Origin of the sequence: Vibrio sp. V12_P9A6T4 (genome assembly GCF_963874835.1) — a bacterium.
Taxonomy (GTDB): Bacteria; Pseudomonadota; Gammaproteobacteria; order Enterobacterales; family Vibrionaceae; genus Vibrio; species Vibrio anguillarum.
Genome location: NZ_CAWNJO010000039.1, coordinates 1 through 57671, shown reverse-complemented (window position 1 = coordinate 57671; position 57671 = coordinate 1). Strand labels below are relative to the sequence as shown.

General features: G+C 47.1%; 55 protein-coding genes and 1 rRNA gene (1 of these 56 running past the window's edge). 32 read left to right on the top strand and 24 right to left on the bottom strand.

Going from position 1 to position 57671, the window contains the following annotated elements:
- The 3 genes from glnL to glnA form a co-directional block, all read right to left on the bottom strand.
- Positions 1 to 194 carry the 5' portion of a nitrogen regulation protein NR(II) gene (glnL, locus tag AACQ42_RS05115; RefSeq protein ID WP_029388366.1) on the bottom strand. It extends 853 nt beyond the left edge of the window, so 194 of the gene's 1047 nt are visible here — the first part of the coding sequence; it begins with the start codon at positions 192 to 194; the stop codon falls past the left edge of the window.
- 134 nt (positions 195 to 328) lie between these two features.
- Positions 329 to 886 carry a DUF4124 domain-containing protein gene (locus AACQ42_RS05110; protein ID WP_441351197.1) on the bottom strand — a complete coding sequence of 186 codons (558 nt, stop codon included), beginning with the start codon at positions 884 to 886 and terminating at the stop codon, positions 329 to 331.
- Positions 887 to 1058: 172 nt separating this feature from the next.
- Positions 1059 to 2468 (bottom strand): glutamate--ammonia ligase, encoded by a 1410-nt coding sequence (gene glnA / locus AACQ42_RS05105; RefSeq protein ID WP_017043509.1) that lies wholly within the window; start codon positions 2466 to 2468, stop codon positions 1059 to 1061.
- 500 nt (positions 2469 to 2968) lie between these two features.
- On the opposite strand from glnA, the gene typA reads away from it, so the two are divergent.
- The 4 genes from typA (at position 2969) to AACQ42_RS05085 (ending at position 7251) form a co-directional block, all read left to right on the top strand.
- Complete coding sequence (typA, locus tag AACQ42_RS05100; RefSeq protein ID WP_094166049.1) at positions 2969 to 4792, top strand: translational GTPase TypA; 1824 nt, start codon at positions 2969 to 2971, stop codon at positions 4790 to 4792.
- Positions 4793 to 4925: 133 nt separating this feature from the next.
- On the top strand, positions 4926 to 5840 hold the full coding sequence (locus AACQ42_RS05095) for a virulence factor BrkB family protein (RefSeq protein ID WP_094166048.1): 915 nt from the start codon (positions 4926 to 4928) through the stop codon (positions 5838 to 5840).
- A complete protein-coding gene (gene dtd / locus AACQ42_RS05090) occupies positions 5812 to 6246 on the top strand; it encodes a D-aminoacyl-tRNA deacylase (protein ID WP_013855445.1) in 435 nt (144 codons plus the stop codon). Before AACQ42_RS05095 ends, dtd begins: the two co-directional genes overlap by 29 nt.
- Positions 6247 to 6318: 72 nt before the next feature.
- Positions 6319 to 7251, top strand: a complete 933-nt coding sequence (locus AACQ42_RS05085; RefSeq protein WP_017043511.1) for a bifunctional GNAT family N-acetyltransferase/hotdog fold thioesterase — start codon at positions 6319 to 6321, stop codon at positions 7249 to 7251.
- Here AACQ42_RS05085 and AACQ42_RS05080 read toward each other — a convergent pair.
- From AACQ42_RS05080 to hslR, 4 genes are all read right to left on the bottom strand, one after another.
- Positions 7212 to 9146, bottom strand: a complete 1935-nt coding sequence (locus tag AACQ42_RS05080; RefSeq protein WP_094166047.1) for an AsmA family protein — start codon at positions 9144 to 9146, stop codon at positions 7212 to 7214. The genes AACQ42_RS05085 and AACQ42_RS05080 overlap by 40 nt on opposite strands.
- A 107-nt stretch (positions 9147 to 9253) precedes the next feature.
- Positions 9254 to 10882 carry a phosphoenolpyruvate carboxykinase (ATP) gene (gene pckA, locus AACQ42_RS05075; protein ID WP_013855443.1) on the bottom strand — a complete coding sequence of 543 codons (1629 nt, stop codon included), beginning with the start codon at positions 10880 to 10882 and terminating at the stop codon, positions 9254 to 9256.
- Positions 10883 to 11219: 337 nt separating this feature from the next.
- On the bottom strand, positions 11220 to 12095 hold the full coding sequence (gene hslO / locus AACQ42_RS05070) for an Hsp33 family molecular chaperone HslO (RefSeq protein ID WP_094166046.1): 876 nt from the start codon (positions 12093 to 12095) through the stop codon (positions 11220 to 11222).
- Positions 12096 to 12126: 31 nt separating this feature from the next.
- The gene (gene hslR / locus AACQ42_RS05065) at positions 12127 to 12513 is read right to left on the bottom strand and encodes a ribosome-associated heat shock protein Hsp15 (RefSeq protein WP_026028320.1); all 387 of its coding nucleotides are present in this window, start codon (positions 12511 to 12513) and stop codon (positions 12127 to 12129) included.
- 337 nt (positions 12514 to 12850) lie between these two features.
- On the opposite strand from hslR, the gene gspC reads away from it, so the two are divergent.
- From gspC to AACQ42_RS05005, 12 genes are read left to right on the top strand one after another with little or no spacing between them, the layout of a single operon-like run.
- A complete protein-coding gene (gene gspC / locus AACQ42_RS05060; protein ID WP_228376488.1) occupies positions 12851 to 13747 on the top strand; it encodes a type II secretion system protein GspC in 897 nt (298 codons plus the stop codon).
- A 38-nt stretch (positions 13748 to 13785) separates the two neighbouring features.
- Positions 13786 to 15816, top strand: coding sequence for a type II secretion system secretin GspD (gene gspD / locus AACQ42_RS05055; protein ID WP_094149170.1), 2031 nt, complete (start codon positions 13786 to 13788; stop codon positions 15814 to 15816).
- Positions 15813 to 17312 (top strand): type II secretion system ATPase GspE, encoded by a 1500-nt coding sequence (gene gspE / locus AACQ42_RS05050; RefSeq protein ID WP_094166045.1) that lies wholly within the window; start codon positions 15813 to 15815, stop codon positions 17310 to 17312. The genes gspD and gspE overlap by 4 nt, the downstream gene beginning before the upstream one ends.
- Positions 17312 to 18532 (top strand): type II secretion system inner membrane protein GspF, encoded by a 1221-nt coding sequence (gene gspF / locus AACQ42_RS05045; RefSeq protein WP_017045694.1) that lies wholly within the window; start codon positions 17312 to 17314, stop codon positions 18530 to 18532. The genes gspE and gspF overlap by 1 nt, the downstream gene beginning before the upstream one ends.
- A gap of 50 nt (positions 18533 to 18582) precedes the next feature.
- On the top strand, positions 18583 to 19026 hold the full coding sequence (gspG, locus tag AACQ42_RS05040) for a type II secretion system major pseudopilin GspG (RefSeq protein WP_010319321.1): 444 nt from the start codon (positions 18583 to 18585) through the stop codon (positions 19024 to 19026).
- 34 nt (positions 19027 to 19060) lie between these two features.
- A complete protein-coding gene (gspH, locus tag AACQ42_RS05035; RefSeq protein WP_094166044.1) occupies positions 19061 to 19639 on the top strand; it encodes a type II secretion system minor pseudopilin GspH in 579 nt (192 codons plus the stop codon).
- Positions 19623 to 19985: a type II secretion system minor pseudopilin GspI gene (gene gspI, locus AACQ42_RS05030; protein ID WP_017045697.1), complete on the top strand. Its 363-nt coding sequence runs from the start codon at positions 19623 to 19625 to the stop codon at positions 19983 to 19985. The genes gspH and gspI overlap by 17 nt, the downstream gene beginning before the upstream one ends.
- A complete protein-coding gene (gene gspJ / locus AACQ42_RS05025) occupies positions 19972 to 20625 on the top strand; it encodes a type II secretion system minor pseudopilin GspJ (RefSeq protein WP_088731482.1) in 654 nt (217 codons plus the stop codon). The genes gspI and gspJ overlap by 14 nt, the downstream gene beginning before the upstream one ends.
- Positions 20612 to 21631 (top strand): type II secretion system minor pseudopilin GspK, encoded by a 1020-nt coding sequence (gspK, locus tag AACQ42_RS05020; RefSeq protein ID WP_017049387.1) that lies wholly within the window; start codon positions 20612 to 20614, stop codon positions 21629 to 21631. Before gspJ ends, gspK begins: the two co-directional genes overlap by 14 nt.
- Positions 21600 to 22811 (top strand): type II secretion system protein GspL, encoded by a 1212-nt coding sequence (gene gspL / locus AACQ42_RS05015; protein ID WP_017049386.1) that lies wholly within the window; start codon positions 21600 to 21602, stop codon positions 22809 to 22811. The genes gspK and gspL overlap by 32 nt, the downstream gene beginning before the upstream one ends.
- A 10-nt stretch (positions 22812 to 22821) precedes the next feature.
- On the top strand, positions 22822 to 23319 hold the full coding sequence (locus AACQ42_RS05010; protein ID WP_013855429.1) for a type II secretion system protein M: 498 nt from the start codon (positions 22822 to 22824) through the stop codon (positions 23317 to 23319).
- Positions 23316 to 24074, top strand: coding sequence for a type II secretion system protein N (locus AACQ42_RS05005; protein WP_017043523.1), 759 nt, complete (start codon positions 23316 to 23318; stop codon positions 24072 to 24074). The genes AACQ42_RS05010 and AACQ42_RS05005 overlap by 4 nt, the downstream gene beginning before the upstream one ends.
- Positions 24075 to 24154: 80 nt before the next feature.
- Here the strand turns inward: AACQ42_RS05005 and cysQ are convergent, their stop codons facing one another.
- The 4 genes from cysQ to AACQ42_RS04985 form a co-directional block, all read right to left on the bottom strand.
- The gene (cysQ, locus tag AACQ42_RS05000; RefSeq protein WP_010319313.1) at positions 24155 to 24982 is read right to left on the bottom strand and encodes a 3'(2'),5'-bisphosphate nucleotidase CysQ; all 828 of its coding nucleotides are present in this window, start codon (positions 24980 to 24982) and stop codon (positions 24155 to 24157) included.
- Positions 24983 to 25006: 24 nt separating this feature from the next.
- Positions 25007 to 25552 (bottom strand): ADP compounds hydrolase NudE, encoded by a 546-nt coding sequence (nudE, locus tag AACQ42_RS04995; RefSeq protein WP_013855426.1) that lies wholly within the window; start codon positions 25550 to 25552, stop codon positions 25007 to 25009.
- Positions 25553 to 25707: 155 nt separating this feature from the next.
- Positions 25708 to 26295, bottom strand: a complete 588-nt coding sequence (gene nfuA, locus AACQ42_RS04990) for a Fe-S biogenesis protein NfuA (RefSeq protein ID WP_013855425.1) — start codon at positions 26293 to 26295, stop codon at positions 25708 to 25710.
- A gap of 99 nt (positions 26296 to 26394) precedes the next feature.
- Positions 26395 to 27096, bottom strand: coding sequence for a ComF family protein (locus AACQ42_RS04985; RefSeq protein ID WP_094166043.1), 702 nt, complete (start codon positions 27094 to 27096; stop codon positions 26395 to 26397).
- Positions 27097 to 27242: 146 nt separating this feature from the next.
- Here AACQ42_RS04985 and bioH point away from each other — a divergent pair, with 146 nt between their 5' ends.
- Positions 27243 to 28007 (top strand): pimeloyl-ACP methyl ester esterase BioH, encoded by a 765-nt coding sequence (gene bioH / locus AACQ42_RS04980; RefSeq protein ID WP_038148688.1) that lies wholly within the window; start codon positions 27243 to 27245, stop codon positions 28005 to 28007.
- 267 nt (positions 28008 to 28274) lie between these two features.
- Positions 28275 to 28745 carry an ATP-dependent Lon protease gene (locus AACQ42_RS04975; RefSeq protein WP_094166042.1) on the top strand — a complete coding sequence of 157 codons (471 nt, stop codon included), beginning with the start codon at positions 28275 to 28277 and terminating at the stop codon, positions 28743 to 28745.
- A 149-nt stretch (positions 28746 to 28894) separates the two neighbouring features.
- Here AACQ42_RS04975 and AACQ42_RS04970 read toward each other — a convergent pair whose 3' ends face one another.
- Positions 28895 to 31225: a Tex family protein gene (locus tag AACQ42_RS04970; protein WP_094166041.1), complete on the bottom strand. Its 2331-nt coding sequence runs from the start codon at positions 31223 to 31225 to the stop codon at positions 28895 to 28897.
- Positions 31226 to 31568: 343 nt separating this feature from the next.
- On the opposite strand from AACQ42_RS04970, the gene greB reads away from it, so the two are divergent.
- Positions 31569 to 32051: a transcription elongation factor GreB gene (greB, locus tag AACQ42_RS04965; RefSeq protein ID WP_010319306.1), complete on the top strand. Its 483-nt coding sequence runs from the start codon at positions 31569 to 31571 to the stop codon at positions 32049 to 32051.
- Between the two features lie 48 nt (positions 32052 to 32099).
- Here the strand turns inward: greB and AACQ42_RS04960 are convergent, their stop codons facing one another.
- Genes AACQ42_RS04960 through AACQ42_RS04955 form a run of 3 tightly spaced genes read right to left on the bottom strand, consistent with a single transcriptional unit; the run spans position 32100 to position 33607 of the window.
- Complete coding sequence (locus AACQ42_RS04960) at positions 32100 to 33140, bottom strand: AbrB family transcriptional regulator (protein WP_094166040.1); 1041 nt, start codon at positions 33138 to 33140, stop codon at positions 32100 to 32102.
- 11 nt (positions 33141 to 33151) lie between these two features.
- Positions 33152 to 33250: an NUDIX domain-containing protein gene (locus tag AACQ42_RS17570; protein WP_369597158.1), complete on the bottom strand. Its 99-nt coding sequence runs from the start codon at positions 33248 to 33250 to the stop codon at positions 33152 to 33154.
- 6 nt (positions 33251 to 33256) lie between these two features.
- Entirely contained in the window at positions 33257 to 33607 is a 351-nt protein-coding gene (locus tag AACQ42_RS04955; RefSeq protein WP_017048724.1) for a GlpM family protein, read from the bottom strand.
- Positions 33608 to 33788: 181 nt separating this feature from the next.
- On the opposite strand from AACQ42_RS04955, the gene AACQ42_RS04950 reads away from it, so the two are divergent.
- Complete coding sequence (locus tag AACQ42_RS04950; RefSeq protein WP_176429704.1) at positions 33789 to 34553, top strand: tRNA (adenine(22)-N(1))-methyltransferase; 765 nt, start codon at positions 33789 to 33791, stop codon at positions 34551 to 34553.
- On the top strand, positions 34537 to 35469 hold the full coding sequence (locus AACQ42_RS04945) for a LysR family transcriptional regulator (protein WP_094166038.1): 933 nt from the start codon (positions 34537 to 34539) through the stop codon (positions 35467 to 35469). Before AACQ42_RS04950 ends, AACQ42_RS04945 begins: the two co-directional genes overlap by 17 nt.
- A 7-nt stretch (positions 35470 to 35476) precedes the next feature.
- Here the strand turns inward: AACQ42_RS04945 and AACQ42_RS04940 are convergent, their stop codons facing one another.
- Positions 35477 to 35767, bottom strand: coding sequence for a putative quinol monooxygenase (locus AACQ42_RS04940; RefSeq protein WP_013855414.1), 291 nt, complete (start codon positions 35765 to 35767; stop codon positions 35477 to 35479).
- 3 nt (positions 35768 to 35770) lie between these two features.
- Positions 35771 to 36424, bottom strand: a complete 654-nt coding sequence (gene nfsB / locus AACQ42_RS04935) for an oxygen-insensitive NAD(P)H nitroreductase (RefSeq protein ID WP_088731492.1) — start codon at positions 36422 to 36424, stop codon at positions 35771 to 35773.
- A gap of 282 nt (positions 36425 to 36706) precedes the next feature.
- Between nfsB and AACQ42_RS04930 the strand changes: the two genes are divergently transcribed.
- The 3 genes from AACQ42_RS04930 to envZ all read left to right on the top strand — a co-directional run bounded on the left by AACQ42_RS04930 (position 36707) and on the right by envZ (position 39949).
- Complete coding sequence (locus AACQ42_RS04930) at positions 36707 to 37693, top strand: DUF3187 family protein (protein WP_094166037.1); 987 nt, start codon at positions 36707 to 36709, stop codon at positions 37691 to 37693.
- A 151-nt stretch (positions 37694 to 37844) separates the two neighbouring features.
- Positions 37845 to 38564, top strand: coding sequence for an osmolarity response regulator transcription factor OmpR (ompR, locus tag AACQ42_RS04925; protein ID WP_010319303.1), 720 nt, complete (start codon positions 37845 to 37847; stop codon positions 38562 to 38564).
- Between the two features lie 80 nt (positions 38565 to 38644).
- On the top strand, positions 38645 to 39949 hold the full coding sequence (gene envZ, locus AACQ42_RS04920; RefSeq protein WP_094166036.1) for a two-component system sensor histidine kinase EnvZ: 1305 nt from the start codon (positions 38645 to 38647) through the stop codon (positions 39947 to 39949).
- 103 nt (positions 39950 to 40052) lie between these two features.
- On the opposite strand, the gene AACQ42_RS04915 is transcribed toward envZ, so the two are convergent.
- From AACQ42_RS04915 to gmk, 5 genes are all read right to left on the bottom strand, one after another.
- Positions 40053 to 41447: a uracil-xanthine permease family protein gene (locus AACQ42_RS04915; protein WP_017045710.1), complete on the bottom strand. Its 1395-nt coding sequence runs from the start codon at positions 41445 to 41447 to the stop codon at positions 40053 to 40055.
- A gap of 219 nt (positions 41448 to 41666) precedes the next feature.
- The gene (gene recG, locus AACQ42_RS04910; RefSeq protein WP_094166035.1) at positions 41667 to 43745 is read right to left on the bottom strand and encodes an ATP-dependent DNA helicase RecG; all 2079 of its coding nucleotides are present in this window, start codon (positions 43743 to 43745) and stop codon (positions 41667 to 41669) included.
- A gap of 207 nt (positions 43746 to 43952) precedes the next feature.
- Positions 43953 to 46073, bottom strand: coding sequence for a bifunctional GTP diphosphokinase/guanosine-3',5'-bis pyrophosphate 3'-pyrophosphohydrolase (gene spoT, locus AACQ42_RS04905; protein ID WP_017045712.1), 2121 nt, complete (start codon positions 46071 to 46073; stop codon positions 43953 to 43955).
- A 39-nt stretch (positions 46074 to 46112) separates the two neighbouring features.
- Positions 46113 to 46385, bottom strand: a complete 273-nt coding sequence (gene rpoZ / locus AACQ42_RS04900) for a DNA-directed RNA polymerase subunit omega (protein ID WP_013855406.1) — start codon at positions 46383 to 46385, stop codon at positions 46113 to 46115.
- A 103-nt stretch (positions 46386 to 46488) separates the two neighbouring features.
- A complete protein-coding gene (gene gmk / locus AACQ42_RS04895) occupies positions 46489 to 47112 on the bottom strand; it encodes a guanylate kinase (protein ID WP_017044367.1) in 624 nt (207 codons plus the stop codon).
- A 391-nt stretch (positions 47113 to 47503) separates the two neighbouring features.
- On the opposite strand from gmk, the gene AACQ42_RS04890 reads away from it, so the two are divergent.
- The gene (locus AACQ42_RS04890; protein ID WP_026028324.1) at positions 47504 to 48178 is read left to right on the top strand and encodes a 7-cyano-7-deazaguanine/7-aminomethyl-7-deazaguanine transporter; all 675 of its coding nucleotides are present in this window, start codon (positions 47504 to 47506) and stop codon (positions 48176 to 48178) included.
- A gap of 105 nt (positions 48179 to 48283) precedes the next feature.
- On the opposite strand, the gene gppA is transcribed toward AACQ42_RS04890, so the two are convergent.
- Together gppA and rhlB are read right to left on the bottom strand one after the other, a co-directional pair.
- Entirely contained in the window at positions 48284 to 49777 is a 1494-nt protein-coding gene (gene gppA, locus AACQ42_RS04885; RefSeq protein ID WP_094166034.1) for a guanosine-5'-triphosphate,3'-diphosphate diphosphatase, read from the bottom strand.
- A gap of 7 nt (positions 49778 to 49784) precedes the next feature.
- The gene (rhlB, locus tag AACQ42_RS04880; RefSeq protein ID WP_026027733.1) at positions 49785 to 51095 is read right to left on the bottom strand and encodes an ATP-dependent RNA helicase RhlB; all 1311 of its coding nucleotides are present in this window, start codon (positions 51093 to 51095) and stop codon (positions 49785 to 49787) included.
- 111 nt (positions 51096 to 51206) lie between these two features.
- Between rhlB and trxA the strand changes: the two genes are divergently transcribed.
- From trxA to AACQ42_RS04845, 7 genes are all read left to right on the top strand, one after another.
- Complete coding sequence (gene trxA / locus AACQ42_RS04875; protein ID WP_010319293.1) at positions 51207 to 51533, top strand: thioredoxin TrxA; 327 nt, start codon at positions 51207 to 51209, stop codon at positions 51531 to 51533.
- Between the two features lie 199 nt (positions 51534 to 51732).
- Positions 51733 to 52992, top strand: a complete 1260-nt coding sequence (rho, locus tag AACQ42_RS04870; RefSeq protein ID WP_010319292.1) for a transcription termination factor Rho — start codon at positions 51733 to 51735, stop codon at positions 52990 to 52992.
- A gap of 108 nt (positions 52993 to 53100) precedes the next feature.
- Positions 53101 to 54096 (top strand): hypothetical protein, encoded by a 996-nt coding sequence (locus tag AACQ42_RS04865; protein ID WP_017045715.1) that lies wholly within the window; start codon positions 53101 to 53103, stop codon positions 54094 to 54096.
- Positions 54097 to 54173: 77 nt separating this feature from the next.
- Entirely contained in the window at positions 54174 to 56030 is a 1857-nt protein-coding gene (gene ubiD / locus AACQ42_RS04860) for a 4-hydroxy-3-polyprenylbenzoate decarboxylase (protein ID WP_029189858.1), read from the top strand.
- Positions 56027 to 56296, top strand: coding sequence for a 2Fe-2S iron-sulfur cluster-binding protein (locus AACQ42_RS04855; protein WP_094166033.1), 270 nt, complete (start codon positions 56027 to 56029; stop codon positions 56294 to 56296). The genes ubiD and AACQ42_RS04855 overlap by 4 nt, the downstream gene beginning before the upstream one ends.
- Positions 56297 to 56310: 14 nt before the next feature.
- Positions 56311 to 57018 carry an NAD(P)H-flavin reductase gene (gene fre / locus AACQ42_RS04850; RefSeq protein ID WP_017044373.1) on the top strand — a complete coding sequence of 236 codons (708 nt, stop codon included), beginning with the start codon at positions 56311 to 56313 and terminating at the stop codon, positions 57016 to 57018.
- Between the two features lie 540 nt (positions 57019 to 57558).
- A 16S ribosomal RNA gene (locus AACQ42_RS04845) occupies positions 57559 to 57671 on the top strand; the annotation flags it as partial.

Here is a 57671-nt window from a genome sequence, read left to right as displayed (position 1 = left end):
TGAGAAAGCAGCGCTAAATCAAGAGAAGCGTGCTGGATGAGTTTTGACAGTGGTTGGTTGATAATTCGCTTAGCACTTTGGGAGAAGAGTTGTTCAGCCGCTGGATTGGCATAACGGATACAAAGAGACTCATCGAGCATCAAGGTGGCGGTAACGATATTATTTAAAATCGTTTGGCTTAGCTCACAATTCACGTTTTCATCCTTGTCCGTGTTCCCAAATGATGCAATGCACAACTTTGGTGCATTGCATGGCTAAGTATGGCGCATCGGTGTCAGAAGAAAAAGTGAAACCTGTTGTTATATCGAGCTTATTGGCGAAGAGTTCATCACTTGATGCTGGCTCGATGTAAATGCACCGTCACAGGGTTAGACGATGCAATAATCTTGCCGTTTACAACTACTTGAATTAAAAAGCGATGCGTTCCTCTATCTAGATTTTTCAGCGTCCAAGTAGGTTGAGTGGTGGGAGCGCCATAGGCCTTGTCATTCATGACCAATTGCAACTGTTCACTGACGGTTAAGTTGCGATTGAGTTCGGCGTTGATTGAAATAACGCCCGCATTGCTGCGTAAGGTTTCATCGTCAGCCGGAGAGCGAATTGCAATGGTTAGCGGTTCTATTTTGTTGACATGGGTTGCGGATTTTTCCAGTGGCAGCTCTTTGGTAAGGTTAGTGACGGGGTGAGATTTTTCAAAGGTTGGCTCAGGCGCATCGGCCTGAAAATCAGGAATCGAAATTTGCTTTGCTCCCTTATCTTGTGGGACATCGCTAAGATGCAACACGCCGTTCGCATCCACCCACGTATAGACGTTTTGTGCAATTGAAGTCGCGGAATAAAGCATGATGAGTGTTAGGAGTAAAGTTCGGATCAGATTCACAGGCATCCCCCTATATAGAGATGTTTTCACGTTAAGGGTATCGGCTTTTGAGTGCCGTTATTGTTGTAACGCTAATGTTACGACGTTCGGAATTAACCCCAAATATGAAAAAGGCTCACCTGCGAGGCGAGCCTAATAAATCCGTAACCTAAGTTACATTTTGTACTAAAGCTAAGAATTATACCGAGTAGTACAATTCAAATTCTAGTGGGTGAACGGCCATGTTGACGCGTTCTACATCTTTTGCTTTTAGCGTGATGTATGAGTTGATGAAATCATCAGAGAATACGCCGCCAGCGGTCAGGAATTCACGATCTTCATCCAGTGCTTTTAGTGCCACTTCAAGTGACTCGGCTACTTTTGGAATCTCAGCGGCTTCTTCTGCTGGTAGGTCGTACAGATCTTTATCCATCGCTTCTCCTGGATGGATCTTGTTCTTGATACCATCAAGACCAGCCATTAGAAGAGCGGCAAACGCTAGGTATGGGTTTGCTGCTGGATCTGGGAAACGAGCTTCGATACGACGTGCTTTCGGGCTTGGTACTACTGGAATACGGATAGACGCAGAACGGTTACGAGCCGAGTAAGCTAGCATTACCGGTGCTTCAAACCCAGGGACAAGGCGCTTGTACGAGTTTGTTGATGGGTTAGCAAATGCGTTGATGGCACGCGCGTGCTTGATGATACCGCCAATGTAGTAAAGCGCTAAGTCAGATAGACCGCCGTACTTGTCACCAGCAAATAGGTTTACACCATCTTTTGCAAGAGATTGGTGAACGTGCATACCTGAACCGTTGTCGCCAACAAGAGGCTTAGGCATGAAGGTCGCTGTTTTACCAAAGGCGTGCGCAACGTTGTGCACCACGTATTTGTAGATTTGGATCTCATCGGCTTTAGTAGTTAGCGTATTAAAGCGAGTGGCGATTTCGTTTTGACCTGCAGTCGCTACTTCATGGTGGTGAGCTTCAACGACGAGGCCCATCTCTTCCATGATCAAACACATGGCTGAGCGGATGTCTTGTGATGAGTCAACCGGTGCAACAGGGAAATAACCACCTTTCACACCAGGGCGGTGACCTTTGTTACCACCTTCAATTTCAGCGCCAGTGTTCCAAGCCGCTTCGATATCATCAATTTTGAATGAGGCACCAGACATATTGTTGGTGTATTTCACGTCATCAAAAAGGAAGAACTCTGGCTCTGGACCGACAAGAACGGTGTCTGCGATACCTGTTGAACGCATGTAATCTTCTGCGCGTTTTGCGATAGAACGTGGGTCACGATCGTAGCCTTGCATGGTTGCAGGCTCTAGAATGTCACAACGAATGTTAAGTGTTGCGTCTTCTGTGAACGGGTCAAGAACTGCACTTGATGCATCAGGCATCATCACCATGTCAGACTCATTGATTCCTTTCCAGCCAGCAACGGATGAACCATCGAACATCTTACCTTCTTCGAAGAAGTCTGCGTCGACTTGATGAGCAGGAATAGATATATGTTGCTCTTTGCCTTTCGTGTCGGTAAAGCGCAGGTCAACAAACTTAACTTCGTTTTCTTGGATCAGCGATAGAACGTTTTCTACTGACATCTTGGATAACCTCCAGTGTTATTAAAGCGGTAATGGCCCGAATCGAATTGAAACTAGCATTGATTAATTTCATTCTAAACTTATTAATCGATGCTGTTTCTAACAAAGCTAAATTCGTGCCAATTAAATTAATCCTTTAATTTCAAGTGCTTTGGTTGTTCTTTGTCGAATTTAAATGCTTCTCTGCACCAAAAAGATCCTTATTTGCACTATTTTGGTGCCTTGAGTTTTATGTTGCACCATTAACTACCAAAGCGCACACTATTCAGCCTAGGTTTACTAGGCTTGTCAATGCTGATTTAGTCCATTTTGATGCAATTTGTTTTAAAGCAAGTAGCGGACTAAGCTTGTGGTGAGCGAAAATCAGCGCGATAGATCACATATTTCTAGGTTTTTCGCCAAAATCTGGTACATTATTGACCGTTTTTTTAATCAAGTTCTATGCTCGTTGCGGCCTCATGCCGAAGCGAGTTACTCCCTTAATAAGTGAAGCAAAATCCATGGCTACTCCACAGATTGATAAATTAAGAAATATCGCGATCATCGCACACGTTGACCACGGTAAAACAACGTTGGTTGATAAACTGCTGCAACAGTCAGGTACGTTAGAGTCTCGCGGTAATACGGAAGAGCGGGTCATGGACTCGAACGATATCGAGAAAGAGCGCGGTATCACTATCCTTGCAAAAAATACAGCCATTAACTGGAATGATTTCCGTATCAACATCGTAGATACTCCAGGACACGCCGACTTCGGTGGTGAAGTTGAACGTATCATGTCAATGGTTGACTCTGTTTTGCTGATTGTTGATGCGGTTGATGGCCCAATGCCACAAACTCGCTTCGTAACACAAAAAGCCTTTGCTCACGGTTTGAAACCAATCGTTGTTATTAACAAAATTGACCGTCCTGGTGCTCGCCCTGATTGGGTTATGGATCAAGTGTTCGACCTGTTCGACAACCTTGGTGCAACGGATGAGCAGCTCGACTTTAAAGTGGTTTATGCTTCTGCACTGAACGGTTGGGCGACACTTAACGAAGGTAAAGTTGGCGAAAACATGGAACCTTTGTTCCAAGCGATCGTTGACAATGTAGAGTCACCACAAGTTGACCTTGATGGCCCACTACAAATGCAAGTTTCTCAACTTGATTACAGCTCTTACGTTGGTGTGATCGGTGTTTGTCGTGTGACTCGTGGTAGCGTAAAAGCGAACCAACAAGTAACAGTTGTCGGTGCTGATGGTAAGAAACGTAACGGTAAAGTTGGTACAGTTCTGGGTTATCTTGGCCTTGAGCGTAACGAAGTTGAACAAGCTAACGCTGGCGACATCATTGCGGTAACAGGTTTAGGTGAGCTGAAAATTTCAGACACCATTTGTGATCAAAACTGTGTTGAAGCCATGGTGCCGCTATCCGTTGATGAACCGACAGTGACCATGACTTTCCAAGTCAATACCTCACCGTTTGCAGGTAAAGAAGGTAAATACGTGACTTCACGTAATATCCTTGAGCGTCTGCAAAAAGAGCTTGTTCATAACGTAGCATTGCGTGTTGAAGAAACCGACAACCCAGATCGCTTCCGCGTTTCAGGTCGTGGTGAACTTCACCTATCAATCCTGATTGAGAACATGCGTCGTGAAGGCTTTGAGCTTGCGGTTTCTCGTCCTGAAGTTATTTTGAAGGAAGAAGACGGCCAGAAAATGGAACCGTTCGAAACCGTAACGATCGATGTGATGGAAGAGAGCCAAGGCGGCGTGATGGAGAAAATCGGCCTACGTAAAGGTGAGCTGACGAACATGACTCCAGACGGCAAAGGCCGTGTGCGTCTTGATTTCATGATGCCTTCTCGCGGTTTGATTGGTTTCCAAACAGAATTCATGACCTTAACCTCAGGTTCAGGTTTGCTTTACCATACGTTTGATCATTACGGCCTACACAAAGGCGGTAACATTGGTCAACGTAACAACGGCGTGTTGATATCTAACGCGACAGGTAAAGCGTTGACTTACGCTCTATTCAACCTACAAGAGCGCGGTCGCCTATTTACTGAGCACGCAGATGAAGTGTACGAAGGCCAAGTGATCGGTATCCACAACCGTTCTAACGACCTAACAGTGAACTGCTTGAAAGGCAAGCAGCTGACAAACGTTCGTGCTTCTGGTACTGATGAAGCGCAAGTATTGTCACCTGCAATCAAGTTTACACTTGAGCAAGCACTTGAGTTTATTGACGACGATGAACTAGTGGAAGTGACCCCACAGAGCATTCGTATCCGTAAACGTCATTTGACTGAAAATGATCGTAAACGTGCAAGCCGTGGCTAATACCGTCATGGTATAAGTTAACGAGTTAATCTAAGGGCGAGGAGTGTACTTCTCGCCCTTTGCTTATCTGCAATATAGTCAGTTTTAGGTATAGAATGGTGATTGATGATAAAAATAAGCAGGGAGAAGGCATTTGAAAATTAAAAAGCTTGGCAAACAATGTTTACTGTTTGCGCGTTATTTACTCAGCCGGATGGATCATGACCGCGTCAATGTTAATGCGGGCTATTTGGCTTATATCACGTTGTTGTCGATCGTACCTATGCTTACCGTGCTGTTATCAATTCTCTCCTCATTTTCTATTTTTGCCAATGTCGGTATGGTTATTCAAGATTTTGTGATCACCCATTTTGTGCCTGCCGCAGGCGATGTAGTGCGAGAGGCGTTGCTCGAATTTATCGCGAATACAGGTAAGATGACGGCCGTGGGCGGGGCATTTTTATTCGTTGCAGCTTTAATGCTGATTTCCAATATTGACAAGAATTTGAACTACATTTGGCGAGTTAAAAACAAACGGCGCATGGTGCTCTCTTTTTCAATGTATTGGATGGTTCTTACGCTCGGGCCAATTTTAGTCGGCGCGAGTATTGCGGCAACCTCGTATATTACCTCACTCAAGATTATTGACAGCGAAGCACTCTCTGGTGCTTATAATTTGTTGCTGCGCTGGCTACCTTTTATTTTGTCATTCTCTGCTTTTGTCGGTTTGTACCTGCTGGTGCCGAATAAAAAAGTGCATCTTTCACACGCCTTGGTCGGGGCAATGGTGGCGGCTATTTTATTTGAGTTCAGTAAAAAAGGGTTTGCTGCTTATATTACTCAGTTTCCCTCCTATCAACTGATTTACGGCGCACTGGCGGCGATCCCTATCCTGTTTGTGTGGGTCTACTTATGCTGGATGATTGTGCTCGTTGGGGCGGAGGTGACGGCGACTTTGGGTGAAAAAGAGCACTGGAGCAATGAGCAAGAAATGCTAAACTCATTGCCTATCTCCGAGCAAATGATAAAGGGAAATCAGAGTGATAGCGTTGATCCAGAGAGTGAGTGAAGCGGCGGTACGTGTTGATGGGGAAGTGGTTGGCGAAATCAATCAAGGCTTACTGGTGCTACTTGGGGTCGAAAGAGATGACGATGAGGCAAAGGCCAAACGTCTAGTCGAACGCGTGACTCAGTACCGCGTGTTTGAAGATGAAGAAGGAAAAATGAACTTGAACGTGCAACAAGTGAACGGTCAGGTTTTAGTGGTGTCTCAATTTACATTGCCAGCCGATACCAAAAAGGGGACGCGTGCCGGATTTTCAAAAGGTGCACACCCTGCTGATGCTGAGCGTCTGTATGATTACTTTTCGGATTTGTGTGAGCACATTTTGCCAACTCAGCGTGGCCGCTTTGCACAAGATATGAAAGTCTCGCTGATTAATGATGGCCCAGTGACATTCTGGCTTCAGGTTTAATAAAGAAATGGATAGAGCCTCCTTCGTTGGGATCATGCGGAGTATGAGAGGCTGTGATTTAGGGATAACCAAATGTTTAAACTGATTACGCCAAGTACCGACAACCAACTGAATAAATACTACCATTTTCGCTGGCAAATGCTGCGTGAGCCATGGCATCTACCGATCGGCTCGGAGCGTGATGAGTATGATGGCATGAGCCACCACAGGATGATTGTCGATGGTCGTAACCGACCGATTGCTATTGGTCGCTTGTACATTACGCCAGATTGCGAAGGGCAAATTCGCTATATGGCGGTTAAAAGTAGCCGTCGCAATAAAGGTATGGGCTCTTTGGTGCTGGTGGCGCTAGAGTCACTGGCTCGTCAAGAAGGTGCAAAGCGCCTAGTCTGTAGCGCCCGTGAAGATGCGATTGCATTTTATGAAAAGAACGGCTTTGAACGCCGGGGCTCGCTCAATGATGAACGCGGGCCAGTGCGACATCAACAAATGGTCAAACCGCTTGATCCCATGGCCAATGTGATTCGCAAACCTGAATGGTGTACTGAACTGCAAGAACGCTGGGCCACGCACATTCCTATCAGCGAAAAAATGGGCATTAAGGTGACTCAATATACGGGCTACCAATTTGAGTGCAGCGCTCAGCTCAATCCGAATTTGAACCCACACAACACCTTATTTGCAGGCTCGGCATTTACCCTTGCCACCTTGACCGGATGGGGAATGGCATGGTTGCTGATGCGTGAGCGAAGCCTGAATGGCGATATTGTTTTGGTTGATAGCCGCATCCGCTATCGTCACCCTGTGGTGCATAACCCTTTAGCCTTCACTTCATTGGATGGCATCAGTGGCGATTTAGATCGTTTAGCCAGTGGACGTAAAGCGCGTATCGTCGTCAATGTCACTATCACCAGTGGCGGTAAACCCGCCGTTGAATTTACGGGAACCTATATGTTGATCCCCAATTACAAGGCATTGTTAGCCGCCGCATCATCGGCTGAGTAAGTATCGGTTTCTGGATCACACGAATAGATGGTGTGCTGTGTGTTGTGGAGCAGTTCGAAGTGCATCTCACGGCACATCTGTTGGAGGTTAAGGTTAAGTTGTCCTTTCTCCAACTTGACCAAATCCACGTGACCACCAAGGTTTGCCTTGAGCGTCTTTCCAACCAGCGGCGTTGTATTAATCATCATCCGCCCTCTGTCTGAGTGAATGACTAAACCTTCGAGCGTAAACGGCTCATGGCTGAGGTTTTGCTCAGGATCGCTTAGCGTTAATATGCCTTGTCGAATATTGAGCGTTGCTTCACCTGTGAGGGAGTGGGCGAAGGTGGCGTAGTCTCCGGCGAGGCCGTTGACCTGCGCTTCCAATTCACTGAGACCCTCTATGGTAAAGGGAAGCTGGGTGACTTTATTGAGCACCGCTAGCGGTAGCCCATCGGCATGAATGTTGGTTTGCCAAGGCTGACTTAACGTTTGGAAATTCCAACGCGCAGTGGCATCGATATAGCCGTTTTCTAACGGCATGAATAAACGATCTAGGTACCATTGGCCTTGCTCGCTGCGCATCTCAACGACGCTTTGCGTGCTCAATAGTGAATCGTAGCTGGCGCTGTTTGCGCTGATATTGAGCGTGCCTTGCCACAATCCCAAGCGTTTTTCTTTTACGAGAGTTAACTGCTTCCCTTTGGCATGGACACCAGACAATTGCCAATAAGGTGGCGCAAATAATTGAATGAGTTGGCTATTGGCGATGGTGAGTTGCTCGATGGTGAGGTTATCAACCCACGGCCAATGCTGGCTCAGCGACGTAAAATCATCTTTGCTTTCGCTCACCCATTTTACACCGCGAATAGTGAGCTGTTGCAGCGATGCTGAGGTTGGGGTGATAACACCCGCCCATTGAATATCACCTTGCTTAAATTCACTACTAAAATCCTCAATGATCAGTTTACCCGGCTCGGTGCGCAGGCTAAAGGTCGGCTCCACCCACTGCTGACCTAGCCAAGTTGCATCGTCGGCTTGCAGCGAGAACTTACCTTGTTGCTGCTGCCAAATATTGCTGTGTGGATAAATGTTCTCCAGCGAAATATCGACGTTACGCAAGCTGATATCCGCAAGCTCGATCTGACTGTTTAAAATATCTAAGCTATTGATATGGTCTATTTTGTCAAAGAGCTGAAACCAACCCGATTGGCGTAAGGAATGACTCATATCTCGGCTAAGATTGAGTTTTTCCAGTGTCACATTGATCAGCGACCAACCTTGAGGATACTGCTCGGCTTGACCTGAAATAGCCGCGCCGCGCCATGACAACGAGAGCCCATAGACGGTGCTGTTGGCAGGTTTGTAATCCATATCGAGCAGTAGGTTATTCAGCGCTTCTCCTTGCCAATAAAATTGTTCAGCTGAGAGTTGTATCTCGCCGAAAGGCAGAGCTGTTGGAGCATCCGGCCAATGTGGATTTTTAATCTGTAGGTTAACACCACGCGCTAGCCAACCTTGTTGGGCGATGTCGGCGTGATTGAGCGCGATTTGGCTCACCGAAATGGGCCATGATCGCAAATCGGTAGGAAGGCCATTTTGTAGACTGATACCACTAAGTAGCACGCTATCAACGGCGATTTTTTGGTCGCGAATGAGCTGTGGGCTGAGCCAAATATCGGCTTGCTCTATCGGGATATGCTGCTTATTTTGCCGCAGTGTTAATTGGTTGAACTGAAAATGCAAAGGATACTGGTATTGAAGAGATTGAAACGTCACGTTTCCTTTCGAAAGCCGTTCAACGAGAGTTTGAGCAACGGGAGTAGCATAAGAGGTATGTAGCAGTGCAAACATACCCAGCATGAAAGTGAGAAATAGCGCGATGATCGCAATCAGCAATGCCAAAGCCTTGTTCATGGTGTCCTTACTCGTAAATCGTTACCTGCGACAGAGTGAAACAAATTACCTCACGCAGCAACAAAAAAAGCCCCTTATCAAAGGGGCTTGCTACTGACTTATCAGTTTTAGTCGAGTTGTGGGCCTGCGGCCACTAATGCTTTACCTTCTGCGTTATCAGTATACTTGGCAAAGTTATTGATAAAGCGCGAGGCGAGATCTTCAGCTTTGCTTGTCCATTGTAGAGGATCCACGTAAGTATCGCGTGGGTCGAGAATGGTTGGGTTCACACCAGGTAGTGAGGTTGGTACTTCAAGATTGAAGATTGGAATATGCTTGGTTGCTGCCTTCTCAATCGAACCATCTAAGATAGCGTCAATGATGGCGCGGGTATCTTGAATCGAGATGCGTTTACCGCTGCCGTTCCAACCAGTGTTGACTAGATAAGCTTCAGCACCAGCTGCTTCCATACGTTTTACCAGCACTTCGGCATATTGTGTTGGGTGGAGCGTTAAAAACGCTGCGCCAAAACAGGCTGAGAAGGTTGGTGTTGGTTCGGTGATGCCACGTTCAGTACCCGCTAGTTTTGCCGTAAAGCCAGACAAGAAGTGATACTTGGTTTGTTCTGGAGTCAATTTAGAGACTGGTGGAAGCACACCAAATGCATCCGCAGATAGGAAGATCACTTTATTGGCGTGACCACCTTTCGATACAGGCTTAACGATGTTTTCGATGTGGTAGATAGGATAAGAAACACGAGTATTCTCGGTTTTAGAACCATCATCAAAGTCAATCGAACCATCGCTACGTACTGTGACGTTTTCCAGTAGCGCATCACGGCGGATCGCGTTGTAGATGTCAGGCTCGGCTTCTTTGGAGAGCTTGATGGTTTTCGCGTAGCAACCTCCTTCAAAGTTAAACACGCCATCATCATCCCAGCCGTGCTCGTCATCGCCGATTAACGCGCGTTTTGGATCGGTAGAGAGTGTGGTTTTTCCTGTGCCAGATAGGCCAAAGAAAATCGCCACATCGCCATCTTTAGCCATGTTGGCTGAGCAGTGCATTGAAGCAATACCTTGCAGTGGAAGGAAGTAGTTCATCATTGCGAACATCCCTTTCTTCATTTCACCGCCGTACCAAGTACCGCCGATCAACTGCATTTTTTCCGTTAAGTTAAACACAGTGAAGTTTTCTGAGTTCAGGCCTTGCTCTTGCCATTTGTCATTGGTGCATTTGGCACCATTCATGACCACAAAATCAGGTTCGAAGTTAGCTAGCTCTTCTTCTGTTGGGCGAATGAACATGTTTTTGACGAAGTGCGCTTGCCACGCCACTTCAGTAATGAAGCGCACGCAAAGGCGCGTATCTGCGTTGGCACCACAGTAACCGTCAAGAACGAATAGACGTTTAGCGGATAGTTGACGACCCACTAGTGCTTTTAGATCATTCCATACTTCTTGGTTAATCGGTTTGTTATCGTTCTTCGCTTGTTCAGATGTCCACCATAGGGTATCGCGTGTGGTGTCATCTTTGACAATGAATTTATCTTTTGGTGAGCGGCCTGTAAAAATGCCAGTATCAACGGCAACAGCGCCAAGTTCAGTGACGACGCCTTTTTCGTAGCCTTCAAGGTCTGGGCGAGTTTCCTCAGCAAATAACAGTTCATAGCTTGGGTTGCGAACCACTTCGACTACGTTGGTTATTCCGTATTTGGTCAGGTCTAGTTGTGCAGCCTTTGTATGTTCCATAACGGTCATAGGTGCTCCTTGTAAGAGATTTTGTAGGGATTTTGTAATAATGTTTGTAATTGTTATCTGCTCACCATGCTAGCAACGGGTGGGGGATAAAACAGGGACACAGTTCAAAAATTGCCCATGACACTCCTGTGGTTTTAGGTGTCCCGTCACATATTGGCGCAACTATTTTATCGCGTACGCAAACCTTTGCGCTAGATCAATAAGATTAATACTTTTAAAAAAATAAGTACGCCATTCTGTTTGTTTAAGGCTTGATTTTACTGGGTTTTGATCACAAAAAAAGCCAGCGTAAAGCTGGCTCTGATACGTTTTCTTCGTGCTTGTTAATTCATGCAAATTAATGAATTGTGTCGCTTCCTGAGGAGGCTTGTGCGTAGAGTGTTGCGATCTCAGCCTCTTCAAATGAGTAGTTGGTGCCACAGTAGTCACAATGTAAAGAAACGGATCCTTCAGACGATAAAATGTCGTAAATTTCCTCTTTGCCTATTGTGATGATGGCCGCCCCACTGCGTTCACGTGAACAACCACAATGAAATTCCACGGGTTGTGGGGTGAACAACTGAACTTTCTCTTGGTTATACAGGCGATACAACAGATCAGTGGCTTCTAAGGTGAACAGCTCTTCGTTTTTTACGGTGTTAGTTAACTGCTCTAAGTGCTCAAAATCATCGGGCGTACCCGTTCCATCTGGAATAGTTTGCAGTAACATGCCAGCGGCACAGGCTTTTCCATCTTGCGTACCAATGCGTATCCAAAGGCGTGTTTTCAACTGTTCAGAGCGGATGAAGTAACCTTCCAGCACTTCCACTAAGTTATCACCCTCTAAACCGACCACACCTTGGTAGCGCTCGCCTTTCTTGGGTTCGATAGTGATAACTAAATGACCTTTACCCATCACAGTGTGTAGGTCGGCATCATCGGCAATATCGCCTTTCCAGCGTGCGACACCACGCACTTTCTGTTCATTATCACCATTGATAACGACTAAGGAAACTGGGCCATTGCCTTGCAATTGCATGGTAATTGAGCCTTCAAACTTCAGCGTTGCGGTTAGCAAGGTCGTTGCGACGAGCAGTTCGCCCAAAAGTTTTTGTACTGGGGCTGGATATTCCTGGCTCGAAAGGATGTGTTGATACGCGTCGTCTAATTGTACCAACTCGCCACGTACGGATAGATCTTCAAATAAGTAGCGATTTAAAATGTTATTTGCCATTTAGCTATTTCCTCGGAACATGGTCCAGCTTTTATTGATGTTTAAATTTAATGATGTCACGACGCTCTTTTTTGTCTGGTCTGCGTTCGGGGCTTGGGTTGTGTGCGTTGAGCTTACGTTGCTCGGCATGATGGGCACGTTTGGCGATGCTTGCTGCGGTTTCCGAATACAGGGTTTGTGCTTCTGGCGCGCTGCGCCTTTGCCCTAACAGATTGATCACAGTGACGATTTTCTCTTCTTGGCCTTGGCGCAAGGTAATCGTTGCCCCAAGCTCGACAATTTTACTTGGCTTGGTGCGTTGGCCATTATAATGGACTTTACCACCATCGACCATACTGCGTGCGATCGACCGCGTTTTATAAAATCGTGCTGCCCATAGCCATTTATCCAATCTTATTTGCTCTGTCGCAGAACTCATACTACAAATGTGCCTCAAAGGGAGTTAGTCTTGTACGTTTTATGGCCTTTACAATGGTGTTTTGGTTCCAGATTTTCAAGCTACCCGACAAAATAATGTCAGTAAAAATGACGAGAATGTCTCCTATGATATATTAATGTGTTTTTGTAGCGCGATCTTCGCGGTCTTATGTATCTGTTCCATTTAAATGGAAGCATAGTTTAAATGAAATGGAAGTATAGTTTGAGGCCAATCCGCCGGTTTTCGTCTGGCTAACGGCTCATGAATGTGAAATATCATGGTTGAAGTAAGAAAATATCAGTAAGGACATCTTTTGAGGCGAATCGATTTTAGCAGTATGACCTCATCTCGCTTATGGCAAGCAGGTTTGCTACAAAAAATACCGCAATGGCAGAAACAAATCAGCCAATTTCTTACCTTAGTATTGCTGGTCACGTCGGCTTGGATTCTAGGAAAAATGGTGTGGCTGATTCAGCAAAACGCGGTTGATATAACGCCTTGGTCTCCAAGAGCAATCGCATCAACGCCGAATGCGGCGCGTTCGCTTGATCTCTCTTCTTTACAACAAGGAAGTTTATTTGGTCGCTATAGCGAGCAGAAGGTCGAAGCCGCACAGCCTGTGGTCAAAGATGCACCTAAAACCAGCCTTAGCTTATTATTGGTTGGGGTGGTGGCGAGCAATGAACCGAGTAAGAGTCTAGCGGTAATCGCAAATCGTGGCAGTCAATCGACCTATGGTGTTAACGAAGTCATTGAAGGAACCCGTGTCAAATTGAAAGCGGTGTTCAATGATCGCGTTATTATTGATAACTCAGGGCGCGATGAAACCTTGATGTTGGATGGAATTGACTATCATAAACCGAGTGTAGCAACGCCTGAGCGCGTTGTTGCATCGAATGTGCGTGGTAATAACCCAGCGTCTGCAGAAGAGAAGTTGGATGACATTCGCGCCGCTATTGCCAGCAATCCGCAAGAAATCTTTAAATATGTACGCCTGTCGCAAGTGAAACGTGATGACAAAGTGCTTGGATACCGAGTGAGCCCCGGGCAATCTCCTGAGCTGTTTGAGTCGGTAGGGCTACAAGATGGCGATGTCGCAATCGCGTTAAACGGTCAGGATTTAACGGACCCGGACGCCATGAATAAGATTTTTCAGTCAGTCTCTGAGTTAACCGAAATGAACTTAACAGTTGAAAGAGACGGGCAATCCCATGACATTTATATCCAATTTTAGACAGACTGATGCATGAGCATGAGTTTAGGGAGTAAGACGTGAAGCATTGGTTAAACAAAACGACATGGTTATTGATGGGTGGCTTGTTGTCATCGCCGTTAGCCATGGCAAACGATTTTAGTGCCAGCTTTAAAGGCACCGATATTCAAGAATTCATCAATATCGTGGGCCGTAATCTTGAAAAAACAATCATTGTTGATCCTTCAGTTCGAGGGAAAGTCGATGTCCGCAGCTATGACACGCTTAATGAAGAGCAATACTACAGCTTCTTTTTGAATGTATTGGAAGTGTATGGTTTTGCCGTGGTGGAAATGGACAACGGCGTGCTCAAAGTGATCAAGTCGAAAGATGCCAAAACGTCTGCGATTCCTGTGGTTGGCGATGAAGGAAAAGAGAACGGTGATAGCGTGATCACGCGCGTTGTTGCGGTGCGGAATGTTTCGGTACGAGAGCTTTCACCTTTGCTGCGCCAGTTGATCGATAACGCAGGAGCGGGCAACGTAGTGCATTATGATCCGGCGAACATTATTTTGATTACAGGTCGTGCTGCGGTCGTCAACCGTTTAGCCGATATCATCAAACGAGTTGACCAAGCTGGTGACAAAGACATCGAGGTTGTGGAACTAAGTAATGCATCTGCCGCTGAAATGGTGCGTATTGTGGAGGCATTAAACAAAACCACGGATGCCAAAAATACCCCAGAGTTTTTGCAACCTAAGCTGGTGGCCGATGATCGTACCAATTCGATTTTGATCTCAGGTGATCCTAAAGTTCGTGAGCGCCTAAAGCGATTGATCACTCAGCTTGATGTCGAAATGGCGACCAGAGGTAATAACCGCGTCATTTACCTTAAGAATGCGAAAGCGGAAGATTTGGTTGATGTGTTGAAAGGGGTGTCTGACAACTTGCAGGCCGAGAAACAGTCTGGGCAAAAAACAGGGCAAAGTTCACAACGCACCGAAGTGATGATTTCAGCACATGCGCCGACCAATTCGTTAATTGTTACCGCCCCGCAAGACATCATGAAAGAGCTAGAAGATGTGGTTGCGCAGTTGGATATTCGTCGCGCTCAGGTATTGATTGAAGCGCTGATTGTTGAAATGGCTGAAGGGGATGGCATCAACTTAGGCGTGCAATGGGGCTCACTCGACAATGGTTCTGTGATTCAGTATGGCAACGCGGGCGCGCCAATCGGTAAGGTAATGATTGGTTTAGAAGAAGCCAAAGATACCACTACCAGTAAAGCTGTTTATAATTCTGATGGTACTTTCTTGCGTAATGAAAACACCACCACCAAAGGGGATTACTCTACTTTGGCGTCAGCGCTCGGTGCGGTCAATGGTGCAGCCATGAGCTTAGTGATGGGCGACTGGACGGCCCTTATCAGCGCCGTGTCGAGTGACTCCAACTCGAACATCTTGTCATCACCGAGCATTACCGTGATGGATAATGAAGAAGCCTCCTTCATCGTGGGCGAAGAGGTGCCTGTTTTGACAGGTTCGAGCGCGGGCGCAAATAACGATAATCCTTTCCAAACCGTAGAACGCAAAGAGGTCGGTATCAAGCTGAAAGTGGTACCACAAATCAACGAAGGCGACTCAGTTCAACTGAAAATTGAACAAGAGGTATCCAACGTATTAGGAGCGAATGGTGCCGTCGATGTCCGTTTTGCAAAGCGTCAATTAAATACATCGGTCATCATTCAAGACGGGCAAATGTTAGTTCTGGGGGGGTTGATTGATGAGCGCGCGGTCGAAAGTGAATCCAAAGTCCCACTATTAGGCGATATACCGGTTTTAGGCTATTTGTTCAAATCGACCAGTACCCAAGTTGAGAAGAAAAACCTGATGGTCTTTATTAAGCCGACCATCATTCGTGATGGCATGACGGCCGATGGCATCACTCAGCGTAAGTACAACTACATTCGTGCTGAGCAGCTCTATAACGCTGATCGCGGTTTGAAGTTGATGGCGAACGACAATATTCCTGTGCTGCCTAAGTTTGGTGATGACCGTACTCATTCTGCGGAAGTACAAGCCTTTATCGAACAAATGGAAAAACAGCAATGACCGAAGTTTTGTCGCAACCTCACTACCGTCGTTTACCGTTTAGCTTTGCCAATCGTTTTAAATTGGTATTAGAGCTGGTAGAAGACAACGAGCTGCCGACGTTATTTTATGTCGCTCCGCTGGCTATCGAATCATTAGTCGAAGTGAAACGAGTCGTGAAACAGCCGCTCAACTTGGTTGAAATTTCACTGGCCGAATTTGAAAGTAAGTTAACCCAAGCTTACCAACGAGACTCGTCAGAAGCGCGACAATTAATGGAAGATATCGGTGCTGACAGTGATGATTTCTTCTCATTAGCCGAAGAGCTGCCACAAAATGAAGATTTGTTAGAGTCAGAAAACGATGCGCCCATCATCAAATTGATCAACGCCATGCTTGGCGAAGCGATCAAAGAGGGCGCGTCGGATATTCATATTGAAACCTTTGAGAAAATCTTGTCGATTCGTTTTCGTGTCGATGGGGTACTGCGTGAAGTGTTAGCGCCGAGTCGTAAATTAGCGCCGTTGCTGGTTTCACGTGTCAAAGTAATGGCTAAGCTTGATATCGCTGAAAAACGTGTACCACAAGATGGACGCATTTCATTGCGCATTGGCGGTCGAGCGGTCGATGTTCGCGTGTCCACCATGCCTTCGTCTCACGGTGAGCGTGTGGTGATGCGTTTGCTAGATAAAAACGCCACGCGCTTAGATCTGCACAGTCTAGGAATGACGGCCGCCAACCACGAAAGCTTCCGTCAATTAATCAAACGACCGCATGGCATTATTTTGGTGACGGGTCCAACCGGTTCAGGAAAATCCACCACCTTGTACGCTGGCCTACAAGAACTCAACAGCAACGAGCGTAATATTTTAACCGTTGAAGACCCGATTGAGTTCGATATTGATGGTATCGGCCAAACTCAAGTCAATCCTAAAGTGGACATGACTTTTGCGCGAGGATTACGTGCTATTTTGCGTCAAGACCCGGATGTGGTCATGGTTGGGGAAATTCGTGATTTAGAAACCGCGCAGATTGCGGTACAAGCGTCTTTAACTGGGCACTTGGTGATGTCGACTTTGCACACCAATACCGCCATCGGTGCGATAACACGTTTGCGCGATATGGGAATTGAACCCTTTTTGATCTCATCATCGCTGCTTGGCGTATTGGCACAACGCTTAGTGCGTACCTTATGTCCAGATTGCAAAGAGGCCTACCAAGCAGACAATGAGCAGAAAAAACTGTTCAATTGTAAGAAAAAAGAGTCGCTGACACTGTATCGTCCGAAGGGCTGTGACAAATGTAATCACAAAGGGTATCGAGGCCGAACGGGTATACATGAATTGTTGCTGATTGATGATGAAGTACAAGCCTTAATTCATAGCGAAGCCGGAGAGCAAGCAATTGAAAAAGCGGTGCGGGCGAAAACACCGAGCATTCGTGATGACGGGCTTGATAAAGTGCTGAAAGGCGTTACCTCACTTGAAGAAGTGATGCGAGTGACGAAGGAAGCATAATGGCGGCATTTGAATATAAAGCGCTCGACGCCAAAGGCAAACAAAAAAAGGGTGTTATTGAGGGGGACCATGCTCGGCAGGTTCGCCAGCGCTTAAAAGAGCAAGGGCTTATACCGATTGAACTCATTGAGACGCAAGCGAAAGCAGCTCAGCGTGAGCAATCGCCTTTGAGTTTTAAGCGCGGTATCAGTACACCGGATTTAGCGCTCATTACTCGCCAGTTATCCACTTTAGTGCAGTCAGGCATGCCATTGGAAGAGTGTTTGAAAGCGGTATCTGAACAATCGGAAAAGCCGCGTATTCGCACCATGTTGGCCGCTGTTCGCTCCAAAGTGACCGAGGGTTATACCTTGTCAGACAGCTTGGGTGATTATCCACATATCTTTGATGACCTGTTTCGTTCGATGGTTGAAGCGGGCGAAAAATCAGGTCATTTGGATTCGGTGCTTGAGCGTTTAGCGGACTATGCTGAAAATCGCCAAAAAATGCGTTCCAAGTTACAACAAGCGATGATTTATCCAGTGGTGTTGGTGGTGTTCGCGGTGTGTATTGTGGCTTTTTTGCTGGCGGCTGTGGTGCCTAAAATCGTCGGACAATTTGTCCAAATGGGGCAAGAATTACCGAAGTCGACTCAATTTTTACTCTCCTCAAGTGATTTTATCCAGCATTGGGGTGTCCAATTGCTGGTGCTATTGGTGATCTTGATTTATCTCGTCCGATGGTTGTTAAGCAAGCCGAATTTGCGGTTGAAGTGGGATAAAAAAATCATCGGCATGCCGTTGATTGGCAAAATCACTCGCGGTCTCAACACCGCGCGTTTTGCGCGAACTTTGTCGATTTGTACCTCCAGTGCGATTCCTATTTTGGATGGGATGCGTGTAGCGGTGGATGTGATGTCCAATAAATACGTCAAGCAACAAGTATTGTTGGCGGCTGACAATGTTCGCGAAGGGTCGAGCTTGCGTAAAGCGCTTGAGCAAACCAAGTTATTTCCACCGATGATGCTGCATATGATCGCCAGTGGTGAACAAAGTGGTGAGCTCGAAAGTATGCTGACGCGCTCGGCCGATAACCAAGACGCGAGTTTTGAATCGACGGTCAACATCGCATTAGGTATTTTTACCCCGGCATTGATTGCATTGATGGCTGGGTTGGTACTGTTTATCGTGATGGCGACCTTGATGCCGATTTTAGAAATGAATAATTTAATGAGTCGTTGATCATGACTGAATTCTGCAATGATAACGACCAAACTATGTTGGAGATTGGAATGAGAACAAAAACAAATAAACAGTCGGGCTTTACTTTGCTTGAAGTGATGGTAGTTGTGGTTATTTTGGGTATTTTGGCGAGTTTTGTGGTGCCTAATTTGCTCGGTAATAAAGAAAAAGCTGACCAACAAAAAGCGATTACCGATATTGTCGCACTCGAAAATGCGTTGGATATGTATAAATTAGACAACAGCGTGTACCCAACGACAGATCAAGGCTTAGAAGCGCTAGTGACCAAGCCGTCGAATCCTGAGCCACGCAACTACCGCGATAACGGTTATATTCGCCGTTTGCCAAATGACCCTTGGGGCAACCCTTATCAATACTTAAGCCCTGGTGATAACGGTACGATTGATATCTTCACGCTAGGTGCTGATGGTCAAGAGGGTGGCGAAGGCGCCAGTGCCGACATAGGCAACTGGAACATGCAAGATTTCCAATAAGAGAGAGGGCGGCCTTAGCCGCCCCATTTATCTGATGCTATCTCAACGCGGTTTTACCCTACTCGAAATACTGCTGGTGCTCGTGCTGCTCTCGCTCAGTGCTGTGGCCGTTATATCGACGCTACCTAGCACGAACAAGGATGATGCGAAACAGTACGCGATGAGCCTTTATCAACGTCTACAACTGAGCAATGAAGAAGCCATTCTCAGTGGCAAAGATTTTGGTTTGCGGGTCGATGAAAAAAAATCGCATCTGGTTTTCCTATCGATGGAGGACAAGGGATGGCAGCCGCTAGAGAGCAAGAAAATGGCTTCACAGCTCCAACTGCCTGAGGGGTTATCTCTCCAGTTTGAGCTGGGAGGAAGTGCATGGAAAAACGATGATCGACTCTTCAAACCGGGCAGTCTGTTTGATGACGATAAGTTTGCTGATGAAAACGAACAGAAAAAGCAGCTACCACCACAAGTGTTTATTTTATCGAGTGGTGAGCTGACGCCTTTTGTCCTGAGCATCCATCTTAATCAGCAAGATGCAGAGCAAGGCTGGCGAGTGGTAGTGAAAGAAAACGGGGAAATCACGCTGTTCGCTCCGGGAGATGCGATCGATGGGTAAACAAAAAGCGATGACGCTGTTAGAAGTCTTGGTGGCGCTGGCTATTTTTGCCACCGCTTCCATCAGTGTGATCCGTTCGGTCAGCCAACACATCAATACCGTGAGTTATTTGGAAGAAAAAGCGTTTGCCGCCATGGTAGTGGATAATCAGATGGCGCAAGTGATGCTTACTCCTCAAAACGTACAAGCGAAAAATGGCAGTGAAGTATTGGCGGGTCGAACCTGGTATTGGAAAGTCACTTTAGTACCCACTGCGGATAATTTATTGAAAGCTTTTGATGTCAGCGTGGCTAGTGAAAAAGAAGGATCACCTTTGGTGACAGTGAGAAGTTATGTCGCCAAATAAACGGAACAAAGGCTTTACCCTGATTGAAGTGCTGGTGGCGATTGCGATTTTCGCTAGTTTGAGCGTTGGTGCTTACCAAGTATTGAACCAAGTCCAGCGCAGTAATGAGATTTCAGCCCAACGTAGCCAACGTTTGAACGAATTGCAGCGCGCCATGGTGTTAATGGATGGCGATTTTCGGCAGATGGCAACGCGTCAATTTCGCACCAATGGTGAAGAGCCAAGTCAACAGATGCTGATTTGGAAAGAGTACTTGCTCGACTCCGATCAAAAAGGAGTGCTGTTTGCACGATTAGGTTGGCATAACCCACAGCAGCAATTTCCACGCGGGGAAGTCACTAAGGTCGGCTACCGAATTAAAGAGGGCGTGTTAGAGCGTATATGGTGGCGTTATCCTGATACTCCTGCAGGGCAAGAAGGGATCATCACGCCATTGTTACATGATGTTGAGTCACTATCGCTGCGCTTTTATAACCAAGATAAATGGAGTGAAGAGTGGAGTGATGCCTTGAAAATCCCACAGGCGGTGGCCGTGAAATTGGCGCTGAAAGATTATGGCGAGATTGAGCGTATCTACCTTACTGCTGGTGGTGGCATCAATTCGACCAATAAAGAGGCTGATAATAATGGCGCACCCTAATCGATCCCAACGCGGTGTGGCGTTAATCGTTATCTTGCTGTTGTTGGCGATTATGGTGTCGATTGCCGCAACCATGTCCGAGCGTTTATTCACACAGTTTCAAAGAGCGAATAATCAAATTAGTTACCAGCAAGCCTATTGGTATAGTGTGGGCAGTGAAGCTTTAGCTAAAGTGGCTATCGAGCAGAGCTACAAAGACAACGAAACGATTAACTTAAGTCAACCTTGGGCGATGAAAGAGCAAACGTATCCATTGGATTACGGCACTCTAAAAGGGCGCATCCTTGATAAACAGGCTTGTTTTAACCTGAATGTACTCTCGAGAGCCAGACCTGCGGCAGGGAGTGTCGAAAAACCCTATTTAGTGCAAGTGTTGCAACGGTTATTGGAAGAGCTTGAGGTCGACAGCTATCAAGCCGAAGTGATTGCCGATTCGGCTTGGGAGTATATTGATGGCGATTCAGATGTGCAGTCCTCTTATGGCGTAGAAGACAGCCAGTATGAATCAATGTCTCCTGCTTATCTGGCGGCGAATAGTTTACTTGCGGATAACAGTGAGTTGCGCGCGGTTCAGCAGGTGAGCGGTGATGTAATGAATAAAATAGCGCCTTATATCTGTACTCTCCCCACTGATGATTGGCGTTTGAATATCAATACCTTGGAACCTGATCATGCCAAGTTATTGGTGGCGATGTTCAGCCCGCACTTAAGTGAAGGGGATGCAAAAAACTTACTCGAGAGCCGACCATTTGATGGTTGGGCTTCGGTAGACAATTTTCTCGCAGAGGCCGCATTGGCTGCTGTGGAGAGCAAAGTGAAAGAAGAGGCGAAACAGTACCTAGCTGTCGATAGTGCTTATTTTGAACTGGATGCTCAAATCTTGGTTGATGACTCGCGAGTTCGTATTCGCAGTTTATTGTTTAGTGATAATAGAGAAACCGCAACGGTCATACGCCGTCGCTTTGGAGGGATCAGTGAGCGAGTTTCTGACCGTTCGGCTGAGTAGTCAACAAGACGCTGAAATACCTTGGCTGGTGTGGTCAACACAGCAGCAAGAAGTGATTGCCAGCGGTGAAATATCCGGATGGGAGCAGCTATCTCAGCTCTCTAGCTATGCGGCTGAACGCGCCACGATTGTGCTGCTCGCTGCCAGTGATTTAGTTCTCACTGAGGTCGCGATTCCATCAGGGGCGGCTCGTCGCTTAGAGTCAATGTTGCCTTATCTAATCGAAGATGAGATCGCACAAGATGTGGATGAGCTGCATTTTTCAATTTTGCATAAAACCGCTTCCACTGCTTACGTTGTCGGGGTGGATCGTGCTTGGTTGCGTACCCGCTTAGATGAGCTCAAAGCCGCGGGTTTTGACGTGAAAAAGGTATTACCGGATGTGTTGGCTATCCCTGCATCAGAGGGGTTGTCGGCACTGCAGATCGGCCAAGAATGGTTAATCCGTAAAGGTGAGTATTTAGGGGTGAGCATTGAACCGCAGTGGTTAACGCTGTTTAGTGCTTCAGAATGGGTCAAGCAAGAGGGGCACTATTTACCGCTAGAGGCGTATACCCCGCTCCCTGAGCTGACATTGGCTGAAGGGCAACATTGGCAACAGGCCGAGCCTCATTTAGTCATGGCGTTGCTGACTCAGCAAGCAATAGCGAGCAAAGTGACTTTACTGACGGGAAGTTTTAAAACCAAGTCCTCGTTTTTGAAGCATTGGCAAGTATGGCAAAAATGCGCATTAGCGGCCGCGGTGTTGATTGTAATTTCAACCAGCCACCATCTTTTGCAAGCAGGGCACTACGAAGCGCAAGCCGATGCTTATCGAGCGGAGAGTGAACGTGTTTTTCGCGCGGTTTTCCCTGATAAACAGAAAATACCCACCATCAGTTACCTGAAAAGACTGATGAATGATGAAGCTGCTCGGCTCTCTGGCGGTGAAGCCAATGGTTCGATGTTGGAGTGGTTGTCGAAGTTGCCCAGCAGTATCGGCAGCGTACCGAACATGCAGTTGCAAAGTGTTAAATATGATGGCAATCGGGGTGAAATTCGCCTTGAAGTTCAAAGTAATGATTTTGAAAGCTTTGAACAAGCGCGCCTTAAATTGGAAAAGCAGTTTGTGGTTGAGCAAGGGCAGTTAAACCGCTCGGGTTCTGTAGTTAATGGTACCTTCATACTGAAAAGCCAGTGAGGTTAGTGACATGAAAAATAGCCTGAGTGCACTTCAACAACGATGGGCGGCCTTTTCCCCTCGTGAACAGAAATTACTGTTAGGTGGTGTGTCGCTGTGTGTGGTTGCGATCATTTATTGGGGCATTTTAGCGCCACTTAATCAGAAAACCGAGCTTGCGCAAGCCCGGATTATCAGTGAAAGACAATTGCTTAATTGGGTGACGGATAAGGCCGATGCCATTACTCAATTGCGCGCACAAGGTGGTGGGGTGGCAACGACGCAACCGCTCAATCAAGTCATCTCATCAAGTGTGCAGCGTTTTCAAATTGAGCTTATTCGTATTCAACCGCGTGATGAAATGATGCAGGTTTGGATACAACCACTTCCTTTCTCTAAATTGGTGGATTGGCTTGCCTTTCTAAAAGAGCAGCAAGGTGTCGATGTCGAGTTTATGGACATCAACCGTGCTCAGCAAAGTGGCGTTGTCGAAGTAAAACGCTTACAACTGAAGCGAGGTGGTGAGTGAAAAAGAAATTGCTCTATAGCGGGTTCCTTGTAATGGTTTTTCTCATCAGTGTGGTCGCGCATATTCCGGCTTCCTTGGTGATGAATCAACTCTCCTCTTCCGAAGTCATGCGTGTCACTGGTGTTGACGGTACGGTGTGGTCTGGTAGTGCTCAGCAACTCTTTTGGCAAGGGCAAAATGTCGGCGATCTCAACTGGGACATCCAAGTATCACAACTGCTGATGGCCAAGTTTGAAGTGGCGGTACGCTTTGGACGCGGTAGTGATATGGGAGTTCGTGGCAAAGGCAATCTTGGTCTGGGGTTTTCTGGCCCTTATGCGGACAAGGTTGTGGTTTCTGTCGCGGCTAATAAATTAGCGACGCTGTTTCCGCTGCCTGTACCAGTGACTTTTCAGGGGCAAGTCGAGTTGTCCCTGAACCATTACCGCTATGATAGCCCGTGGTGTGAATCTGCCGAAGGCTCACTTGCGTGGACTCATGGCCGAGTTGACTCACCTTTAGGAGAGCTCTCGCTTGGTCCGGTAGTGGCAGATCTGCAATGTCAAAGCAATCAGATGACATTGAACGGTCAGCAAAACAGTGAGCAAATGAGCAGTGAATTTGCCCTGCAGCTGCAACCAGATATGAGTTACAGTGCGAAAGCGTGGTTTAAACCTGAAGCGCAATTCCCACCCGAAATGGCGGAGCAATTACAGTGGATTGGAGCGCCAGACAACCAAGGTAAATATCAGTTTAATTATCAAGGCCAGCTTTGATTGGTTTTTTAACCGTCATCATTTCATACCCCAATAAAAATGCTGAGTCTATTGATCGGCATTTTTATTGGTAATGGCCGTTATGGTTTGACTTGTAAAATGGTATTCCAAGGCAAATCGGCATCCCCTAACACAATAAAGTTGGGGTTTTCTAACGTTTCACGCTCATTGTAGGACAGCGGTTGCAGTTGCGTATTGAGAATTCGCCCACCAGCTTCTTCTACGATGCATTGCGTGGCGGCGGTATCCCATTCACCGGTTGGGCCGAGGCGCAAATAGCAGTCGACAGCACCTTCTGCGACTAAACACGCTTTCAGCGCTGCCGAGCCCAGCGGCACTAGCTCATAATTCCATGCGCTGCTCATGCAACTTGTAATACGGTTAATATCTTGGCGGCGACTGATCGCAATCGCGATGGATTGCCCAACGGTTTCGTGCTTGTGTGTTTCAATACGCAAGCTTTCAGACATGTCGGGGATCTTCCATGCGCCTTTGCCTGCGTAGGCGTAGTAGGTCACGCCAGAAACTGGCCCATAGACGACGCCCATCACTGGTTGGTTTTCTTCGATCAGTGCGATAATGGTGGCAAAGTCACCACTGCGCGCAATAAACTCTTGCGTACCATCAAGTGGGTCAACCAACCAGTATCGCTGCCATTGGCTGCGTTTTTCTAGGCTAATGTCCGCCGCCTCTTCCGACAAAACAGGAATATCTGGCGTGAGTTCACTCAGTCGTTCGCAGATCAGTTTATGCGCAGCAAGATCGGCACTGGTGACTGGAGTGTGGTCACTTTTGGTGAACGCTTCGTAGTTTTTCTTTTCGTAGATATCGAGAATCAATTGCCCAGCAGAGCGAGCGATTTCAATTACGTCAGGCAGTAAGTAAGATAAATTATTGGCTGTTGGCATCATCAATCCTATAGCTCTACTTTGTTATTTTAGGCTGCGCAGAGCAAGCAGTAGTGCGGTAATGCTTCGGGCTTCACAGAAATCGAGGTGAGTCAGTAGCTCTTCTGCTTGGGCCAGAGGCCAGCGAATGACCTCTAAAGGTTCGGGTTCATCGCCTTCCATTACTTCTGAGTATAGATCTTGTGCTAAGAAGAGTGTCATTTTGCTCGAAAAGTAAGAGGGGGCAAGTACCACCTCTTTTAAGGGGGTTAAGGTGCTTGCGCCAAAACCAATTTCTTCTTTGAGTTCACGATTTGCTGCTTGTTGCGGGCTTTCTCCTTGGTCAATCAAACCCTTAGGGAATCCGAGCTCATAGCGTTCAGTGCCAGCGGCATACTCTCGAACCAGCAGTAAATCTCCTTGTGCCGTTACTGGCACCATCATGACTGCATGCCGGCCGCTCGGTTTCATTCGTTCATAGGTGCGCTGTTCGCCGTTAGAAAAGCGTAAATCTAATGATTCGATGGTAAACAGGGTCGATTGAGCTGCCGTTCTTTGGGCTAAAATTTCGGGCAGTTTTCTGGTTGGCATACACTAATTCCCGTAAGGCAAATGACTTTTCTAACTATATGAGAAAATGACCTTAATTGAAAAGGACTTGAGCGCGGCAAATGATTTTAAGTATAAAAAAGCCGAGAATCTCATCTCGGCTTCGTTTTTCTGTAATCCACGTATCTAGCGAGTCACTAGTAGTAAGAGTGCTCACCACGATCATGTTCAGTGGCATCGCGCACCGCGGTTAATTCGCCTTCAAATTGTTGAAGCAGTTCTTTTTCAATGCCTTCTTTGAGGGTGACATCGACCATTGAACAACCGTTACAGCCGCCACCAAAGGCGACAATCGCAATACCATCTTCGGTGATTTCAACCAAGCTGACATGGCCACCATGGCCAGCTAACTGCGGGTTGACTTGAGTTTGAATCGCATATTCCACACGTTCAATCAGGCTTGCGTCATCAGACACTTTACGCATCTTCGCATTCGGAGCTTTAAGTGTCAGTTGTGAACCCATTTTATCTGTGACGAAATCGATCTCTGCGTCTTCTAAAAACGGCAAGCTCAGTTCATCGACATACGCAGAAAAACCTTCAAAGGCAATTTCAGTATCAGTCGCTTCCACTGCCTCTGGTGGGCAGTAAGAGACGCCACACTCTGCATTTTGAGTGCCTGGATTGACTACAAAAACTCGGATGTTAGTACCATCAGGCTGTTGCCCAAGCAACTTGCCGAAATGGGTTTGGGCTGTTTCGGTAATAATAATAGAATTTGACACGACGAATACCTGAGTAAATTTATAGGTTATTACTTGCCATTCTACTCCTGAAACACGGCGGATCCAGTCCTTTTTACGCGCTAAATAAAACAGTGTTGGTTAATCTTTAGGTTCAGGAGTGCGGCATATGCAGTAAATATCAATCCTTTCGACACCGACTTCAAGCAGTAATTGACAGATTTGCTGCACGGTGCTGCCCGTGGTCACTACATCGTCAACAAGTGCAATGTGCTTGTGCGTGGGAAGGTGCCGTAGTGTGAATGCATGTTTGAGATTTTGTTTGCGCTGTAATTTAGAAAGCCCTTGCTGCTGGGGCGTTGCGCGATTGCGTTTGATCAACTGGTTATCGCAGCTAGCCCCCAGTTGTTGACTTAATTGAGAGGCAAGTAGTGCACTTTGATTGAAGCCGCGTTTTAAGCGCCGTTGCCAGTGTAACGGAACGCTAGTGATGAGCGGGGCGGGAGTGTCGATACGTGGCGTCAGTAAGGCACTCAAATGGCGAGATTGCCAAAATTGACCTTCATATTTTAGTTGATGAATGGTGTGACTGAGCGGAAAAATATAGTCGCCGACACAGTATAGGCGTTGCCAAGGCGGAGGATTCGCTAAACATTGCCCACATTGAGGCACGGTAATAAGCGTTAGCAGGCCGCACTGTTGGCAGCGAGGTTGCGGTGCAAAATAGGTTAGGCAGGTCTTACACCAAGCCCCAGTTTGGTGAGTTTCAATCGGTAAACGACACAGTAGACACTGACGGCTTACCAAGCGAGTGATGGTTTTTTGAACCCAATGCGATAACATAACTCAACCAAAGCTGTGAAACGAAGTATGGTTATACTCTTGCAACTTGAATCAGTCTTTGTGTTGACCGTGATTTCAAGTCAGTGAGTGTATGATCGGTATTTTTTCAGCGAAGAAGTGTGAATTTAGTGGGAGAATTTGTGAGCATGGCCACAGCGTTATATTGGCAAGCCTCAGGCGAGGGCGATGATCTTGTCTTGGTGCACGGTTGGGGGATGAATGGTGCAGTATGGCAGCAAGCGGTCGATGTGCTTAAAGGACATTTTCGTGTGCACGTGGTTGATTTGCCTGGTTATGGTCACAGCGCCGCTAGCCACGCCGCTGATCTAGAAGAGATCGCGCAAGCGCTAATCATGCAAGCGCCTAAACAAGCCATTTGGGTCGGTTGGTCTTTGGGTGGGTTAGTGGCGACTCATATGGCACTGCATCACCCAAGTTATGTGAGCAAATTGGTCACTGTGGCGAGCTCTCCCAAATTTGCGGCACAGAAACCGTGGCGTGGCATTCTCCCTCAAGTGCTCAGTGCCTTTACTGAACAGTTAATGGACGATTTTCAGGCTACTGTTGAGCGCTTTATGGCGTTGCAAGCGATGGGCAGCCCTCAGGCAAAGCAAGATGTCAAATACCTAAAACAAGCGGTGTTATCACGGCCAGCGCCGAACCCACAATCATTGTTAGCGGGTTTGGTCATGTTGGCGGAGGTGGATTTGCGCCAGCCGTTGACAGCACTCTCGATTCCCATGCTTCGTCTATATGGTCGGCTTGATGGTTTGGTGCCGGTTAAGGTGGCGCAAGAGTTGCAAAAAACCTTGCCCAATAGCGAGCAGTACATTTTTGGCAATTCCTCCCACGCACCGTTCATCACTGAACTGGACGATTTTTGCCAGCAGCTCATCGCCTTTGCACGTTAAGGCATTGATACCCATGCAATGTCTTTCTACTTAAAGCTACAGCTGTGTTGGCTCACCTCAATCACATCGTTGATCTCTCTCATGGGGATTCGCCCGCTTGCTGTCTTTATCTGCAGCATCCTGAAACGTCAAGTCGTTGGGTGCAAATGTTAAATTAAAAATAAATTTGCTAAAAGTTTGAGCAATCTGGTCGATATAAAGTCTAACCCAGTAGTGCTGAGCGAAAGCAGGTCTATCGGGGCGGGCGATACTGAGGAGGTTTCGGCTATGATGGTGTCACCAACGAACGTAAGTGTGCCACTTATCGCCCCATCGGTTAATGTGCAAACGGAACAGGCCGCGCGTGACAATCGGATCCGCGCCCCTGTGATGCCAACCGTCGAACTGGCTAAAACCAACGCTGAGCGTAAGGTAAAGGCGGATGATAAAAGACGAAAACAGTCGTCATGGGACCCTTCAGAGCATCCAAGCTATGAGGTTGGCGCCGAATACGAAACATCGACTTCTTATCAAGAGGAGCAGAAAAGCGAGCTCGAAAGGCTGTTTGACTTGCTCGCTCTCGCCACCTACAGCAAGGATCAAGGTAAAAGCTATACGATGCGGTTTAGGTTACCTAAACACATTATTGATGCTGCGATAACCGAAGGCAAAATGGCGCGCCGGCGAACTGTAATTAAGTACTATTATGGTCACGCGGTTGCCCCCAATACGCCTTCTGAAGTGATTGCGGTGTTGTAGGTCGATGAATGCGACTTATCGCGATAAATAAAATCCCCACTTAGGCGTTGGCTGCAGTGGGGATTTGTGTTTTTTGCGGCTCTGATATGAGCGACGCGGTTAGGTGCTTTTCACTGTGATTCGTTTATCCAGTAAGTTACGTATCGCCGCTATTTTTTCGCTTTAGCAAAGGCGGCGGCGAAAGCTCCACCCATTGCCGCGTTTTGTTGTGGCTCTTCACGACGGCGTTGCGGTTGGCCACTGTTTTGATGCGAACGCGTGTTGCCACTTGTTGCGCCAGAGCGTTGGCTGTGGTTATCTTGCCCCGGCTCATCGTTTAAGCGCATCGAGAGTGCAATGCGTTTTCGCTGTACATCGACTTCCATCACTTTGACTTTGACTATGTCGCCCGCTTTCACCACTTCACGCGGGTCGGCAATGAAACGATCAGTCAACGCAGAGATATGCACTAAGCCATCTTGGTGAACGCCAATGTCGACAAAAGCACCAAAGTTGGCCACATTCGATACCACGCCTTCCAAAATCATCCCAATTTCCAGATCTTTCATTTCAGTCACGCCGTCAGCAAAGGTCGCGGTCTTAAACTCAGGGCGTGGATCGCGGCCCGGTTTATCGAGCTCTTTGATGATGTCAGTGACAGTCGGTAGGCCAAAATGCTCGTCGGTGTAATCGACGGCGTGTAAATTGCGCAAAAATTCACTATTGCCGATCAGTGCTTTGATCTCTTTGCTGTTTTTTTCGGCGATGGCTTTCACCACTGGATACGCTTCTGGGTGAACCGAAGAGGCATCGAGTGGATTTTTTCCATCCATAATGCGTAAGAAGCCCGCACATTGCTCAAATGCTTTTGGCCCTAAGCGCGCGACTTTTTTCAGTGTAGCGCGTGAGGCGAAGCGTCCATTTTCATCCCGATAATCAACGATGTTTTGCGCCAGTGCGTTAGACAAGCCAGCCACGCGTGTTAACAGCGCGGCAGAGGCAGTATTCACATCCACGCCTACCGCGTTGACGCAGTCTTCAACAATCGCATCTAAGCGTTTGGCGAGCATCGACTGGCTGACATCGTGTTGGTATTGGCCCACACCGATCGATTTCGGATCGATTTTCACCAGCTCGGCAAGTGGGTCTTGCAGGCGGCGAGCAATCGACACCGCGCCGCGTAGCGACACATCCATATTGGGGAACTCTTTGGCTGCCAGTTCAGAGGCTGAATAGACCGAGGCCCCCGCTTCGCTGACAATGATTTTCTGCACTTTCAGGTTGCCGCGCTTAATGACATCGGCGACAAAAGTATCGGTTTCGCGCGATGCGGTACCGTTGCCAATCGCAATCAAATCGACGTTAAATTGGCGTACCAACTGCTCAACAATTTTCGCTGATTTGTCATGTTGGTTATGCGGCTGATGCGGATAAATCGTCTCGGTCGCCAGTACCTTACCCGTGGCGTCCACTACCGCAATTTTCGAACCCGTTCGCAAACCAGGATCTAAGCCGAGAGTGGCGCGTGGGCCAGCCGGTGCGGCCATCAACAAATCTTTTAAGTTGGTGGCAAACACTTCAATCGCTTCGATTTCGGCACGCTCTTTCATTGTGCCCATCAGTTCGGTTTCCATGTGCATTGATACTTTAATGCGCCACGCCCAACTGATCACTTGCTTGCGCCACCCATCGGCAGGGGCGCTGCTTAAGTGAATGCCATAGTGTTGCGCAATCAGCGTTTCGCAATACGATTGGCGCACGCCCTCTTCTTGCTCTGGGTCGGCATTCATGCTCAAGCTTAAAAAGCCTTCATTGCGGCCGCGAAGCATGGCCAATGCGCGGTGTGAAGGCACTTTACTGAGCGTTTCATTATGCGCGAAGTAATCTTTAAATTTCTCCCCTGCTTGCTCTTTGCCTTCGACCACGCGAGAGACCAATTCGGCACTGCGCGTCAAATGGCGGCGCACTTTGTCCAGCAGGTTGGCATCTTCAGCAATGCGTTCCATGATAATGGCGCGTGCACCGTCCAGTGCTGCTTTGATATCACTGATCCCTTTCTCGGTGTTCACATAGTGTGCGGCCTCGGTTTCAGGGTCGGTTTGCGCTTCATTCCACAGCTTGTCTGCCAGGGGTTCAAGCCCTGCTTCAATCGCAATTTGACCTTTAGTACGACGCTTAGGTTTGTAGGGCAAATAGAGATCTTCAAGGCGAGTTTTACTATCTGCTTGGTTGATCTCTTGTGCTAGCTCAGCGCTGAGCTTGCCTTGTTCTTGAATCGATTTCAGAATGGTTTGGCGGCGATCATCGAGTTCGCGCAGATAGGATAAACGGCTGTCTAAGGTACGCAGTTGGGTGTCGTCTAGCCCACCCGTGACCTCTTTACGGTAACGGGCGATAAAAGGAACGGTGTTTCCGTCATCAATAAGTGTGACAGTCGCTGTCACTTGCTCAAGACGCACATTTAGCTCTTGTGCGATCAATTTGCAGATAGCTTGGCTCATCCGTGGTTTCTCTTTTGTAGTTCAGTAGCACCACCACTCAGGGTGGTTTGAATAGGGTAACTATTGGGGCACGTTAGACTTATTTCTAGTCTAACGGCACGCTGTTATGAGATTAGTGAGATAACCTTCTACCCGATTGTGCCAAAGAGGTCACGTAACGCGTGTGATTTTGATGTCATTTTTCAGCCTTGGCAGCGCTAAAACCGAAGATGAGTTTGGTGGCTAAAGATAAGTTCAGTCAGTTGGTGGCGAGCGAAAATGACAGTATAGTAGCAAGCCATCGTGATGAATGTATAACCCGCGGCTACCTTGAATGTGCGGCGCTGTGTAATGGGAAAAGATCTTGAAGACCAAACTGATTACCCGTGAGGGCTACAATAAATTAAAGGCAGAGCATGACCATCTTTGGCATGAAAAACGGCCAGAAATTACCAAAATAGTCACTTGGGCTGCTGGCCTCGGGGATCGCTCTGAAAACGCAGACTACACCTTTAATAAGCGTTTACTGCGCCAAATTGATCGCCGAATTCGTTTTTTGAGAAAATTTTTACCGGAAGTGACGATAGTTGATTATTCGCCTCAACAAGAGGGGAAAGTGTTTTTCGGTGCTTGGGTGGAAATTGAAAATGAAGCGGGTGATGTAAAGCGCTTTCGCATTGTGGGTCCAGAAGAGATTTACGGTGACGCGAAAGATTACATCTCCATCGATTCACCGATGGCGCGTGCTCTGCTGAAAAAAGAGGTTGATGACGAGGTGCAAGTGCCCACGCCCACCGGTATCAAAGAGTGGTTTATTAACTCGATTGAGTATGAAAAAGGGCAGTGAACGGAGTATTCGGTTCAAAATATTCCTCGGTCGCTCATTTTTCTCGCCTCACTTGCTTCGCAACGCCTCTAACGGCTTTTTCAACACGGCGGGTAGCGAGTAGAGCAGCAGTAGCCGTAGGGCGTGGTTGATCATCACAAACGCGGGTTCCATGCCCAGCAGTAGGGCGACGGCGGTCATCGCTTCTACGCTGCCGGGGACCCAAGCTAAAAGTAATACCACCCAAGATTTATCCAGCAGTAACGCAAACAAGCCAGACACGGCGACGGCGACCAGCAGACCAATCAGTGTAACCATCACACCTGCGCGCGAATAAGCCATGGCTTCGCGCAATGTGGTATCGGCAAGGCGTGCGCCAATCAAAATACCCAGCAGTGCGGTGGCGAATACCACCATCCATGTTGGAAGTTGTAGCGTAATGCCTGTCGAAAAACTATTGAAACTGGCCGTGACCAGCAGTGCCGCCAACATATATGGCGCGGGAATGCCGAGCAAGGTCGAGCCTTTGCCCAGTAGTAGACTAAGCAGCGCAAGCGCAAAGAAAATCAACCACGCGTAAATCGTTAAACTGCTCTCAACGGGGGCAACGTCGGGCGTGCTATTGGAGATAAAAAGAGCCAGTAACGTGAGGATCATCAAGCGCACCGAGTGCGAATAAACCACTTTGGTTGAAGGAGTCTGGCTTGATTCGCTGATCACCAAAATCGCTGCCATCGCGCCCGGTACCGCACCGAGTAGAGATTCAAACGGTGACCAACCTTCTCTTTTGCGGAGCCAAAGAAAGCTGCTGGCGATCTGCAAGCTTAAGCAGCAAACCAAACCGATAATCACCGGTAGGGTTAAGGTTTCGCCCAGTTGACTTAAACTGATGGTCGCCCCAACGCTGATGCCGAGCACAATTTGCACCGTCAACAATAACCCGTTAGGAACGCGAATGGATAAGAGGCGTTTTTTATGCAGCACAATGACTAAAGCTGCGGCAATAAACATTTCAGAAAGCGGAATGGCGAGCAGGCTTCCCACACTCGCCGCAACAGCTGCGATCACCACAATGTGAATAAACAGAGTAAAAGAAGCTCTTTCGAACATTATGTCTTTCCTTAATAAATTGTGCAGCGTAAATGCCATCGTTCCTCTAGCACTTCACGTTGTAGTGCTTGCGTTTGGCTTTCTCCCATATCGATATGACCGTCGGGGATGATGATTTAGGCCATCGCAGGGTTTAAACGTGTCCAGCTTACTAACAATAATGCAGCGAATGCCAACCACACCAAAGTGGCACATACCAGTGTACTGGTGAGAGGTAGCCAATAACTGAAGTAGTATACTGCCAACAGGTATGCCGCATACGGGATAAGCGAGTAAAGGCCAAACAACGCGGTGGTGCGCAGGTCTTCCATCGTGCGTTCGGTGCCGACAATGTAATGCGCAATCAGAGCGAAGGTAGGAAACAGAGGAACAAGACCAGCAATAAAAAAGCTTTTGCTTTTAGAGAGCAGGGCGATGATCAACACGGCAAGCGCACCAAGCAGGCACTTGAAAAACAGAGCTGCCATGACATTTCCTTTTGTCAGAATAGATTAAGTGTTGCTCACTATAAATCACTGACAGGTTAACTAGAAATGTTCATTGATGGGTTTGTTATTTTCTCTGCAACATTTCTTCAAATCCAAGTAAAATGGCCGCCACTCTTTTTATTCGGCGGCGTGTTGTATCATGCGGCTTGGTTGGGCAAAGATGAAATTAGGAAAACGGCTCACGCAGTTAGTACAGCAGATCAACCGCCACTACGATCATATTTGGGATTGCTGCTGCGATCACGGTTTGCTTGGCGCGGCGTTACTGAAGCGCTGTCCAAATAGTGTGGTGCATTTTGTAGATATTGTGCCAGCGTTGATTGAAAAGGTGACGCTTGATTTAACGCGCTATTTCCCTGCAACGGCGGCGTTACCGCGCTGGCGTACACATTGCCTTGATGTGCGCGATTTACCGCTTGATAGCCATTCTGGCTCGCATCTACTGATCATCGCTAGGGTTGGCGGTGATTTAATGAGTGAATTCATTGCCGCGCTGGTTGAGCGTTACCCGCATCGCTCGTTCGATTTTATGCTTTGTCCTGTGCATCACGGCTACACCTTACGTGAACAGTTGATGACACTGGGCGCGAGATTACAACAGGAACAACTGGTGGAAGAGAATCGGCGTATCTACGAGCTGCTGAACGTGCAGATTCATCCGCCTGCAGTACGAGGCAAAGAACCAAAATTACCACCCCTTAGTTTGGTTGGCGAATCGATCTGGCAAGTGACCAATGATGAGCAAAAAATGATTGCCCAGCGTTATCTGACGCAATTGCAACAGCATTATCAGCGTAAAGCGCAAGGCGGTGATGTTAGCGCGCAAAAGTGTTGGCAAGCCTATCAGCCGATTAATATCACTTGTCGTGGAAATTTTTGCGATGGAAATAGCCCAATAGGCGGAGAATATGAAAGCACTCAATGATCTGAACTTGTTTGTCGAAACCGCACGCCAAGGCAGTTTTTCTAAGGCGGCCAACAGCGTATCGCTGACCACGGCCGCGGTCAGTGCCGCCATTCGCCGCTTAGAAGAGCAGGTGCAGTTTCCGCTCTTTGTCCGCTCGACACGTCATATGCGCTTAACCCAAGAGGGGGAGATTTTCCTCGCCAAAACTCAGACAGCCCTTGCCACGTTGCAAGAAGGGCTCGATCAGATAGCATGCGCGCGCGGTCAACTAGCGGGGAAGCTGCACCTCTGTGCCCCTTCGGATTTGGGGCGCAATTTACTGCTGGATTGGATCGATGAATTTATTGCCTTGCACCCGAACGTCATCGTTAAACTGGATCTCTCTGATCGCTTAGCGGATATGTATGCTCACCCGATGGATATTGCGATTCGTTATGGCCATCCTGCTGATTCCAATTTGGTTGCAATGCCGCTGTGTGAATCAAACGAGCGCGTGTTGTGCGCCTCGCCAGAATATTTGGCAACGCATCCACCTATCCTCCATCCTGACGATCTGCAACATCACAATTGTCTTTGTTACATGTTGGCCGACACGCTGCATAATAAGTGGGTTTTGAGCCGAGAGGGCGAAACGCAAAGTGTGGTAGTGCAAGGAAACCCCGCATGCAACGATGGTGACGTGGTACATCGATTGGCTGTTAAAGGCAAAGGCATTGCCAATAAGTCATTAATGGATATCAGTCAGGATATTATTGATGGGCGCTTAGTACGTATTTTACCGCAATGGGAAAGTGGGCCAGTGCCAATTTATATCGTGTGCGCAGATCGACGTTTGATCACCCCAACCATTCGCGCTTTTCAGGAATTTATTCGTGGAAAAGGCTGCCAGCAACGACAAGCGGCACTGACAGCCATCAAACAGCGTGAGAGTTAATCCCGCATTAGCCAACAAACGTTAGCGGGCGGATTTGTAGGTATTCCAATGCCTCTTGCTCGCTAAGCTGTTGTTGAAAGTGCTGAAAATGCGCACTCTGTTGGTGTTGTTGCAAGCTCTCCTCTGAGCACCAAATCTCCTGCATCAAGAATAACCCGTCAATCGAGTTATCACGATAGAGCTCATATTGGCAGCAGCCTGTTTCGTTGCGGCTCGGTTCAAGCAGCGCTTCAAGCATAGCTTGCACTCGCTCTATTGAGTCGGGAAGGGCTTTGATTTCGGCTAATAAGTGGATCATGGCTTATAACTCAGTAAAGACGGTTTGCTCTGGCCAGCGAGATTTCGGCAGCTTGGCGTTGAAATCTTCTTCGCTGTGGTAACCGAGCGGTACAATCACTAAGCTGGTGAACCCTTTTTCAGTCAGGCCAAATTCTTGGTTGAGCACCTCGGCATCAAACCCTTCAATGGGGACAGCATCAATGCCCATCGCAGCCGCTCCGAGCAGCAGTGTTCCAACATTTAAATAAACTTGTTTTTGCATCCAGTGTTCGGCGTCATTGAGCGTTTCTCGATGCAAGTTAACAAAATAGCTGCGTCCGCCGTGCATGCCTGTTTTCGCTTCTTCATTGGCAAAGCGGCCATCTTTCTCTTCGTTTTCCAGCAGCGTCAATAAGTAGTTATCATCAATATCGGTTTTGGCGCAAAACACCATCACGTGAGACGCATCCAAAATTTTGCGTTCGTTAAAGGAAAATTGACCTTGCGCCGCTTTGGCGATACGCGTTTTGCCTTCCTCGCTAGCCGCCAAAATAAAATGCCAAGGCTGCGAATTGACGCTAGAGGCGCTCATGCGTACCAGTTCTTTAATATCAGCGACTTGCTGTTCAGTCAGTTTACGGTTGGTGTCAAACGCTTTGGTGGAATAGCGCGCTTGCGATGCTTGAACAATATTCATTTTTCCCTCCTAGGGAAGATAACATTCGAGATGGCGCTAAGATAACGGACTGAGTCCAAACAAGAAACCGCCTCTTACTTAATTCATTTTCAAAAAAAATTTGATAATCCGAATTTGAAAACGCCCTAGCTTGCGGAAAAAGTTAGCACTATCTCATGATATTTCTGAATTAGCGCATACACTTAATGTGTACGGTAGATCATCATTAAGGGATATGGTCACTCACTAAGCGTTAATGATTGTCTAATATATTCAAAAGGTTGCTTTGGCCGGAGAGTATGCATGACGGAGTGTAAGTGCATTTGTTGGTTTATTCTCTTTTCTCTTCCCATCCACTCGGCGTGGGCGGATATTGACTACGGGCCTGCGCAAAGCTATGTGCAATCGCCACTGCATACCAATAGCCTTTCTGCACAACTTCGCTCCGGCTTTTCGATGCAAGAGGAAGAAGTGGAGCTCTATACCAGCGCGACTATCGCCAGCATTTGGGCGATCACGCCTGACTATACGCTGGATTATTACCAGAATCAGATAGCGATGGGCGGTAAATGGCAGCTCTCTTCTAAGTGGCAGGCTGAGCTTAATTATCGTTGGAACTTTGCTGCCAATAATCATTTAGATGGCTTAACACTCGCTTTTCATGACTGGTTTGGCATTGATCAAAATGGGCGTGAGGATGTCGATAACGATCGCTTCATCATTCAAATGCCAGAGTACGGCATTGATCAGGAAGCGTTCCGAGGCGAGACATTGAGCCGTGCGTTGACCAGTTATTTACAGTACCAGCTGGTGGATAAGTCTCATCACGGTTTGTCATTGGGAGTTTCACTCTATTACAACGATCCACACCATGGAATATTCAACCTATCCGAGTTTGAACAAGCGGTGCAGCTTAATTATGGCTACCGAAGAGGTAAGCATGCACTTGATACGCTGTTGGCTATCACCTTTCGCAACCCGACCAATGTACCAGGCCAAACACAGTATCATTCGAGTACTTGGTCGATGGGTACCAGTTATCGATATCAGTGGTTAGAACGCCATTATCTGATTGGGCAGGTCTCATTCTATCAAGGCCTTTCAACGGGGGAGGATGACTTTTCTAAACCATCGACCGAGTTTATTTTGGGGTATCGTTATCAAATGAGCCATTCAGCGATTGAAGTTACTGTGGTCGAAAATATGTTTAATGCCAACAACAGCACCGATATTGCCTTTGGTTTAGGCTATCGCTATCGTTTTGGCCGCTTTGATAAAGAGCCGAACTGACAAACGATGTCATCCGCTTAGTGTCTAACAACGAAGCGCGACAAAAGACATAAACGTTAACAATTCTTTGCATGATTTTAGCCGCAACGGTGTTACATTTTACTCGCTCGGTTTGATATTGGCTGAAGCTCAGAATTAGGTGGGATCTCAGATGCAAGAAAACTATAAAATTTTAGTGGTGGATGATGATGCGCGTTTACGTGCATTGCTTGAGCGTTACTTGTCAGAGCAAGGTTTTCTGGTGCGTAGTGTCGCCAATAGCGAACAGATGGATCGCCTGCTCACTCGTGAAAACTTCCACTTAATGGTGCTTGATTTGATGTTACCGGGTGAAGATGGTTTGTCTATTTGCCGCCGCTTGCGTAACGCCAATAACATGTTGCCGATTTTAATGCTGACCGCCAAAGGCGACGAAGTGGATCGTATTGTTGGCTTGGAGGTGGGTGCGGATGATTACCTGCCCAAACCGTTTAACCCGCGTGAACTACTGGCGCGAATCAAAGCCGTGCTACGCCGCCAAGTGATTGAAGCCCCCGGCGCGCCAAGTGCTGAAGAATCGGTGGTTGAGTTTGGTGAGTTTCGCCTGAATTTAGGTACCCGAGAAATGTTCCGTGGCGATGAGCCGATGCCGCTCACTTCCGGTGAATTTGCCGTATTGAAGACCTTAGTCACCAATGCGCGTGAGCCAATGTCGCGCGATAAGTTGATGAATATGGCAAGAGGGCGTGAATACTCCGCAATGGAGCGCTCGATTGATGTACAAATCTCGCGTTTACGTCGCATGCTTGAAGTGGATCCAAGCAAACCACGCTACATACAAACGGTGTGGGGCTTAGGTTACGTCTTCGTTCCAGATGGTAAAGAGTCTTAAATTTCAATCAGCTCCTGTCGGTTAACCCACAGGAGCTTTTTTGTCGCCTTTTTGATAGTACGTTCATAGCGGGTTTTCCTATGCGCATTCGCAGTTCCTTTACTCAATCGATTTTGCTCTTCTTTTCATTGCTGATCGCCAGCCAAGTGTATTCTTATTACGCCGTATTTAACTATGCTTTGATGCCCAGTTTGCAGCAGTTCAATAAGATTTTGGGCCATGAGATCAACTTAATGCTGGACGATGCGGCGAATAATACATCGAAGCTGGGAATGGACGCCTTACAGCGCCGCCGAGTGTTAGAACAATTGGGCGTCACCATTCATAGTGAAGAGAGTGAGATGGCCCAAGAGTATCACGATGCCATCAGCATTGATTTGATGAGCGAGGAGATGAGCAATGAGCTCGGCTCGCCGACCGATGTGCGGATGATTTTGGGTAAAGAGAGTTATATTTTATGGATGAAAGTGGACTCTTTTCCAGGGTCATTAATACGCATCCCTCTCTCTGAGCTGCAAAAAGAGGATTTTGCGCCACTATTTCACAATAGTTTGGTGATGGCGTTACTGATCGTCTTAGGGGGATGGCTGTTTATTCGTCTACAAAATCGTCCCTTAATTGCCTTAGAAAAAGCCGCCAAAGCCGTTGGCCGAGGCGAGAACCCGCCCCCATTGCCGCTCAAAGGCGCTTCTGAAATTCGTGCGGTGACGTTGGCGTTTAATCAAATGTCGAAAGGGATCCAAGCGCTTGAAGAGGATCGCTCATTATTGATGGCGGGGATTAGCCACGACTTACGTACACCGCTGACTCGTATTCGCTTAGCTACGGAAATGATGTCTCCAGAAGAGAGTTATCTAGCCGAAGGGATCATCAGTGATACGGAAGAGTGTAACGAGATCATCAGTCAGTTTATGGACTACCTTAAACCCGTCAATAAACAGACCTTTACCGCCGTTGATCTCAATGAGATCGCCAATGATGTCGCCACTGCCGAAGGGGGCTACGAGATCAAAATCGATGCCGCGCTGCATTTACCAATGCAGCCAGCCTTTGGCAATGCGATCGCCATTAAACGCGCGGTGAGCAACTTAGTGGTGAACGCCATTCGTTATGGCAATGGTTGGGTTAAGGTGAGCACGGGCAGTACCGCAGATAACAAAATGGCTTGGGTTTGTGTGGAGGATAATGGCCCGGGTATTGATCCTAGCCAAGTGAGTAAAGTGTTTGAACCTTTTACGCGTGGTGATACCGCGCGCGGCAGTGAAGGCACAGGGCTTGGTTTGGCGATAGTGAAACGGATTGTTAGCCAGCATCATGGCAGCGTTGTGGTGAGTAACCGCAGTGAAGGTGGACTCAAAGCGCAACTGAGCTTCCCGACCAAATAGGGGCTTATTCACTAAATAAAACAATGGGCTCAGTTGAGCCCATTGTTTTTGCGGTTGATGCCCTTTCGGCGACTGACCGACGTTTTTGGGCCCATCCATGCAATCAGTTGGTTTTGATCTCTTCGAGTTCTTCTTCTTCGCGTGGCAATTTTTCTGGTAGTAGCAAGTTGAGCAAAATGGCGGTGATACCGCCAGCCGCTACGCCGGATGAAAAAATGCTCTTAATGAACTCGGGCATAAATTGCAGAATCTCTGGCTTTTGCGCAATGCCTAACCCCATCGAAAACGACAGTGCCATGATTAAAATCGCGCGGCGGTCGAGATCCACACGGGAAATAATACGCACACCCGCGGCTGCAATGGTGCCGAACATGACGATGGTTGCACCGCCAAGTACCGGTTCAGGAATCAATTGTACAAAGCTTGCCACGCCTGGGAACAGGCCGAGCAACACCAACATGGCGGAAATAAAGTAACCCACATAACGGCTGGCAACCCCGGTGAGCATAATTACGCCATTGTTTTGGCTAAAGGTCGAGTTGGGAAAACTGTTAAAGACCGCCGCCAGCGCGGAGTTCAAACCATCAGCCAGCACACCACCTTTAATACGCTTCATGTAAATCGGCCCTTTGACAGGCTCGCCCGACACTTCAGAAGTGGCGGTGATATCACCAATCGCTTCCAATGCGGTGATCAAGAAAATCAGTACCAGAGGAATAAAGAGTGACCAATCAAAACCTAAACCAAACTGCATAGGTATTGGTAGGGCAATCAGGGCAGTTTCACTCAGTGAATCAGTGTTCACCATCCCCATCAAGTAGGCCATGATATAACCGACGAACATCGCAATCACAATCGATGCTACGCGAATGTATGGGTTACTTGAGCGGTTGAGCAGCACGATAAGTCCAAGCACGGTTCCCGCCAATGCCAGTTTGTCTAAGCTGCCAAAAGTGCCATCGCTGAGCGCAGCATAGCCGCCACCCATAGAAACTAAACCAACTTGTACCAGTGTTAAGCCTATCAGGGTAACCACAATGCCCGACACCAGCGGCGTGATCACGCGGCGCGCGTATTGCAGCACTCGTGATAATAGGATTTCAGCAAAAGAGGCGACTAAAATGGTGCCAAAGATCGCCGCCATCATAGTGCTTATATCTGCACCACCCGCTTTTAATGACAAGCCTGCGCCAATAATTGGCCCAAGAAAGTTAAAACTAGTGCCTTGGATAGAAAGTAAACCGGAGCCAATCGGGCCAATGGTGCGGATCTGGATAAAGGAGGATAAGCCAGATGCAAACAGCGACATGCTGATGATGGTGTTAGTCTGTTCGGCAGAAACACCAAGTGTTTGGCAAATAATAAGCGAAGGGGTGATGACCGCAACAAACATGGCTAGCAAATGTTGTAAAGCGGCGAAAATGGTTTGGGGTAGCGGTGGCCTATCGTTGAGTTGATAAACCAAATCAGACTTACGCGAAGCGTTGTGGATAGTCATACTGTTTTCCTAATGGTGCGTTGTTGTCTTAGCGTTCGCTGAGTGGGAGCACTAAGTGGAGCAGACACGTCATCTGTGATTGCTGTTAATCAGAATCTGCTCGGACTGGATAAGTGAGTAGTTCACTAAAAAAAATTGGCGAAATTATAGAGGGTTTACGCAAGAAAGCAAACGTTTGCTTTGCTGTGTAAGGGAGAGGGGAATACAGAACGAACAATCTTATGCTTTGGCGTAGATGTCCTTCTCTCCTAACCAGCGATCGATAATGGCGGTCGCGTGGCTTGGATAATGGTCGTGTAAGTAGCGAGCAATGCGCTGTACTTCAGGAATTAAACCTTGGTCACGGACTAAATCCGCAATTTTGAAATCCGCGAGGCCGGTCTGTTTGGTACCAAGCAACTCACCCGGACCGCGAATTTCTAAGTCTCGCTGAGCAATTACGAAACCGTCATTGCTCTCACGCAGTACACCCAAGCGTTTTTGCGCGGTTTTCGATAGTGGTGCATGGTAGAGCAATACGCAATGGCTGGCGACAGAGCCTCGACCTACGCGGCCGCGTAATTGGTGCAACTGCGCTAAGCCCAACCGTTCAGGGTTTTCGATGATCATCAAGCTCGCATTCGGCACGTCAACGCCAACCTCAATCACCGTTGTGGCAACCAGCAAGTGCAGTTCATTGTTTTTAAAGGCTTGCATCACCGCTTGTTTTTCGCTTGGCTTCATTCGGCCATGCACCAAACCGATTTTGACATCGGGCAGAGTGCGTTGTAGTTCTTGCGCTGTGTCGGCGGCGGCTTGCGCTTCTAGCACCTCAGACTCATCAATCAAAGTACAGACCCAATAAGCCTGTTTTCCTTCACTCAAACAGGCATGACGTACGCGCTCGACGATATCATCACGCTTTGTATCTGGGATTGCGACAGTTTGAATGGGCGTTCGTCCCGGTGGCAGTTCATCAATAACGGAGGTTTCTAAATCAGCGTAAGCAGTCATCGCTAAAGTTCGTGGGATCGGCGTTGCGGTCATGATCAACTGGTGCGGATACGCGCCTTGCTTCGCTCCTTTCTCACGCAGTTCTAAACGCTGGTGGACGCCAAAGCGGTGTTGTTCATCAATGATGACGAGCGCAAGGTGATGAAATTCAACTTGTTCTTGAAAAAGAGCGTGAGTACCCACTATCATTTTTGCCTCACCGTTGGCAATGCGAGCCAGTTCTGTTTCTTTCGCTTTGCCTTTTAATTTACCCGCCAGCCAGCCGACTTGGATGCCCATTGCTTCAAACCAGTTGGCAAAGTTAATCGCGTGCTGCTCGGCCAGCAATTCCGTCGGTGCCATTAATGCTACTTGATAGCCATGTTCGATAGCTCGTGCGGCGGCTAATGCAGCGACCAAGGTTTTCCCTGAGCCCACATCACCTTGTACTAAACGCATCATGGGGTGAGCTTGTGCCAGATCGGCTTCGATCTCTGTCACAACACGTGTTTGTGCTTTAGTGGGAGAGAAAGGCAGTTGTGCAAGCAGTTGTTGTTTGAGTTTGCCTGACCCAGCCAGTGGCAATGCGATATCTTGCTGGCCTTGATGGCGCACAGCCAGCATGGAGAGGTTTTGCGCCAACAGCTCTTCCATAATTAGGCGAACCTGCGCCGGATGTTTCCCCTCATCAAACAGTTGCAGGTTAATGCCCGGTGGCGGCCGGTGAATGATGTGCAGCGCTTCAGAGAGCGTAATTTGGTGATCATATAACCCAGCAGGTAGCAGTTCTTGTACGGCGGCTTTGTCGAGTAAACTTAATGCTTGATCAGTAAGTGTGCGTAGCGTGAGTTGGCGCAGGCCATCGGTTGTTGGGTAAACGGGTGTTAAGTTAGCTTCGACATCTGGCTGTTGCTGAGGAGCATAAAATTTATAATCAGGATGAACAATTTCAAGGCCGAATCCACCACGCTTAATTTCACCGTAAGCGTGCACTAACTTACCTTCAGCAAAATTGTTTTTCATCCCAGCCGTAAAGTTAAAAAAACGCAGCGTAATGGTGCCGTTACCATCGCTTATTTTTACTGTGAGCATTTTGCGTTTGCCAAAAACCGTATCCACCGCCATGACTTTACCTTGCACGGCGGCCCAAAGCCCGGGATGCAATTTAGCAATAGGGTAGATCCGTGTGCGGTCCTCATAACGTAAAGGGAGATGGAACAGCAGATCTTGCACACTGATTAAGCCAACCTTTTCCAGTTTTTCAGCCACTTTAGCGCCCACGCCAGAGAGTGAGGTGAGAGGAATCGCGGACAGTAGCTGTGACATAACAGGGCTCATTAACAGTATCGTTATCTATTATTCAACCATCGAACTGTTTTTTTGTACAGCATAAAATCATGTAATGGTCGATAAGCGGCAGACCATCGGTTAATTTGAATAGTGACGCCTAAAATGCAAGATGGGGGTAGGGTGTCGGAAAATAAAAAACCCCATGAGTGGTTAGCCGCAAGGGGTTTTATTTATTTGGATAGTTTAATTTTTCCGGCGTCGCACTTTCAGTGCATGAGGCATCACACGAATTTTTTTCATGATGTTTGCTAAGTGAATGCGATCTTTGGTGGTCAGCAGCACAGTGACAGTATACAAACGTCCATCACGCTCCTCGGTGGAGAGGCCATGAATGTTGGAACCTGTTTTCGAGATTACATTCGTCAGTTCCGCTAACGCACCTTGGTGGTTTTGCATGTCCACTTTCAGTTCGGTGATGAACTCTTGGTCGTAATCTTTAGACCACTCAACCGCCATGTAACGATCCGGCTCTTTTTGGTAGCCACGAACATTAGGGCAGGTTTCACGATGCACCACTAAACCACGACCCGGAGATACATGCGCAATGATGTGATCGTCTGGGATGGGGTGGCAGCAGTTAGCAAACGTGAGCAAAATACCTTCAGCGCCGCGGATCGGCAGTTTCTTTTTCGGTTTGCCATCATTGCTTTCCACTTCGGTCAGCTCATCAGCATCGCCAAGCAGACGACGCGCAATGACAATACTCATCAGTTCGCCTAAACCAATCGCGGCCAGCAGATCATCGACCGTGGCCATTTTAAGCTCACCAATCACATGCTTAATGTTCTCGTCACTGATGTCACTGAGTGAAAGATCACCCAGCGCGTGATTGAGCAAACGTCTACCAAGTGTGATCGATTCCTCACGGCGCATGGTTTTAAGCACTTGACGTATCTTAGTACGAGCGCGAGACGTGACCACATAGTTGAGCCAAGCGGCATTAGGGCGAGCCCCAGGTGCGCTGATGATTTCAATCGTTTGGCCGTTTTTCAGTGATTTACTTAACGGATAAGGGTTTCGATCAACACGAGCTCCAACACAGGTATTACCGACATCGGTGTGTACCGCGTAGGCAAAATCAACCGCAGTTGCCCCGACAGGCAGCTCAACGATGCGGCCTTTGGGGGTGAAGACGTAGATTTCATCAGGGAAAAGATCCGACTTAACGTTCTCAATAAACTCAAACGAGTTGCCAGCGCTTTGTTGTAGCTCAAGTAGGCTTTGCATCCAGCGCTGTGCTTTAATTTGCGCGGTGGTGCCAGTGCGTTCGCCATTACCTTTGTAAGACCAATGAGCAGCCACGCCTTTGTCGGCCATCTGTTCCATGTCTTCAGTGCGGATCTGCACTTCAACTGGGACGCCGTGTGGGCCGACCATCGAGGTATGCAAAGATTGGTAGCCGTTCGCTTTGGGCACGGCGATGTAATCTTTCATACGTCCCGGGCGAGGTTTGTACAAGCTATGAACTTGGCCTAATGCACGGTAACAGGTATCTGCAGTGTCGACCACGACTCGAAAAGCGTAGATGTCCATAATAGTGTGAAAGCGCTGCTCTTTGGTTTTCATCTTGTTATAGATGGAGAACAGGTTCTTTTCACGGCCGACCACGCGTGCTTTCAAACCGAAATCTTGCAAGCGGCCTTCAATTTCACTGTGGATGCGTTGGATCATCTCTTTGCGGTTACCGCGAGCGGATCTTACCACTTCTTTCAATACGCGATAACGATTTGGGTACAATGCTTCAAAGCCAAGCTCTTCTAGCTCAGTTTTGATGTTATGAATCCCTAAGCGGTGAGCAAGAGGCGCGTAAATCTCTAACGTTTCACGGGCAATACGGCGCTTTTTATCCGGGCGCAATGCGCCAAGGGTACGCATATTGTGTGTGCGGTCAGCAAGTTTGATGAGAATAACGCGAATGTCTTGCACCATTGCCAGCACCATCTTACGAAAGTTCTCGGCTTGGGCTTCTTTACGATCACGAAATTTCAACTTGTCGAGTTTAGAAACCCCGTCCACCAATTCCGCCACGGCGTGACCAAATTGCGCTTCAAGATCGTCTTTAGTGACATCGCAATCTTCGATGACATCATGTAATAACGCTGCTTGTAGTGTTTCCAAATCAAGGCGCATATCAGCCAAAATTCGAGAAACCGCAACTGGGTGAATGATGTAAGGTTCGCCGCTAGAACGGGTTTGCCCTTCATGGGCTTCACGTGCGACCACATAAGATTGACGCAGAGCCTCAATTTGAGGCTCTGTTAGGTATTCTTGGACAACGTCTTTAAGGCTATCAAATAGATACAAATTATAGGCCCGGAAGGTTGTTGAATTTGAATGGCAGAATTAACGGTTGTGAGCGATGCTGCTTACGGCGGCCAATTCTGCGGCTTCTTGCTCTTTCTGCTCTTGGCGCTCACGAGCATCAAGCACATCTTTCGTGATAAGACCTTCTTCGATTTCGCGCAGAGCGATAACGGTTGGCTTATCGTTCTCTTCTGGCACCAATGAATCTTTACCGCCAGTTTGCATTTGACGAGCGCGGCGAGCCGCAATCAGAACTAGGTCGAAACGATTGCCCACTTTTTCAACAGCGTCTTGAACAGTTACGCGTGCCATGAGAACTCCAAATAGTTAACTAAAAATTTTTAAATGACGAGAAAGTATACAGTCTAATCTTTGTTTATACTAGCGATAGACTTTGCCTTGTTTGAGCGGGTGATTATTCCGCCAGTAGCGCGTTGAGCATGCTGTTATATTTAGCAGCTTGCTTGTCTTGCTTCAATCGTTCAGCACGTAAAATAGCTCTGAAATCCATTAATGCCACATCGAAATCATCATTTATGATGACATAGTCGTATTCGGTGTAATGCGAGATTTCAGCTTGAGCTTCATTCATACGTTTAGCAATGACGGCTTCACTGTCTTGACCACGAGCATTCAAGCGGCGTTCCAATTCTTCTTTTGAAGGAGGAAGGATAAACACACTTTTTGCATCCGGCATTTTGTCGCGTATTTGACGCGCGCCTTGCCAGTCAATATCAAGAAAAACGTCAATGCCTTTGTTGAGGTTATTTTCAATCCATACCTTAGAGGTGCCGTAGTAGTTGCCAAATACTTCAGCATGTTCGAGAAATTCACCTTTAGTAATCAACTCTTCAAACAGCTCTTTTTGTACAAAATGGTAATGAACACCATCTTGTTCGCCCGGGCGCATGCCGCGTGTGGTATGTGAAACAGAGACTTTCATCGCATAGGTTGGGTTGGTTTCCAACATCGCAGAGATCAAGCTTGATTTGCCTGCACCACTGGGTGCAGAGACGATATAAAGAGTACCTTTGCCCATCTGTTCTGTTCCACGTTAGGTTAGGATTGAATACTGATATTTGCGTCTATCAGCATGTTAAAAGATAGCACTGACCCAGAGAGTTTCATCCTAGAAAATGAAAATAAGGCCAGAAAAAATGGAGGCGAAGAGTAGCACGTTCCCATGGATGTCTACAACAAAAAGGTCGGCCTTTAGCTGTGAAAGGGGAATTTTAAAACGGTGATATTTTCTTCAATGGGTAAACGTTTGCTCTTATTTCAAGGCTTGTCGAGGGGGTTTATTGCTGTATAATCGCCCGCCGCTAAGCTCGTGATTTGAATATGAACGCGTGTTAGGCCTATAAATTAATGCAAGACTAATTCTTCGATTTGGGTTCCCTCGCCCCCAAAACAAACTAAAAAGGTACACAATGAGTTACTTTACCCTTGCGCAGCAGCGCAAAGCTTTGGCACTTTTAGTGCTATTTCATTTGATCATTATCGCATCAAGCAATTATCTGGTTCAGTTGCCCTTTACTGTCTTCGGTTTACATACCACTTGGGGCGCATTTACTTTCCCATTCATTTTTCTGGCAACGGATCTCACTGTACGCATTTTTGGTGCAGCGTTGGCCCGTAAAATCATTTTCTTAGTGATGTTACCGGCTTTGATTGTTTCTTATGCACTCTCGGTACTATTTTTTGAAGGTCAATTCCAAGGGCTTGCTCAGCTTCATGAGTTTAATCTGTTTGTTGCGCGTATTGCGATTGCCAGTTTTATGGCGTATTTGCTAGGGCAAATTATGGATGTGCATGTGTTTAATCGTCTGCGCCAGATGAAGCAGTGGTGGGTTGCGCCAACATGTTCTACGTTATTTGGTAATGCATTAGACACGGTCGCTTTTTTTGCGATTGCTTTCTATCAAAGCCCCGATCCATTCATGGCTGAACATTGGACCGAAATTGCCTTGGTCGATTATGGTTTTAAACTGGTGATCAGTTTAGGCCTGTTTGTGCCGATGTACGGTGTGCTGCTCAATTACTTGATCCGGAAGCTGACAGCGGTCAACCCTGATTTTCGAACCGTTGGGATCAATGCTCAGTAGTTGAAATGTTCAGTAGTGGAGTAGCAAGCTATTATACTAGGAAGATAGAAAATCAAAGCCCGAGCAAGTGCTGCTCGGGCTTTTTTATGTGTCTGCATCTTATAACTATGATGGGTCGATAATGAGTGGCCAACCAATGTCGCTTTGACGGTTTGCTTCAATATCCAGCTCGGCGGTGGTGAGAGGATTGGCCGCTAACCATTTGGCGGATAACCGAAGAGTCAGTTGGTCACCTTGAGCTTGCAGTGTAAATTTAGGCTGTAGTGCCTCGTTACGACGATGGCTGAGCAATACGGCAAGGCGCAGTAAACGTAACACCCGTTTGGCGCTGTTGCCCGACAGAGCGTACTGCTCTGGCAATGAAGAGAGCTGCTCGCGATAACGACGAGCAATTTCGCCTAGAAAGTGTTTCTGTGCACGGGTATAGCCGGGTAAGTCGAGGTTTTGTAACAGGTAGGCGCTGTGTTCACCGCCTTTTTTTAAATCAATCGCTAACCCTATTTCATGCAATTGTGCAGCGGTAGTGAGCAGCATTTCAGCTTGCGGTTCCGCAATCCAATCTTCCCCCCCACACTGTTTGAGCAGCGATTGGGCAAGTTGAGCCACTTGCTTGGCGTAGTCAACATCAATTTGATATCGCACCTGAACGCTATTGATGGTACGCGTTCGAATGTCATCTTGGCGCAGCTCTTCGACCATTTCATACACTAAGCCTTCACGCAATGCGCCGCCAGCTAAAGTCATCGATTCAATCTCGAGCAGTTCAAAGATGGCAATTAAAATCGATAGGCCACTTGGGAAAACTAACGCTCGCTCTAAAGTTAAGCCTTCAATATCAAGCTCTTCCAAGTGATCGGCGAGCATCGCTTGTTTTTGCAAGCGTTTTAGTTTGGTATGAGTGATCACCTCATCCATCCCTTGCGCCAGCATAATCTCTTGCAACGCTTGTACTGTGCCACTGGCACCCACGCACACATCCCAACCTAACTGTGTGTACTGCTCAAGGATAGGCGCTAACGTCTGTTTTGCCGCATCGATCGCTCGATTAAAGTTAGCCGCGTTAAGCTGTCTGTCTTTAAAATGGCGCTCAAGCCAAGTGACGCAGCCCATTTTTAAACTGGTTAACGCTTTGGCATCGAACCCTTCACCAATGATGAGTTCAGTACTGGCCCCACCAATATCGACAACCAAGCGTCGTCCTAAGCCACCTGAAGTGTGCGCCACTCCTTTATAGATAGTGGCCGCCTCTTCTTCACCGGAAATAACCTGAATTGGGTGGCCGAGTATTTGGTTGGCTTGAGTTAAAAACAGCTCAACGTTGGTGGCTGTACGCAGTGTGGCAGTGCCAACAATACGGATATTGCTGGCGGGTACATCTTGCAGTCGTTCCGCAAATAAACTGAGGCAGTCCCATCCTCGCTGCATCGCTTCTTGGCTAAGAGCGTTGTTATCATCTAACCCGGCGGCCAAGCGTACTTTGCGCTTTATTTTGGCCATCGTTTGTACACTGCCATCAATATGACGCACGATGAGCATATGAAAACTGTTCGACCCAAGGTCGATGGCAGCGTAGAGCGGCGAGGAGACGGCTTTACTCATAAATGGATTACGAACCCTTATTACTTTGATGCGGTTGACGTGGGCGACGACTTTGTGGCTTACGGTTGCCAGTACGAGGGCCATTGTTATTAGTGCGGCGCTGCTGAGGATTACGAGAACGCAGACGAATTGGCGGTGGTAAGTCTTCAATCAACGCCGATGCATCGTAATCAGAAACAGGAACTGCGTGCCCGGTATACTCTTCAATCGCGGTTAGGTTAATGGCGTACTCTTCACAGGCAAAACTAATCGAATGACCACTCTCTCCTGCTCGACCTGTACGACCAATACGGTGCACGTAGTCTTCACAGTCATCAGGTAAGTCGTAGTTGAATACGTGTGTGACTTGAGGAATGTGTAAGCCTCGCGCTGCCACATCGGTTGCAACAAGAATGTCGACATCACCGGTAGTAAATTGCTCAAGGATCTTTTCACGTTTCTTCTGCGGTACATCACCCGTTAGCAGGCCGACACGGTGCCCATCTGCAGCTAAATGACCCCAAATAGAGTCGCAGCGGTGTTTTGTGTTGGCAAAAATGATGGCGCGATCTGGCCAGTCTTGTTCTATCAGTGTCTGTAATAGCGCCATCTTATGTTCGTTAGACGGGTAGAACAGCTCTTCTTGGATGCGATGGCCAGTTTTTTGTTCTGGTTCAACAACCACGTGCTCAGGGTTATGCATGTGCTCGAACGCCAATTCTTGAACGCGATAAGAAAGCGTGGCTGAAAATAGCATGTTCAGGCGTTCTTTAGGTTCAGGCATACGGCGAAACAGAAAACGAATGTCCTTGATAAAACCAAGGTCAAACATGCGATCGGCTTCATCTAGCACAACTGCTTGAATATTATTCAAGTTAAACACGTGTTGTTTGTAGAAATCGATGATACGTCCTGTTGTACCGATCAATATGTCGACACCATCTTGCAGTTTAGACAACTGCTTATCGTAGCTTTCACCACCGTAAGCCAGCGCGGCTTTGATGCCAGTGCTGGCAATCAGAGGTTCGGCGTCGTTATAAATTTGAATCGCTAACTCACGAGTCGGGGCCATAATAATGGCACGCGGCTGCGTCGGTTTTCGCCCTTCATGTTCAGGGGTTGTTAGTAAGTGGTTAAAAGTAGCAGCGAGAAACGCAAGCGTTTTACCAGTCCCTGTTTGGGCCTGGCCTGCAATGTCTTGGCCGGTGAGCAGTACCGGCAACGCCAAGGCTTGGATCGGGGTACAGTAATCGAACCCTTTTTTTTCCAATCCTTCAACAACTTGAGGATGTAATCCCAAATCGGCGAACTTTTGCTCTGTGATATGTGTCTTTTTCATCGCCATAGAATATCAGCTTAAGCTTGCAATACGAAAGTAAATACATTCCAATAGAGCATCTATTTACTGGTTAGCTTATAATCAGTGCAGAAAAACATATTGGAGTGGAAGATGAGCGATAAGATTTTGCAGCTTACAGATGATGGTTTTGAGAACGATGTAATCAAAGCTGCAGGCCCTGTTCTTGTTGATTTTTGGGCAGAATGGTGTGGTCCTTGTAAGATGATTGCGCCAATTTTGGATGAAATCGCTAGCGAGTACGAAGGCAAACTGACTATCGGTAAATTAAATATCGACCACAACGCAGGTACTCCACCTAAGTTTGGTATTCGTGGCATCCCAACCTTGCTGCTGTTCAAAAATGGCAACGTCGCTGCAACGAAAGTTGGTGCGTTATCAAAAACTCAATTGAAAGAGTTTTTGGACGCAAACCTATAACAGGTATCGCAAAGCCGTACATTTTCTGATGCACGGCTTTGTTTTTTTGAAAAGAAACAAACTCTAGACTAGGCTATTATTTAGTGCTAGTTTATCGCACGTTAATTAGACAAGTGTTCACTTCTTGGTCGATCCTGAGACCAAAATCCATCTTAACTAGAAAATAGATCCTATTTTGACTAAACAAGTATCCACCACAATGAATCTAACAGAATTGAAGAACAGACCTGTGTCTGATCTTGTGAAACTTGGTGAGAGCCTAGGCCTCGAAAACCTAGCGCGTCTAAGAAAACAAGACATCATCTTCTCCATCCTAAAAGCGCACGCAAAAAGTGGTGAAGATATATTTGGTGATGGGGTCTTGGAAATTCTTCAAGACGGTTTTGGTTTCTTACGTAGCGCCGACTGTTCATATTTAGCTGGCCCTGATGATATCTACGTATCACCAAGCCAAATTCGCCGTTTCAACTTACGCACCGGTGACTCAGTATCCGGCAAAATTCGCCCACCAAAAGAAGGCGAACGTTATTTCGCATTGTTAAAAGTTAACACCGTTAACCACGACAAACCGGATAATGCACGTAACAAGATTTTATTTGAGAACTTAACTCCACTGCATGCCAATGAACGTATGATCATGGAGCGTGGTAATGGCTCGACAGAAGACATTACGGCACGAGTTCTAGACCTTGCCTCTCCGATTGGTAAAGGCCAGCGTGGTTTGATTGTTGCTCCGCCAAAAGCGGGCAAAACCATGTTGCTACAAAATATCGCGCAAAGTATTGCTAACAACCATCCTGATTGCGTGTTGATGGTGCTACTGATTGACGAACGTCCTGAAGAAGTAACGGAAATGCAACGCCTTGTGAAAGGCGAAGTGGTTGCTTCTACGTTCGATGAGCCAGCTTCACGTCACGTACAAGTGGCAGAAATGGTGATCGAAAAAGCAAAACGTTTGGTTGAGCATAAGAAAGATGTCGTTATCCTGCTTGATTCCATCACACGTTTAGCTCGTGCTTACAACACAGTGATCCCGTCATCTGGCAAAGTATTGACTGGTGGTGTGGATGCCAACGCATTGCAACGCCCTAAGCGCTTTTTCGGTGCGGCTCGTAATGTAGAAGAAGGCGGTAGTTTAACGATTATTGCGACGGCACTGGTTGATACTGGCTCTAAAATGGATGAAGTTATCTACGAAGAGTTTAAAGGTACAGGTAACATGGAATTGCACCTTAACCGTAAAATTGCGGAAAAACGTGTCTTCCCTGCTATCGACTTCAACCGCAGCGGTACTCGTCGTGAAGAGTTGCTTACTAAACCTGATGAGTTACAAAAAATGTGGATTCTGCGTAAGATCGTTCACCCAATGAGTGAAAGTGACGCAATGGAATTCTTAATTGATAAGCTCGCGATGACGAAAACTAATGATGAGTTTTTTGATGCGATGCGCCGTCAATAATAGACGCTAAGTTTAGTATGACCAACGCCACCGTTTATCGGTGGCGTTTTTGTTTGCATTTAACCCATTAACCTTCCACAATAGGCCAAATGTTACAAGGAGGTTAAAATGCAACAAGGAATGTTGTCGTCGCTTCTCCTCTCGCTATTTTTATTTTGTGCGTGGCCAAGTGCTGCCTCTATAGAAATAACGTCTGATACAGCTCAGAAATGGCTTCAGGAAGAACAAATTCGCCATAAAAGTGCAGAGTTATTGCAGTACGCGGTACATGATGAATTTGATTCTTTGCGTTTTTCATTACAACGTTTAGCGCTATTACCGCAAGAAGCCGCACGTTTTCTGTTGCTGCAAAAAATCGAGCAGTTGGATCTCGCCATAACGCCGAATATGGTGATATTCATTGAAGAGCAGCAAGCGCTTGCACCCACTTACCAAGTTGTTGAAAAAGAACAAGGCTATGAATTCTCAACTCCAGCTTTTGACTCTTCTGCGATAGCCAGCCGTTTATTAAAGCGTTGGCGGCAAGAACAAACCATTCTCGATTTCTTGGTGAAGGCGGAGCGCCAAGAGCTAGTACTGAAAACATGGTTGTCAGGGACTCAATATCAAGTAAAAATTCGCGAAACGTTACTGATCCGCGAGTTAGATACACTATCCCCAAGTGCTTTAGCTGCGCTCACTGAGCAACTGACATCAGAGCCAGTGACCGGGTGGTTGCCTTCCACACAAGTGATGGTTCGATTAGCTCAAGTTAGTGAAGATCCTAAAATCTATAAACTCCTGTGGCTGATGCGGGTCGATTTCTCCATTCAGCAGGAACTCACACGATTAGCCAGCGTAAGCGATGAATTTGCGATAAAACAGATCATGGCCGCCAGTGAAAATCCAAGTTTAAAAGTACAAGCGATTAAGGCATTAGTTCGCATCAGCCCCATGCGTTCTGATATCCGCGACTTTCTGATAGCCAAAATGTCAATCAATGAAGAGGTCAATTTAGTGGCCACTGCTTTGGTCGAGCAAGGACACAGCCGCTGGCTAAAGGATTTACTGGTGAGTAATTCTCAGGTGAAAAGTCGTGGTATTTTGCAAGCTCTCTCTCAATAACCCTATGAAATTTGGGGATCGTTAATGGGTTGTTTTTGTTATACTGCCTGCAGTTTAATCAGCGATGTAGTAGGCCTATGAGCTTTAAGGATTTACGTGAATTTGTTGACCATCTGGAAAAAACAGGCCAACTAAAACGCATTACTTGCCCGATTGACCCTCATTATGAAATGACGGAAATTAGCGACCGCACTTTGCGTGCCGCAGGTCCTGCCTTGCTATTTGAAAACCCGATCGGTTATACGGTTCCCGTGCTCACTAACTTGTTTGGCACCGCAAAACGCGTCGCGATCGGCATGGGGCGTAAAGAGGTCCAAGAGTTAAGGGAAGTCGGCAAATTACTGGCTTATCTCAAAGAGCCCGAGCCACCACAGGGCTTCAAAGATGCTATCGATAAATTGCCTTTATTTAAGCAAGTGCTCAACATGCCAACCAAACGACTACGCAAGGCTCCTTGCCAGGAGATTGTTTGGCAGGGCAACGATGTTGACTTAGACAAAATCCCAGTGATGAGTTGTTGGGCCGATGATGTTGCTCCTCTTCTGACTTGGGGGCTGACGATCACTAAAGGGCCAAACAAGAAGCGACAAAATCTCGGGATTTATCGCCAACAGAAACTCAGTAAAAACAAAGTCATCATGCGTTGGCTGGCGCATCGTGGTGGTGCTCTAGATTTAAGAGATTGGATGGACACTCACCCCGGAGAGAATTTCCCCGTTTCAGTGGCTTTTGGTGCTGATCCTGCAACCATTTTAGGCGCGGTGACACCAGTGCCAGATACGCTTTCTGAATATGCTTTTGCGGGATTGCTACGAGGCAGTAAAACAGAAGTGGTTAAATCGCTCAGTAATGATCTAGATGTGCCTGCTAGTGCGGAAATTGTGCTGGAAGGCTACATAGATCCAAACGAATATGCTGACGAAGGGCCTTATGGTGATCACACGGGTTACTATAATGAAGTTGAAAAGCATCGTGTCTTTACGGTTACGCATATCACAATGCGCAGCAATCCTATCTACCATAGCACTTATACCGGACGCCCACCTGACGAACCAGCTGTGCTTGGTGTTGCGTTAAATGAAGTGTTTGTACCTATACTCCAAAAACAGTTCCCTGAAATCGTCGATTTCTATTTGCCGCCGGAAGGTTGTTCTTATCGAATGGCGGTGGTGACGATGAAAAAGCAATACCCTGGTCATGCAAAGCGAGTCATGATGGGAGTTTGGTCGTTCCTTCGCCAGTTTATGTACACTAAATATGTGGTGGTGTGCGATGAATCAGTCGATGCTCGTGATTGGAATTCAGTTATCAATGCAATGACAACACATATGGACCCAGTCCGAGACACTTTATTCATCGAACATACACCGATTGATTCACTTGATTTTGCCTCTCCAGTGGTGGGGCTAGGCTCCAAAATGGGCTTAGATGCTACCATTAAATGGGATGTTGAGAGTGACGGTACAAGACAACAGTCATCCCCATCAACGGCTCCTCAGATCAAAGCTGAGCATTTGGATCAGCTTAGAGCACAGCATTCTGAGATTGTTGATATCTATTTAGTGCCATTTTCTAATGATGGTTTCTTGATTGTATCCATGAACAAAGCGTTCGCTGGTCAATCTCAAGAGCTGTTAAAAAAGATATGGGCATTTTTAGAGACATTTTCAAATCTGAAGTTTGTTGTGCTCTGTGATGATGATGTGAATATCCGAGATTGGAATGATGTGATTTGGGCGATAACCACGCGCATGGATCCGTCTCGAGATACTGATCGTATAGAAGCTAATGAAGGGCAATGTTCCAAGCTCCTGCTGGATGCAACCAACAAACTCTCTGGTGAAGTTCAGCGAGAGTGGGGGACGCCAATCCAAAAAGATCACGAGGTCGTCACCAAAATAGACTCGCTCTGGGATGAGCTAGGTATTTTATGACTTATACGGTGATCTTGCTGCCGAAAGGCGATACTTTTGAAGTGCAAGACGGTACAACGGTGTTGGAAGCTGCGCTCAACAAGAACATCTCTTTTCCACACCGTTGTCAAATAGGTGCATGCGCTATGTGTATGTGCAGAAAATTAGAAGGTGTAGTGGAATATAACTTAGAACCGATGTTGACTGACGAAGAGCAGCGACAAGGTTGGATATTCCCTTGCCAAGCCTTTGCAACAAGTAACTTAGTACTTACTTTTGTAGAGTAAGCCAGAGGAAAAACATGACCACCCAATGTAAAGTAAAGTCAATTGAGCCATTAGCCTCTAATACTTATAAAATCATCCTCCAACCTGAAAGTGTTCTTGCATTTAAAGCTGGGCAATATCTCATGGTAGAAATGGGTGAGAAAGATAAACGTCCATTTTCTATCGCAAGCAGCCCTTGCCGTACTGGTGAACTAGAGTTGCACATTGGTGCCGCCGAGCACAATGCTTATGCACAGGAAGTGGTTGAGAAAATGAGAACGGCATTAAGCAACAAGGGTTTAGTCAATATAGATGCACCTCACGGTGATGCGTGGGTAAAAGAAAATGAGCGCCCTCTACTACTCATTGCTGGAGGAACAGGTTTTAGCTATGTACGCTCGATTTTAGATCACTGTATTAGCCAAAAAAAAAGTAACGCTATCTATTTGTACTGGGGAGCAAAAGACGTTTACCAACTCTATGCAAAAACAGAACTGAGTGAGATTGCTCAGCAATTTGAGAACATCCACTTTGTACCTGTTGTTGAAACGGCTGATGAAGGTTGGAATGGCAAGGTTGGCAATGTACTCCAAGCGATCAATGATGATTTCGAGTCGTTAGAAGCGTACGACATTTATATTGCAGGTCGTTTTGATATGGCTGGAGCAGCAAGAGAACAGTTTACCCAATACAAAAATGCAAAAAGCGATCACATGTTTGCTGATGCCTACGCTTTTATTTAAGATCGAGAGAGATTAAAGCCTATCAAAAGAGAGCGAAATGCTCTCTTTTGACGCTTTGTGGCTGCTATTTAAACAAAATAGATGTTTTTCTTATTTTTTATTAAAAACCGCTTGCACTCATCTTCGTTCTCCCTATAATGCCGCCTCACTGACACGGCACAGCCAGTAAGGGTTTAAGCCCAATTAGCCAGCCAATCAGTAGGTCAAATCAGTAAGACGAAATAATTTAATAAAGTGTTTGACACTTCCCATTATCTCGCTAGAATGGCCGCCTCTTCAAAGGAAGCCTCGGCAAGCCAGAGAAGAACGCTCTTTAACAATATAAACCTATCAATCTGTGTGGGCACTCGTTGATGATAATCAAAAAGATTTATCAATGAACTGAGTGACCAATCAGAATCAAGTTTACTTGATTTTGGCACAGTCAATTCATTGTTGTTCTGTTGGAACAACAATAGCTTTAAAATTACTTTTTACTTTCGAGTAAGAGCAGTTTTGAAGTCAGTATTCATTGAGCCGGTCTTAGGACCAACAAAACTTTAATTGAAGAGTTTGATCATGGCTCAGATTGAACGCTGGCGGCAGGCCTAACACATGCAAGTCGAGCGGCAGCACAGAGGAACTTGTTCCTTGGGTGGCGAGCGGCGGACGGG

Bases quoted from the DNA above. Each gene is read 5' to 3' on its own strand.
- AACQ42_RS05110 (WP_441351197.1), bottom strand. From the start codon at position 886: ATGCCTGTGAATCTGATCCGAACTTTACTCCTAACACTCATCATGCTT.
- glnA (WP_017043509.1), bottom strand. From the start codon at position 2,468: ATGTCAGTAGAAAACGTTCTATCGCTGATCCAAGAAAACGAAGTTAAG.
- typA (WP_094166049.1), top strand. From the start codon at position 2,969: ATGGCTACTCCACAGATTGATAAATTAAGAAATATCGCGATCATCGCA.
- AACQ42_RS05085 (WP_017043511.1), top strand. From the start codon at position 6,319: ATGTTTAAACTGATTACGCCAAGTACCGACAACCAACTGAATAAATAC.
- AACQ42_RS05080 (WP_094166047.1), bottom strand. From the start codon at position 9,146: ATGAACAAGGCTTTGGCATTGCTGATTGCGATCATCGCGCTATTTCTC.
- pckA (WP_013855443.1), bottom strand. From the start codon at position 10,882: ATGACCGTTATGGAACATACAAAGGCTGCACAACTAGACCTGACCAAA.
- hslO (WP_094166046.1), bottom strand. From the start codon at position 12,095: ATGGCAAATAACATTTTAAATCGCTACTTATTTGAAGATCTATCCGTA.
- hslR (WP_026028320.1), bottom strand. From the start codon at position 12,513: ATGAGTTCTGCGACAGAGCAAATAAGATTGGATAAATGGCTATGGGCA.
- gspC (WP_228376488.1), top strand. From the start codon at position 12,851: ATGACCTCATCTCGCTTATGGCAAGCAGGTTTGCTACAAAAAATACCG.
- gspE (WP_094166045.1), top strand. From the start codon at position 15,813: ATGACCGAAGTTTTGTCGCAACCTCACTACCGTCGTTTACCGTTTAGC.
- gspF (WP_017045694.1), top strand. From the start codon at position 17,312: ATGGCGGCATTTGAATATAAAGCGCTCGACGCCAAAGGCAAACAAAAA.
- gspG (WP_010319321.1), top strand. From the start codon at position 18,583: ATGAGAACAAAAACAAATAAACAGTCGGGCTTTACTTTGCTTGAAGTG.
- gspH (WP_094166044.1), top strand. From the start codon at position 19,061: ATGCTATCTCAACGCGGTTTTACCCTACTCGAAATACTGCTGGTGCTC.
- gspI (WP_017045697.1), top strand. From the start codon at position 19,623: ATGCGATCGATGGGTAAACAAAAAGCGATGACGCTGTTAGAAGTCTTG.
- gspJ (WP_088731482.1), top strand. From the start codon at position 19,972: ATGTCGCCAAATAAACGGAACAAAGGCTTTACCCTGATTGAAGTGCTG.
- gspK (WP_017049387.1), top strand. From the start codon at position 20,612: ATGGCGCACCCTAATCGATCCCAACGCGGTGTGGCGTTAATCGTTATC.
- AACQ42_RS05010 (WP_013855429.1), top strand. From the start codon at position 22,822: ATGAAAAATAGCCTGAGTGCACTTCAACAACGATGGGCGGCCTTTTCC.
- cysQ (WP_010319313.1), bottom strand. From the start codon at position 24,982: ATGCCAACAGCCAATAATTTATCTTACTTACTGCCTGACGTAATTGAA.
- nudE (WP_013855426.1), bottom strand. From the start codon at position 25,552: ATGCCAACCAGAAAACTGCCCGAAATTTTAGCCCAAAGAACGGCAGCT.
- AACQ42_RS04985 (WP_094166043.1), bottom strand. From the start codon at position 27,096: ATGTTATCGCATTGGGTTCAAAAAACCATCACTCGCTTGGTAAGCCGT.
- bioH (WP_038148688.1), top strand. From the start codon at position 27,243: ATGGCCACAGCGTTATATTGGCAAGCCTCAGGCGAGGGCGATGATCTT.
- AACQ42_RS04975 (WP_094166042.1), top strand. From the start codon at position 28,275: ATGATGGTGTCACCAACGAACGTAAGTGTGCCACTTATCGCCCCATCG.
- AACQ42_RS04970 (WP_094166041.1), bottom strand. From the start codon at position 31,225: ATGAGCCAAGCTATCTGCAAATTGATCGCACAAGAGCTAAATGTGCGT.
- AACQ42_RS04960 (WP_094166040.1), bottom strand. From the start codon at position 33,140: ATGTTCGAAAGAGCTTCTTTTACTCTGTTTATTCACATTGTGGTGATC.
- AACQ42_RS04955 (WP_017048724.1), bottom strand. From the start codon at position 33,607: ATGGCAGCTCTGTTTTTCAAGTGCCTGCTTGGTGCGCTTGCCGTGTTG.
- AACQ42_RS04950 (WP_176429704.1), top strand. From the start codon at position 33,789: ATGAAATTAGGAAAACGGCTCACGCAGTTAGTACAGCAGATCAACCGC.
- AACQ42_RS04945 (WP_094166038.1), top strand. From the start codon at position 34,537: ATGAAAGCACTCAATGATCTGAACTTGTTTGTCGAAACCGCACGCCAA.
- AACQ42_RS04940 (WP_013855414.1), bottom strand. From the start codon at position 35,767: ATGATCCACTTATTAGCCGAAATCAAAGCCCTTCCCGACTCAATAGAG.
- nfsB (WP_088731492.1), bottom strand. From the start codon at position 36,424: ATGAATATTGTTCAAGCATCGCAAGCGCGCTATTCCACCAAAGCGTTT.
- AACQ42_RS04930 (WP_094166037.1), top strand. From the start codon at position 36,707: ATGACGGAGTGTAAGTGCATTTGTTGGTTTATTCTCTTTTCTCTTCCC.
- ompR (WP_010319303.1), top strand. From the start codon at position 37,845: ATGCAAGAAAACTATAAAATTTTAGTGGTGGATGATGATGCGCGTTTA.
- envZ (WP_094166036.1), top strand. From the start codon at position 38,645: ATGCGCATTCGCAGTTCCTTTACTCAATCGATTTTGCTCTTCTTTTCA.
- AACQ42_RS04915 (WP_017045710.1), bottom strand. From the start codon at position 41,447: ATGACTATCCACAACGCTTCGCGTAAGTCTGATTTGGTTTATCAACTC.
- recG (WP_094166035.1), bottom strand. From the start codon at position 43,745: ATGTCACAGCTACTGTCCGCGATTCCTCTCACCTCACTCTCTGGCGTG.
- rpoZ (WP_013855406.1), bottom strand. From the start codon at position 46,385: ATGGCACGCGTAACTGTTCAAGACGCTGTTGAAAAAGTGGGCAATCGT.
- gmk (WP_017044367.1), bottom strand. From the start codon at position 47,112: ATGGGCAAAGGTACTCTTTATATCGTCTCTGCACCCAGTGGTGCAGGC.
- AACQ42_RS04890 (WP_026028324.1), top strand. From the start codon at position 47,504: ATGAGTTACTTTACCCTTGCGCAGCAGCGCAAAGCTTTGGCACTTTTA.
- gppA (WP_094166034.1), bottom strand. From the start codon at position 49,777: ATGAGTAAAGCCGTCTCCTCGCCGCTCTACGCTGCCATCGACCTTGGG.
- rhlB (WP_026027733.1), bottom strand. From the start codon at position 51,095: ATGAAAAAGACACATATCACAGAGCAAAAGTTCGCCGATTTGGGATTA.
- trxA (WP_010319293.1), top strand. From the start codon at position 51,207: ATGAGCGATAAGATTTTGCAGCTTACAGATGATGGTTTTGAGAACGAT.
- rho (WP_010319292.1), top strand. From the start codon at position 51,733: ATGAATCTAACAGAATTGAAGAACAGACCTGTGTCTGATCTTGTGAAA.
- AACQ42_RS04865 (WP_017045715.1), top strand. From the start codon at position 53,101: ATGCAACAAGGAATGTTGTCGTCGCTTCTCCTCTCGCTATTTTTATTT.
- ubiD (WP_029189858.1), top strand. From the start codon at position 54,174: ATGAGCTTTAAGGATTTACGTGAATTTGTTGACCATCTGGAAAAAACA.
- AACQ42_RS04855 (WP_094166033.1), top strand. From the start codon at position 56,027: ATGACTTATACGGTGATCTTGCTGCCGAAAGGCGATACTTTTGAAGTG.
- fre (WP_017044373.1), top strand. From the start codon at position 56,311: ATGACCACCCAATGTAAAGTAAAGTCAATTGAGCCATTAGCCTCTAAT.